This window comes from Balneola vulgaris DSM 17893 (assembly GCF_000375465.1).
In the GTDB taxonomy this organism is placed as follows: Bacteria; Bacteroidota; Rhodothermia; order Balneolales; family Balneolaceae; genus Balneola; species Balneola vulgaris.
Window position 1 is genome coordinate 1 of the sequence record NZ_AQXH01000008.1, and the last position, 57,671, is coordinate 57,671.

General features: G+C 41.3%; 57 protein-coding genes, 1 tRNA gene and 1 riboswitch (1 of these 59 running past the window's edge). Of the genes, 15 read left to right on the forward strand and 43 right to left on the reverse strand.

Translation table 11 applies throughout. The features are described from left to right. Positions 1-498: 498 nt before the first annotated feature. From B155_RS0111690 to B155_RS0111700, 3 genes are all read right to left on the reverse strand, one after another. A complete protein-coding gene (locus B155_RS0111690; RefSeq protein ID WP_018128448.1) occupies positions 499-1,056 on the reverse strand; it encodes a hypothetical protein in 558 nt (185 codons plus the stop codon). A gap of 173 nt (positions 1,057-1,229) precedes the next feature. Beyond that, positions 1,230-2,654, reverse strand: a complete 1,425-nt coding sequence (locus B155_RS13990) for an exonuclease domain-containing protein (protein ID WP_018128449.1) — start codon at positions 2,652-2,654, stop codon at positions 1,230-1,232. A 5-nt stretch (positions 2,655-2,659) separates the two neighbouring features. Continuing rightward, positions 2,660-3,067 (reverse strand): hypothetical protein, encoded by a 408-nt coding sequence (locus B155_RS0111700; RefSeq protein WP_157464861.1) that lies wholly within the window; start codon positions 3,065-3,067, stop codon positions 2,660-2,662. 348 nt (positions 3,068-3,415) lie between these two features. Between B155_RS0111700 and B155_RS0111705 the strand changes: the two genes are divergently transcribed. Further along, complete coding sequence (locus B155_RS0111705; RefSeq protein ID WP_018128451.1) at positions 3,416-4,336, forward strand: DUF58 domain-containing protein; 921 nt, start codon at positions 3,416-3,418, stop codon at positions 4,334-4,336. A gap of 1 nt (position 4,337) precedes the next feature. Here B155_RS0111705 and B155_RS0111710 read toward each other — a convergent pair whose 3' ends face one another. Further along, positions 4,338-5,213, reverse strand: a complete 876-nt coding sequence (locus B155_RS0111710; RefSeq protein WP_018128452.1) for a TolB family protein — start codon at positions 5,211-5,213, stop codon at positions 4,338-4,340. 47 nt (positions 5,214-5,260) lie between these two features. Then, positions 5,261-6,058: an SDR family oxidoreductase gene (locus B155_RS0111715; protein ID WP_018128453.1), complete on the reverse strand. Its 798-nt coding sequence runs from the start codon at positions 6,056-6,058 to the stop codon at positions 5,261-5,263. Between the two features lie 98 nt (positions 6,059-6,156). Here B155_RS0111715 and B155_RS0111720 point away from each other — a divergent pair, with 98 nt between their 5' ends. Together B155_RS0111720 and B155_RS0111725 are read left to right on the forward strand one after the other, a co-directional pair. Next, positions 6,157-6,858, forward strand: coding sequence for a response regulator transcription factor (locus tag B155_RS0111720; RefSeq protein ID WP_018128454.1), 702 nt, complete (start codon positions 6,157-6,159; stop codon positions 6,856-6,858). After that, positions 6,855-8,258, forward strand: coding sequence for a sensor histidine kinase (locus tag B155_RS0111725; protein ID WP_018128455.1), 1,404 nt, complete (start codon positions 6,855-6,857; stop codon positions 8,256-8,258). Before B155_RS0111720 ends, B155_RS0111725 begins: the two co-directional genes overlap by 4 nt. On the opposite strand, the gene B155_RS0111730 is transcribed toward B155_RS0111725, so the two are convergent. Beyond that, positions 8,251-8,880 (reverse strand): aquaporin, encoded by a 630-nt coding sequence (locus tag B155_RS0111730; RefSeq protein ID WP_018128456.1) that lies wholly within the window; start codon positions 8,878-8,880, stop codon positions 8,251-8,253. The genes B155_RS0111725 and B155_RS0111730 overlap by 8 nt on opposite strands. Before the next feature lie 172 nt (positions 8,881-9,052). On the opposite strand from B155_RS0111730, the gene B155_RS0111735 reads away from it, so the two are divergent. Further along, on the forward strand, positions 9,053-9,367 hold the full coding sequence (locus B155_RS0111735) for a DUF6787 family protein (protein WP_018128457.1): 315 nt from the start codon (positions 9,053-9,055) through the stop codon (positions 9,365-9,367). 11 nt (positions 9,368-9,378) lie between these two features. On the opposite strand, the gene B155_RS0111740 is transcribed toward B155_RS0111735, so the two are convergent. From B155_RS0111740 to B155_RS0111775, 8 genes are all read right to left on the reverse strand, one after another. After that, positions 9,379-9,732, reverse strand: a complete 354-nt coding sequence (locus tag B155_RS0111740; protein ID WP_018128458.1) for an MmcQ/YjbR family DNA-binding protein — start codon at positions 9,730-9,732, stop codon at positions 9,379-9,381. Between the two features lie 129 nt (positions 9,733-9,861). Further along, positions 9,862-12,282 carry a ribonucleoside-diphosphate reductase subunit alpha gene (locus B155_RS0111745; protein WP_018128459.1) on the reverse strand — a complete coding sequence of 807 codons (2,421 nt, stop codon included), beginning with the start codon at positions 12,280-12,282 and terminating at the stop codon, positions 9,862-9,864. 12 nt (positions 12,283-12,294) lie between these two features. Then, positions 12,295-13,278, reverse strand: coding sequence for a ribonucleotide-diphosphate reductase subunit beta (locus tag B155_RS0111750; protein WP_018128460.1), 984 nt, complete (start codon positions 13,276-13,278; stop codon positions 12,295-12,297). Between the two features lie 114 nt (positions 13,279-13,392). Next, positions 13,393-13,599: riboswitch (cobalamin riboswitch) on the reverse strand. Between the two features lie 99 nt (positions 13,600-13,698). After that, positions 13,699-14,199 carry a hypothetical protein gene (locus B155_RS0111755; RefSeq protein ID WP_018128461.1) on the reverse strand — a complete coding sequence of 167 codons (501 nt, stop codon included), beginning with the start codon at positions 14,197-14,199 and terminating at the stop codon, positions 13,699-13,701. 49 nt (positions 14,200-14,248) lie between these two features. Continuing rightward, on the reverse strand, positions 14,249-14,530 hold the full coding sequence (locus tag B155_RS0111760; RefSeq protein WP_018128462.1) for a DUF427 domain-containing protein: 282 nt from the start codon (positions 14,528-14,530) through the stop codon (positions 14,249-14,251). Between the two features lie 9 nt (positions 14,531-14,539). After that, positions 14,540-14,914 carry a DUF423 domain-containing protein gene (locus B155_RS0111765; protein WP_018128463.1) on the reverse strand — a complete coding sequence of 125 codons (375 nt, stop codon included), beginning with the start codon at positions 14,912-14,914 and terminating at the stop codon, positions 14,540-14,542. Continuing rightward, positions 14,911-15,570: a CDGSH iron-sulfur domain-containing protein gene (locus tag B155_RS0111770; RefSeq protein WP_018128464.1), complete on the reverse strand. Its 660-nt coding sequence runs from the start codon at positions 15,568-15,570 to the stop codon at positions 14,911-14,913. The genes B155_RS0111765 and B155_RS0111770 overlap by 4 nt, the downstream gene beginning before the upstream one ends. Before the next feature lie 3 nt (positions 15,571-15,573). Continuing rightward, the gene (locus B155_RS0111775; protein ID WP_157464862.1) at positions 15,574-16,452 is read right to left on the reverse strand and encodes a hypothetical protein; all 879 of its coding nucleotides are present in this window, start codon (positions 16,450-16,452) and stop codon (positions 15,574-15,576) included. Between the two features lie 181 nt (positions 16,453-16,633). Between B155_RS0111775 and B155_RS13460 the strand changes: the two genes are divergently transcribed. Continuing rightward, positions 16,634-17,119, forward strand: coding sequence for a DUF411 domain-containing protein (locus B155_RS13460; RefSeq protein ID WP_018128466.1), 486 nt, complete (start codon positions 16,634-16,636; stop codon positions 17,117-17,119). A 13-nt stretch (positions 17,120-17,132) separates the two neighbouring features. On the opposite strand, the gene B155_RS0111785 is transcribed toward B155_RS13460, so the two are convergent. The 7 genes from B155_RS0111785 to B155_RS0111815 all read right to left on the reverse strand — a co-directional run bounded on the left by B155_RS0111785 (position 17,133) and on the right by B155_RS0111815 (position 22,480). Next, positions 17,133-17,966, reverse strand: coding sequence for a sterol desaturase family protein (locus B155_RS0111785; protein WP_018128467.1), 834 nt, complete (start codon positions 17,964-17,966; stop codon positions 17,133-17,135). Between the two features lie 171 nt (positions 17,967-18,137). Further along, positions 18,138-18,584, reverse strand: coding sequence for a copper chaperone PCu(A)C (locus B155_RS13465; RefSeq protein ID WP_083902135.1), 447 nt, complete (start codon positions 18,582-18,584; stop codon positions 18,138-18,140). A 3-nt stretch (positions 18,585-18,587) separates the two neighbouring features. Then, positions 18,588-19,163, reverse strand: a complete 576-nt coding sequence (locus B155_RS0111795) for an SCO family protein (protein WP_018128469.1) — start codon at positions 19,161-19,163, stop codon at positions 18,588-18,590. A gap of 33 nt (positions 19,164-19,196) precedes the next feature. Next, complete coding sequence (locus tag B155_RS0111800; protein ID WP_018128470.1) at positions 19,197-20,216, reverse strand: transporter; 1,020 nt, start codon at positions 20,214-20,216, stop codon at positions 19,197-19,199. 53 nt (positions 20,217-20,269) lie between these two features. Further along, complete coding sequence (locus B155_RS0111805; RefSeq protein ID WP_018128471.1) at positions 20,270-20,620, reverse strand: hypothetical protein; 351 nt, start codon at positions 20,618-20,620, stop codon at positions 20,270-20,272. Between the two features lie 97 nt (positions 20,621-20,717). Further along, positions 20,718-21,176 (reverse strand): hypothetical protein, encoded by a 459-nt coding sequence (locus tag B155_RS0111810; RefSeq protein WP_018128472.1) that lies wholly within the window; start codon positions 21,174-21,176, stop codon positions 20,718-20,720. A 35-nt stretch (positions 21,177-21,211) separates the two neighbouring features. Next, positions 21,212-22,480, reverse strand: a complete 1,269-nt coding sequence (locus tag B155_RS0111815; RefSeq protein ID WP_018128473.1) for a M14 family metallopeptidase — start codon at positions 22,478-22,480, stop codon at positions 21,212-21,214. A gap of 92 nt (positions 22,481-22,572) precedes the next feature. Between B155_RS0111815 and B155_RS0111820 the strand changes: the two genes are divergently transcribed. Beyond that, positions 22,573-24,540 (forward strand): BamA/OMP85 family outer membrane protein, encoded by a 1,968-nt coding sequence (locus B155_RS0111820; protein WP_157464864.1) that lies wholly within the window; start codon positions 22,573-22,575, stop codon positions 24,538-24,540. Beyond that, positions 24,540-29,087 carry a translocation/assembly module TamB domain-containing protein gene (locus B155_RS0111825; protein WP_018128475.1) on the forward strand — a complete coding sequence of 1,516 codons (4,548 nt, stop codon included), beginning with the start codon at positions 24,540-24,542 and terminating at the stop codon, positions 29,085-29,087. Before B155_RS0111820 ends, B155_RS0111825 begins: the two co-directional genes overlap by 1 nt. A 221-nt stretch (positions 29,088-29,308) precedes the next feature. On the opposite strand, the gene B155_RS0111835 is transcribed toward B155_RS0111825, so the two are convergent. The 3 genes from B155_RS0111835 to B155_RS0111845 form a co-directional block, all read right to left on the reverse strand. Then, positions 29,309-30,217: an MBL fold metallo-hydrolase gene (locus B155_RS0111835; RefSeq protein ID WP_018128477.1), complete on the reverse strand. Its 909-nt coding sequence runs from the start codon at positions 30,215-30,217 to the stop codon at positions 29,309-29,311. 14 nt (positions 30,218-30,231) lie between these two features. After that, positions 30,232-30,888, reverse strand: coding sequence for a YitT family protein (locus B155_RS0111840; RefSeq protein ID WP_018128478.1), 657 nt, complete (start codon positions 30,886-30,888; stop codon positions 30,232-30,234). A 109-nt stretch (positions 30,889-30,997) separates the two neighbouring features. Then, positions 30,998-31,363, reverse strand: coding sequence for a co-chaperone GroES (locus B155_RS0111845; RefSeq protein ID WP_018128479.1), 366 nt, complete (start codon positions 31,361-31,363; stop codon positions 30,998-31,000). A 97-nt stretch (positions 31,364-31,460) separates the two neighbouring features. Here B155_RS0111845 and B155_RS0111850 point away from each other — a divergent pair, with 97 nt between their 5' ends. Beyond that, on the forward strand, positions 31,461-32,318 hold the full coding sequence (locus B155_RS0111850; protein WP_026167342.1) for an SDR family oxidoreductase: 858 nt from the start codon (positions 31,461-31,463) through the stop codon (positions 32,316-32,318). On the opposite strand, the gene B155_RS0111855 is transcribed toward B155_RS0111850, so the two are convergent. From B155_RS0111855 to B155_RS0111885, 7 genes are all read right to left on the reverse strand, one after another. Beyond that, a complete protein-coding gene (locus B155_RS0111855; protein WP_018128481.1) occupies positions 32,315-33,460 on the reverse strand; it encodes a phospholipase D-like domain-containing protein in 1,146 nt (381 codons plus the stop codon). The genes B155_RS0111850 and B155_RS0111855 overlap by 4 nt on opposite strands. A 6-nt stretch (positions 33,461-33,466) precedes the next feature. Beyond that, positions 33,467-33,634 carry a DUF1328 domain-containing protein gene (locus B155_RS13785; RefSeq protein ID WP_018128482.1) on the reverse strand — a complete coding sequence of 56 codons (168 nt, stop codon included), beginning with the start codon at positions 33,632-33,634 and terminating at the stop codon, positions 33,467-33,469. Between the two features lie 34 nt (positions 33,635-33,668). Continuing rightward, on the reverse strand, positions 33,669-33,866 hold the full coding sequence (locus B155_RS0111865; protein WP_018128483.1) for a hypothetical protein: 198 nt from the start codon (positions 33,864-33,866) through the stop codon (positions 33,669-33,671). 122 nt (positions 33,867-33,988) lie between these two features. After that, positions 33,989-34,657, reverse strand: a complete 669-nt coding sequence (locus tag B155_RS0111870) for a DUF2461 domain-containing protein (protein ID WP_018128484.1) — start codon at positions 34,655-34,657, stop codon at positions 33,989-33,991. Then, entirely contained in the window at positions 34,654-35,283 is a 630-nt protein-coding gene (locus B155_RS0111875; protein WP_018128485.1) for a YdeI/OmpD-associated family protein, read from the reverse strand. Before B155_RS0111875 ends, B155_RS0111870 begins: the two co-directional genes overlap by 4 nt. Further along, positions 35,280-35,663: a VOC family protein gene (locus B155_RS0111880; protein ID WP_018128486.1), complete on the reverse strand. Its 384-nt coding sequence runs from the start codon at positions 35,661-35,663 to the stop codon at positions 35,280-35,282. Before B155_RS0111880 ends, B155_RS0111875 begins: the two co-directional genes overlap by 4 nt. Before the next feature lie 115 nt (positions 35,664-35,778). Then, positions 35,779-37,443, reverse strand: coding sequence for an amidase (locus tag B155_RS0111885; protein WP_026167343.1), 1,665 nt, complete (start codon positions 37,441-37,443; stop codon positions 35,779-35,781). Between the two features lie 157 nt (positions 37,444-37,600). Between B155_RS0111885 and B155_RS0111890 the strand changes: the two genes are divergently transcribed. After that, a complete protein-coding gene (locus B155_RS0111890; RefSeq protein ID WP_018128488.1) occupies positions 37,601-38,419 on the forward strand; it encodes an ion transporter in 819 nt (272 codons plus the stop codon). A gap of 231 nt (positions 38,420-38,650) precedes the next feature. Then, entirely contained in the window at positions 38,651-38,860 is a 210-nt protein-coding gene (locus tag B155_RS0111895) for a cold-shock protein (RefSeq protein ID WP_018128489.1), read from the forward strand. Positions 38,861-38,929: 69 nt separating this feature from the next. On the opposite strand, the gene B155_RS0111900 is transcribed toward B155_RS0111895, so the two are convergent. The 7 genes from B155_RS0111900 to B155_RS0111930 all read right to left on the reverse strand — a co-directional run bounded on the left by B155_RS0111900 (position 38,930) and on the right by B155_RS0111930 (position 46,519). Continuing rightward, entirely contained in the window at positions 38,930-39,553 is a 624-nt protein-coding gene (locus tag B155_RS0111900; protein WP_018128490.1) for a hypothetical protein, read from the reverse strand. A gap of 21 nt (positions 39,554-39,574) precedes the next feature. Then, on the reverse strand, positions 39,575-40,405 hold the full coding sequence (locus B155_RS0111905) for a hypothetical protein (RefSeq protein ID WP_157464865.1): 831 nt from the start codon (positions 40,403-40,405) through the stop codon (positions 39,575-39,577). Positions 40,406-40,420: 15 nt separating this feature from the next. Then, positions 40,421-42,346, reverse strand: a complete 1,926-nt coding sequence (locus tag B155_RS0111910) for a M14 family metallopeptidase (protein WP_018128492.1) — start codon at positions 42,344-42,346, stop codon at positions 40,421-40,423. A 77-nt stretch (positions 42,347-42,423) separates the two neighbouring features. After that, positions 42,424-43,803 (reverse strand): DUF805 domain-containing protein, encoded by a 1,380-nt coding sequence (locus B155_RS0111915; protein ID WP_018128493.1) that lies wholly within the window; start codon positions 43,801-43,803, stop codon positions 42,424-42,426. Further along, positions 43,787-45,397, reverse strand: a complete 1,611-nt coding sequence (locus B155_RS0111920) for a glutamate synthase-related protein (RefSeq protein ID WP_018128494.1) — start codon at positions 45,395-45,397, stop codon at positions 43,787-43,789. The genes B155_RS0111915 and B155_RS0111920 overlap by 17 nt, the downstream gene beginning before the upstream one ends. A gap of 94 nt (positions 45,398-45,491) precedes the next feature. Next, the gene (locus tag B155_RS0111925; protein WP_018128495.1) at positions 45,492-45,911 is read right to left on the reverse strand and encodes a hypothetical protein; all 420 of its coding nucleotides are present in this window, start codon (positions 45,909-45,911) and stop codon (positions 45,492-45,494) included. Between the two features lie 107 nt (positions 45,912-46,018). After that, positions 46,019-46,519, reverse strand: a complete 501-nt coding sequence (locus B155_RS0111930) for a hypothetical protein (protein WP_026167344.1) — start codon at positions 46,517-46,519, stop codon at positions 46,019-46,021. 118 nt (positions 46,520-46,637) lie between these two features. On the opposite strand from B155_RS0111930, the gene B155_RS0111935 reads away from it, so the two are divergent. Beyond that, positions 46,638-48,341, forward strand: a complete 1,704-nt coding sequence (locus B155_RS0111935) for a hypothetical protein (RefSeq protein WP_018128497.1) — start codon at positions 46,638-46,640, stop codon at positions 48,339-48,341. Here the strand turns inward: B155_RS0111935 and B155_RS0111940 are convergent, their stop codons facing one another. Continuing rightward, entirely contained in the window at positions 48,342-48,764 is a 423-nt protein-coding gene (locus tag B155_RS0111940) for a GtrA family protein (RefSeq protein WP_018128498.1), read from the reverse strand. It lies immediately after the preceding gene. Between the two features lie 23 nt (positions 48,765-48,787). On the opposite strand from B155_RS0111940, the gene B155_RS0111945 reads away from it, so the two are divergent. Beyond that, positions 48,788-50,344 (forward strand): hypothetical protein, encoded by a 1,557-nt coding sequence (locus B155_RS0111945; protein ID WP_018128499.1) that lies wholly within the window; start codon positions 48,788-48,790, stop codon positions 50,342-50,344. On the opposite strand, the gene B155_RS0111950 is transcribed toward B155_RS0111945, so the two are convergent. Continuing rightward, a complete protein-coding gene (locus B155_RS0111950) occupies positions 50,341-51,123 on the reverse strand; it encodes a tetratricopeptide repeat protein (RefSeq protein ID WP_018128500.1) in 783 nt (260 codons plus the stop codon). The genes B155_RS0111945 and B155_RS0111950 overlap by 4 nt on opposite strands. A gap of 55 nt (positions 51,124-51,178) precedes the next feature. Between B155_RS0111950 and B155_RS0111955 the strand changes: the two genes are divergently transcribed. Beyond that, complete coding sequence (locus B155_RS0111955) at positions 51,179-52,324, forward strand: BamA/TamA family outer membrane protein (RefSeq protein WP_018128501.1); 1,146 nt, start codon at positions 51,179-51,181, stop codon at positions 52,322-52,324. A 5-nt stretch (positions 52,325-52,329) separates the two neighbouring features. Here the strand turns inward: B155_RS0111955 and B155_RS0111960 are convergent, their stop codons facing one another. From B155_RS0111960 to mce, 3 genes are all read right to left on the reverse strand, one after another. Beyond that, complete coding sequence (locus tag B155_RS0111960) at positions 52,330-53,838, reverse strand: glycosyltransferase (RefSeq protein WP_018128502.1); 1,509 nt, start codon at positions 53,836-53,838, stop codon at positions 52,330-52,332. 146 nt (positions 53,839-53,984) lie between these two features. Beyond that, positions 53,985-54,058: transfer RNA gene (locus B155_RS0111965), tRNA-Pro, on the reverse strand. A gap of 136 nt (positions 54,059-54,194) precedes the next feature. Further along, positions 54,195-54,596, reverse strand: a complete 402-nt coding sequence (gene mce, locus B155_RS0111970) for a methylmalonyl-CoA epimerase (protein WP_018128503.1) — start codon at positions 54,594-54,596, stop codon at positions 54,195-54,197. 181 nt (positions 54,597-54,777) lie between these two features. Between mce and B155_RS13475 the strand changes: the two genes are divergently transcribed. Further along, positions 54,778-56,586, forward strand: a complete 1,809-nt coding sequence (locus B155_RS13475; RefSeq protein ID WP_018128504.1) for a DUF4153 domain-containing protein — start codon at positions 54,778-54,780, stop codon at positions 56,584-56,586. After that, positions 56,583-57,671: the 5' portion of an AI-2E family transporter gene (locus B155_RS0111980; RefSeq protein ID WP_018128505.1), read on the forward strand. Its footprint extends 3 nt past the window's final position; only the first 1,089 of its 1,092 coding nucleotides appear in the window; it begins with the start codon at positions 56,583-56,585; its stop codon lies beyond the right edge, outside the window. The genes B155_RS13475 and B155_RS0111980 overlap by 4 nt, the downstream gene beginning before the upstream one ends.

Below are 57,671 nucleotides of genomic sequence, written 5' to 3' on the forward strand. Positions count from 1 at the left end.
AAGACGTCATCCTGAACAGCAGAACGAAGTGATGCGTGATTCAGGATCTTAAGTTGGCTATGAATGTGCAAAAGGGTTGTTGCACGAAGCGTTGATAAAAGCCTAAGCATTTGCTCTCGTTCCCAACGTCCTCGTTGGGAATGCATTATAGAAGCTCCAGCTTCTTTTTCTATTCCCCTTTTGTGTGGACAAAAGGGAGTTACACCACCCCGACAGCTGTCGGGTTCGGCGCATGTTCTGCTTCTCTGACGCTATGCAAAATGAAGGCGATTCCTGCTCAATTCTAACGCTGGAGATGTTTGGATCAAATAAAGTATTACAGGGCATTAACACTTTTCTGTTACCGAGCAACCAGCCAACCAATCAAGTCGTCATCCTGAACTTGATTCAGGATCTTAAGTTGGCTATGAATGTGCGAAAGGGTTGTTGAACGAAGCGTTGATAAAAGCCTAAGCATTTGCTCTCGATCCCGGGTTGTTGGATCGGGATCTTCTGAGATTATATCCGATATCCTATTTTTATTCCAGCAATGAGTAGAATGGAGTTTGGGATCGATGCTCCCTTTGGGAATACATTGTGCTGATAGCCGAAGGTGGCATTGGGCACCAACTGAAAACGGTCATGAATAGGTAGTACGTAATGGAGTCCCACCGAAGGTAATATGGTAAGCATCTGTGAATCGGTATTGTACGAACTGTTGAAGCAAGGAGGGGCTATAGGACAAATTATTTGTTCGTTTTGTTGAGTTACTTCTCGATACCAAAAGTCGGTACTAAGTTGCAGTTGGAGCTGCTCCCATCCCAATGACTTTCGGAGCAAGCCAAAGCCAACCCCCACACCTCTACTATTTACTTCGTCTGCAGCAGACCAATTGTTTTCCTCAGCCACCAACACCCCGGTTCTATAGATGAAGTCCCATTGATCGTTATGTGATGTTTGGAACTCCACCATCGGCATTACCCCTAGATCATAAGCTTGGGCTTGGAGATTAAATTGTTGCTGAGCTTGAACCGTGTTTATGCATGCTAGTGTGAAAAAAACGGCAATAAATTTCATGATGGGTATCCCTTAGTTTGACCAACAACGCCTACAATACTAAAGTATTGTTTGGGAGTGGGTTAGGGTGTTTGTCTATTGCGCTGAGAGAGTGTTGGAGTGAGGTTAAGCCTGAGTTTCCTAGCCTGTCCAAGCAGATGCATGAGTGGAAATGGTAGGTAGACAAAAATTATTTAGCTGACTACAGCAAATGATTTTATTCTTAATTTTATTTTTTTCAATTCTTTCATGGTTAGAATACAGTAGTCATTAATCGGTTTTGGATAAGAAACGTCCTCAAAGTCGGATTTAATAATATTTAAACTGAATTCAATAGTTTCAAATAGCTCAACCAATGTGATTTTGTCTTTCATTAAATCATAAAGTAAGTCTTGTAGTTGTTCGATTTCCATATCGATGGTATCAACTAAATCAACTTCATATGATTCAATGCGAAGTATGTCGTAGTATTCTTTTACTTTTACAATATTAGATTTGAATTCCGTTGCTAATTTTCTTTTCTCTTCTTGAGAGCATTCTTTGATTGAGCTTAACTGTTTTTGGTAAATTTGTTTAGATTTTTGTAGAGCTACTTTCTGTTCATCTGTTAGACTATTCAATTTATTTTTAATTTCACTAATAAATTTTTCGTCAATTTTGATTTCAAGATGGATATCAGATTGATTAACAGGTCGTTTTTGCTTATTGACTTTTTGAGGTTTAGCTTCTTTTTTAGGTACTTCAAGCTGTAGTTCTTTATTTTCATTGTTGCACATTTCAATAAAATCTTTTTCGGAAAGTATTTTAATGGAAATTCCATTTTCAATTAATTCTTCAACTTTTCGGTGCTTCGAGCTTTTTTCATAACCCGCAAGCTTAGATGTATCATGTGTACCAACAACAAGTATAGTTGTCTTCTTGGAAACTGAATTTCTAATATTGCAGCCGATATCAGCAGCGATTTTGGCTGCATCTTTTCTTGGTATCGATAATGCACCTGTAAAAACCAAGTTTTCGCCATATAACGCCCCTTCTGAGTTTCCATCAAGTCTTATAGCTGAAGAACCGCTTTGATAAGGAAAAATTGGTTGGTCAACTCTTGTTAACCAATCCTCTACTGTTCGTTGAGTTTTCTCACAAGCAATATGCACAATTTTTGCAGCAGCTATAGCGTCCTCAAGAGCATCATGATGTCCAAACTGGATATCTAAAAAATCTGCAATATTTGCTAACCCATATCCTTTATAAGCAAACTGATCCCAAGTTCTACGGACAATTTTGGCGGAGTCAAGCCATTTTGGTTGTATAATTTCGAGATTATATTCAGTGCATGCACGAGTTACAGCAATTCTGTCAAACGGCATGTGATGAATCGTAATTTGGTTTGTAATTTTCTCAGATATTAAACTGTGGATTGCATCAAAGGTTGGAGCGTTCTGAACAGCTTCTTCGGTGATTCCATGTATAGAGCTGTTAAATGGGTCAAAATAAGCTTCGGGATTTACTAAGGAACTCCATTTGTCAACAATTTGCCCATCTTGGAAATGAACAAGCCCGATTTGGCAAATGCTTGAATAATCCGCATTAGCTGTCTCAACATCTATAGCAAGGAAGTTCATAGAATTTATTTTTTTATCTGTTTCTCCACTTCTTTTTGAAAGCAAGTAACTAGCAAACTAAGATTCCCAAGTTCGACATCTGGGCAATTGTCAATGTCGCGTCTTTTGTAAAATAAGTCGTGAAATGCAATAAAATCAGTGCAAAGGGTTACGGAATCAATTCTCGGATCGTCAATTTTGGGGTTCATTCTAATGAATCGCCAAGCTTGTTCTTTGTCTTTTGTATGTTTGAGAATCGAGTTTATAGTCTCTGTCCAATGCTCTATATGTTTTTGAAATACGCGCTCCACTCTAGAGTTTAAATCAATTTTAGTCTTGGTTTTCTTACCCTTTTTGATCCGTGTTGGTATATCGGATGTGTCTTGAAACTTAATAGTCAGTTCGTATGCTGTTCTTGTAATTGTATTATCCATTGTCATTTATTAAGGCATTCAACAATACAGTTAAAGATTGTTATTCATTTCACTCTATGAGTCATTATTAGTTCTACTCATTTTGCTGATTAAAAAAGTAATAAGGTAAAGACTAGATCTACTAGTATTTACCAAAACCAACTCGTTCCCCAATTCAGTAGATACCTTTCCCTCCTCGCTAAAATAAAAAATCCTCTATTTAAACCAATTGTTAATGTGTAAATGCATTGTATACATGGTGCTTAGCAAATAAAGCACTGCGTGGTATGTAGCTATGGGTTAAAATCGTAAAGCCACTATTTACAAAAGCTCATTTTTAAATGAGCCTTGTTAACTGTAAACTCCTGCATGATTCTTGATCCAGAAATACTGTCGAAGCTGTCTTCCATTGAGCTGAGAGCCAAGAAAATTGTAGAGGGCTTTATCTCGGGTTTGCATAAAAGTCCGTACCACGGCTTTAGTGTGGAGTTTGCCGAGCATCGCCCTTATAACACGGGCGACGATTTCAAGCATATCGACTGGAAGGCTTACGGCAAGAAGGAGCGATTTTATGTGAAGCAGTATGAGGAGGAAACCAACCTTCGCTGTTACACTCTCTTGGATACGAGTAGTTCAATGCTGTTTAAGCATTTCAGCTCATGGACTAAGTTGCGCTATGGTATCCATTATGCCGCTGCCCTAATGTATTTAATGCATCGCCAACGAGATGCCTGTGGCTTCATCCCTTTTTCGTCTAAGATCGAGAAGTTTATTCCAGCCAAAGGTACCTATGCCCACTTGCGTCAGATCTATACTGAGCTAGAACAGGAACTAGTGCGTGAGCATAAAGGGGAAGAGGAAAAACGGACTACTAGTACCGCTGAAGTCATTCACGAAGTGGCCGAACGGTTAAATCACCGCAGCTTGGTGATCATCATCACAGATTTATTTGAGTCGCCCCAAAAACACGACGAACTCATTTCCGCCTTAAAGCACTTGCGTCATCGCAATCATGAGGTGTTGTTGTTTAATGTGTTGGAACATCGCAGTGAACGAGAGCTCGCCTTTTCCGATAATAAAGTGGTGTTCGAAGACCTAGAGTCGGGCAGTGAAGTGGAAGTGATTCCAGCCCAAGTGAAGGAAGATTACATCCAAAAGGTGGAAGAGCATATCAAGAAGTTTAAGCTGGCTTGTTCAGAGTTCGAAATCGATTTTGAACAGATTGATATAGAGTCAGGCTTCGATAAAGCTTTGTTAGCCTACCTCAATAAGCGAAAGAGACTCGGCTAGTTTATCGGCAGGGCAGCCAAATAGGGTCGCCATCAAAAGCAGGGTTAAAGGTAAGGCGACTTTTGTTATTGCCATCGGCATCCATCACAAATAGCTCCCAATTCCCATCTACTTCTGCCCCATAAGCAATGGAAGAACCATCCGTTGAATAACGCCCCAATAGAATGTTGGAAGCACTAAAGGTTAACTGACGCAGATCTTGAGAAGTTAAGTGGTAGCTAAATAAGTCAGCGGATTCATTATAGCGATAGAAGATGAGCTTTTCCCCGTCGGGCGACCATGACGGATAACCATGCAGTCGATCACTGTTAGTGATGGCGGTCAATTTCGAACCATCGGCTTGAATAGTGAATATATCTCCATTGTGGAGGGTGTCGGTCAGTACAAAAGCGATGTGATCAGAAGTAGGTGACCATTGCGGCTGGTAGGGTTGATTGGCTCCTTCATGTAATACTTGGAGGTAACCGGTTTCCAGTTCCATCACCACTAGTTGATAGCTACTTGGGTTCACCTCTTTAGAGAACACAATACGGTTGCGGTTGGGGGCCCATGACGGGACTTCATCGCCTGCAGGATTGTTAATCAAAAACTCAGCTTCACCATTACTCAGGGACTTTTTATACAGTGTTCGTTGTCCGTTTATCTCACGACTAAAAACGATTTCTTGGTAGAACGGGGAATATCTCGGAGCCCCATCACTCAGGCTATCCCCTTCAAACAGAGAAAGTTCTAAGCTTTCAAGGTTCAAGTTATATAAATCACCATTTCCAGAGCGGTCGGAATAAAAGAGGAGTTGGTCGGAGCAACTTAGTGCTGCACCCTCATCGGTAGATGGCGTGCTCTGCTGGGGTACTTTGGTGGAAGTACTGCAGGCCATACACAGGCCGGAGATGAGTAAAATGTAGAGCCGCTTAGGGAGTTGCATTAGGTCACTTTTTGGTTCTTGAGAATCTTGTTTAGCAAGCTAGGATTCAAGCGTTTCATCCAGAGTGCGAGCTTAATTTTTAAGGGGGCGATCACGATTTCCTCTTTACGATTCATAAGTGGTGACCAAATGTTAGCCACCATCTCATCGGCAGTCATGGCATCCTCGTGCATATCACCCATTTTGCCATAGCTACTGCCATCGCCCGTCACCGCATTTTTGGTGATGTCAGTTTTAATTGGACCTGGGCATACTAAAGTCACCGCGATGTTATGCTCGTAACACTCTTGGCGAAGGGAATCAAAAAAGCCATGTAGGGCATGTTTACTGGCAGCGTAGCCTGTTCGGAATTTAGAGCCAAACTTACCTGCTACACTGCTGGTAGCAATGATGTGTCCACTGCCTTGTTCAATCATAGAAGGCAGTACTTCTCTGGTTAAGCCTACCGAGCCAAAGAAGTTTACTTCCATTAGTTTGCGGATGGTATCTAGATCGGTTTCTTCGAAAATAGATCGTTGACTGATGCCACCGTTATTGATGAGCACGTCAATATTTCCAAAAAACGAGAGTGCTTCTTGGGTTTTGGAAGCGAAGGTGTTGGATTGAGCCAAGTCGAGCGGCAGGATTTGAATGCGATCTGAGCTGGGGTCGATTTCAGTTTTAACTTCCTCAAGGGCTTCAGTTCGGCGAGAGGATAAAATGAGATTGGCTCCTTCCTTGAAATATGCTTTAGCAAAAGCCTTTCCAATGCCTGATGATGCGCCAGTAATCCAAACGGTTTTATTCTTCAATGTCATAAATATGCGATGAGTGAATGAAAGTATTTCTCAATCCGTTAAACTTCCATCTACAATATTAGTACTTTTCAGGTTTAAGATAACAAAGATTTAGTGCCATGAATGCTGGCAGAAATATTTTATTAGTTGAAGATGAATTAGAGTCGGGAGAAATGCTCTCTAATTTCCTAGAGTTGAACGACTTTAACATTATGTGGGCGAAGGATGGGAAAGAAGCTTTTTCCATTATCGAAGACAAAGCCAATGAAATTGATTTAGCTATTTTGGATATCATGGTGCCTTACCACGATGGCAAGGAAATTTGTAAGATGATTCGAGAGCATCCGGTGATACAAGACATTCCCGTGCTATTTTTAACGGCACGTGACGAAGAAGTGGATGAAATTGAGGGCCTGAATATCGGGGCGGATGATTACATCAAAAAGCCGGCTAGTTTGAACTTGATTAAGGCGCATGTGGAATCGCAGTTGCGCAGGGTGAAGCCCGAGAAAGCCCATTGGCTGAAATATGATCAGGTGTATTTAGACACCGAGACCCATCAGATGTTCATCAATGAGAAGCCTATTGATTTAACGCATACCGAGTACATCATAGCGGAGATGTTTTTCAAGCACCCGAAGTTGGTGTATTCCCGCAAAGAGATTTTAGAGCATATCAGTGATGAAGAGAAGTTTATCTTCGACCGCACCGTTGATGTGCATATCAAAAACCTACGGTTAAAAATGAAGGACGAAGGCAAGCTCATCAAAACCTACCGAGGCATTGGATATGGCTTCAATAGAGAGTATTTAGATTCATGAATATTCAATCGAAACTAGCTTTCACCTACATCACCCTGCTGAGTCTGGGCGTAATCGTCATCAGTTCGTATGCCATTTTAAGTATCCGTGCCTTTCTATTGGAAGAAGGCATCGTGAATTTTGAGGAGGATGCCCAAGTGTTCGCGAAGTCGTTCGAGGATATGGATCCCAATGAAAATCTCTTCGACAAAGCACTATTTGTATCCAATTTAACAGGTTATGAAATCGCTCTCTTCGATTCGGAAGGGCAGGTATTGGTAAACATCCCCGATGCCTTAACCGATTATGTGGATGCGCGTGAGTATCTAAATGATGACTTACAGGACTCTCTGAATGCCATGCCGGGTTCTCCTGTAGTGATTAATGAAGAGCTGTATCCCAAGTTGATTGCCTTTCAATATATAGGGGAAAACAGTTCCGAGGCTCGATACTTGCGTATTAGCCAGTTAAAGAGCACCATTTATGCGGCCGAGGCGAGCATCCGTCATTTGATTTATGGAGCGATGGTGGGCTCCATACTCGTGGTGATTATTGTGAGTTTTTACTTTGCACGCTATATGTCGAAGCCCTTATTACGCCTCAAAGAAGCAGCTTTGGATATCGCAAATGGAAACCTAGATCGGGAGATCAATCTAAAGCGATCGGATGAGTTCGGGACCTTGGCCCGTTCGTTGAATCAGATGGCTGATACCCTACGTGCTGATACCGAACAGCTCAAAAAGCTCAACGAAAAGCAGAATCAGTTCTTTGCTGATATCACCCATGAAGTGAGAAATCCACTGCATTCGATATCAGGAGCATTGGAGATGATGGAGCTCGAAAATTTAGAGGCTTCCAAAAAGGCGCAGTATATACAGGTAGCTCGAAAGCAACTTCAAAGAGTAACGCGTTTGTTTGAAGACTTGAAGACCTTACAGCGCTATGATTATGATGCGAGTTTCATCATTCGAGAGCAGGTAGAGCTAGGTAAACTGGTGGAGGGGATTTTACACGTGCACAAACCTTTTGCGGAAAAGAAGGGTATTGCACTGGTGTCGGATATAGAGGAGAACCTGAATGTATTTGTTGATCCGGATAAGATTGAACAAGTGATAGAGAATTTAACTTCGAATGCTTTGAAGTATACCAACGAGGGTACCGTTACAGTAGCTGCGAAGAAAGTGAAAGAAGGGGTTAAGGTGTCGGTGAGTGATACCGGTATTGGTATCAGCGATGAGCATTTAGAACGATTGTTCGACCGATTCTACCGAGCTGATAAAGCGCGTTCAAGAGATAAAGGAGGAACGGGCTTAGGCTTGGCTGTAGTGAAAAGTATCCTCACCGCCCATCAAAGTGATATACAGGTTGAAAGCACCGTAGGGAAAGGTAGTACCTTCCAATTTGTGCTCAAAGTTAGATAAGATCGGGCTTGAAGTACTTGTAGGCGATGGCCGCTAGCGAAGCACCAAATAGTGGTCCTACGGTATAGAGTGGGATGTCTAAATAAGAGGCTCCATTGAACATCAAATCAACAATGGCGGTGCCTATAGATAGGGCTGGGTTGAATACCGAACCTGAGATGCTTTCACCGGCCATGGTTAAGGCTGCAAATGAAAATCCCATGATGAATGCATAAGTGGCTACACTCTTGTTGGATGGCTTGCCAATCCAAGCAGTAAGGGCAACTAAGACGAGCACAAAAGAGAGCAGTACTTCAATAGTAAGCTGCTGGTAGAATGTAGAGTTTAAGGGCGCTTCCACATAAAAAACCAAGCTTGATAACATTAAAACAGTTGCCGCAGCAAGCATAGCTCCGATAGTCTGACCTAATACATACCCACCAAATTCTTTGATGGATAGTTTATTGAGCCAGAATGCACCTAAACTAATTGCTGGGTTGAAGTGCGCTCCCGAAATCAAAGCTCCTACATAAATAAGAGCACTTAGTGTAAAGCCTATAGCGATGGGATTTGTAGATACCCCTATCACAAGTACAAGAAAAAACGTGCCAATACACTCTATAAGGTATTTTTTTATCCCCAAACTGAAACTAATCTAATTCTTTGTCCTTCCTAAATTCTGCTGAAACTAAACGGTGGGCCGTGTAATTGCAATTAAATTATCGACAACACTTGTTTAGTATTTAATTAACTTTGGTCAGCTAATTAATACTTAATGTTTTAAGTCACGAACTAATAAAGGTAAAATTTTTTTAATGCGCATAATTGATAAGCTCAAAGAAAGATGGGGTATCGAAAATAGTTTACAGCTTTTTTTGATCTTACTTGTATTTGCTTGCACCGGATTCACTTCCCTGTTTGCACGGCGCTTCGTATTCGACCTTTTAGGCATTACTGATGAGCACTCGTTTTGGTTTAAAACATTGGTTTGGCTCCTCACAATCTTCCCCATTTATAACATATTGCTCTACTTTTATGGGGTCATTTTTGGCCAACGTGAATTCTTCACCAAATTTTTGAAGAAGATGCTGGGCCGTTTTGTGCGTAAAAAAGACAATGCCTCGGCATAATTCGCATTTCACTAGTCTAAGCCCAAGCTCATTCTATCTTTCTTCGACATCTTACTAGTTACACATTCATAGGAATGATCGATGAGTGATTTAATGAGCTCATCGGAAAGAGCAGATTGAGTATACACGCTGTTCCAATGCTTTTTATTCATGTGCCAACCTGCGGTGATATCCTCGTGGGCCTCTCGAAGTTGAACGGCATATTCAGGGTCACATTTTAAGTTCACCCGGTTGAAGTCTTCAATGGTAGCTAAGGCAAACATTTTACCCAGTACTTTATACACTAATGTTTCTTCCCCAAAGGGAAATTCTTCCGTTACCCCTTCAAAGCTTAGGCAGTAGTTTCTGAAATCTTCAATATTCATAGAGTCCTCTTTTAAACTTGAGTGCTCCTAATATGAATAATTATTAGTGGAACTCAAGCGAAATTAAAAAGCCATTCACCTATGGCGGGATGAATGGCTTGAATGCTTAAGGATTAATCAGGAATGATACTATTCACAGCTTGGGCAAATTTTGCGCAATAGTGGATCGGTTGGGCACGCATTTTCATCGGCTTGAAGAACTTCTTCGACACGTTGATCCCCAAACTTCTCACGTGCTTGTTGAATCAAATCAGCGTGGACTTCTTCTACTTGTTTTGTGGTATTGTCTGCAACTTCAACGTGAGTAGATTCCGATTTTTTTGAACTTCCAAATCCAACACGAGTGCCTCGTTTATTTACTTTAGAAGTGTACTTCTCGCCTTTTATTACTTTGTCGATGAAGCAATAGTAGGTCGACTTCAACTTTTTCTTCCATGCATAGAGATAGATATCACGCATTGCATCTCGCAGTTGTTCGTCGATGTAAATAGACTTGGATACCGCTTGATCGATGGATTCTTGGAAGGCCGCGGCTATATCAATTTGGCGATTTGGATGGATTTCATAAGCCGTTTTGTATACGTCTTTGTCAATCACCCCATCCAGTTGTTCAATATGCTGAACCGACCCATTGTGCTGCTTGATGAGGTTGGCCATATGGTCGTTCCAAAGTCCTTTCTCTTCCAGTGCGTGAATAAGCTGGTGGTTCACAACAATGTATTTACCCGACAAGGTATCTCGGGAATAGAGATTGCTGAAATAGCTGTCGATAGAAGAGGTAGTGCCACTAATGATGGAGATGGTAGCTGTTGGAGCGATGGCTAGGAGTACCGCATTTCGTCGAGGCGCATATGCATAGCCCTCACCTTGATCTTTGGCATCTGTATAGTGCTGGAATGGGGCTCGTTCGCTTGCAAGTTGCTCGGAGCTTTTGTAGCACACTTCTTTCATAAAGCGACCAATCTTACGAGCAAGGATCACCGCTTCTTCTGAGTCGTATGCTACGCCAAGTTCAACCAGAGCTTCTGCAAAACCCATAATGCCAATGCCCAGTGGACGAAGGTCCATAGTGTTTTTACGGGCTTCTTCTGAAGGGTAAAAGTTCTTGTCGAGGATATTATCGAGAGCAAGCACCATCGTTTGGAGGGTGTCCTCGATTTTACCCCAATCGAAGTCGCTTCGGTCATCCAGTACATGCTTCGAAAGGTTCAAGGATGCTAGGGTACAAACAGCGGTGGAATCAGATCGATTTGGAATAGCAATCTCGGTACATAAGTTCGAGCTATTGATTACTCCATATTGAGGGCACGGATTCTTGCGGTTATGCTCATCTTTAAACACCAACCACGGGTGCCCAGTTTTCGCAAGTTTAAAGAGGTATTTCTTAAAGAAATCGGCACCATCAAGCTTTTTGAATTGCTCGATTTTTCCTTGTTTAGCTTCTTCAATGCGCTGATTGTACTTGAGTGCAAAGTCGTCACCAATGGCTTCAACGAGTTCTGGACATTCACCAGGATCGAAGAGATAAACCGGCTCATTATGCTCAATGCGACGCATGAGCTCGTCGGGCATCCAAAGTTTTGTATTCAATGAAGGGGTGCGGAAGTAAGCATTACCGGTGGTTTCTTTTAGATCCAAGAAAGCTTCGATATCTAAATGCCAAGGCTGAATAGAAATCACTTGGGAGCTACGGCGGCGCCCTCCTTGTTGAATGGAATTCACCAGTGTATCGAATACTTTAATGAAGGGAATCACTCCGGAAGACTTTGCATTCAACGACTTGATGAGCGAACCGGTAGCACGAACACGAGTAACATCGGTACCAACGCCTCCCGCATGTTTAGCAAGAAAGGCGGTTTCTTCAGCTTTGGCCATAATGGATTCTAAGGAGTCGTCTACCACACTTACATAACACGATGAATATTGCGACATCGGCGTTCCTGAGTTGAATAGGGTAGGCGTAGAGTGCATATACTCGAGCTTGGAGAGTTTATTATATACACGCACCACTTCTTCGTTGGTGTTCCCAATGCCCATTGCCACACGCATGAAAAACCATTGCGGCTTTTCAATAATCTGCTGTTTACGGTTTTTCATGAGATATCGATCTCGGAGGGTGGTTAAACCAAAGTAGCCAAAGAGCTCATCGCGCTCGTAGTTGATGGAGTTACTCAGGAGTTCTATATCAAACTCAAACAGCTCTTCTTTGATGAGGTTTTCCTCCAAAGCATGCCTTAAGTAGTTTTCAAAGCCATCTAAATGGCGATCTATCTTCTTGTTGATTTGCTTGAGAAGCTGTCGAGTTGCTAAGTGGTCGTAGCGAGGATGATCGGGGATGAGCTGCTCGATGGCTTTGAGTAGCAACTGGTCGATTTCCTCGGTTTTTACCTGCTCAGGTATTTTGAGGTCTAGCTCTTTCATGATGCGGAACACGATTTCGTAATCGTCTTCTACTTCTAGGCCATTGAGTATTTGAAAAATGGCATTGATAATTTTTTGGGTCTCAAATTTTTCGGTGCTTTGATCCCTTTTTATAACAGTGCGTTGCATGATACTCTCCCTTTAGTAATTGGTGTATTCAGTAGATGAGACTTCAAAGAAGTTGATGAGCTTTTTCACATCCTCTTTTTGTAGAAAACGAAGAGGATTCTCGGTGATGTGGAATTCGGGCTCAAAACCGAGTTCTTCTAAACGGCGGTCGGTGATGTACTTGAGGTATTTTTCGAGTTCAGGACTGGAAATACCTAAAATGGTTTTATGCCCAAACTTGGTTTGTACGTACTCGATTTCTAAATAAGTACCTTTTAGAATAATGTCGCGAATGCTTTGTACATACTGCTCATCTTCGGCAATTTCAGGGGTCTCCTCGAGCATAATGAGGATGGCCTCAATTCCATTCTGAAGGTGTAGTGATTCGTCGATGAGGATAAGTTCCACACCAGATACCACATTCTTCATTTTGCCCATATCTTTTAGGGCAAAGAAATGCGCAAAGGAGGAGTAAAAGAAGATGCCCTCCATGATGATGTTGTTCAATAAGATAGCACGGAGCACGTCTTTTTTGCCCTGTAGGGTGTCGGGGTCAATTTTGCCATAACTGATCTTGTCAATTTCTTCAACAATGAGGTTCTGCTTCTTTTTAAGAACAGGGTCGTTGAAGGCAATGCCGTACATCTTATCACGGTCCATGTTGAAGGATTGCAGAACAATCTCAAAAAAATCACTGTGGATGTTTTCCATAAAGAGCTGTGTGCTGAAACTCATTTTGGCATGAGGGTCAGAGAGCATGGGGAAGAAGGAATTCACCAATACATTTTGAACTAATAGCTCAGAGGAGCAGAAGTACCCAACAGCGTGATCAAAAAGGTCTTTTTCGTCGGGGGTTAACTCTTGGTAATCCAATACATCTTGTTGGATGTTAAGCTCTTCAGGAAACCAAATGGCTTTCTTTTGTTTCTCGTAGAGTTCTTTGAAAATGGGATAGGCGGCCGTTTCGCTCAGTTCGATATTATCCCGTACCGAAGTGCGTGCAATTAACTTTTTCATACATGCGTAATTCTAAAAATGATGAGGCAGGGCGAAGAATAGAAGTACAAGCATACAGAGACAGTGAGGCCTATAGCTGGCGGACTATTCAACGGTGGTTCATTTCCCGAAACCTCGTTTACTTCCACAAAGGCAGGTCTCCTGGCTTACCGGGTATCGTTTTCGCCTTCCCATCTTTTTTGGAGCTAAGACAGTGGCATCGTGAAAACAACAAAACGGCTTACAGTTGCGGGTACAGCTTCGGTTTTCCTTATGGTCACCGAATTCCCTTTTCATCATCATCGAATAATCGAATCTGACACCTTTGTTGGTTTACAAGATGGGCTTTAAGTGGAGTATTGTCAATGCTTAGTTTCCCACAATCGTTGGGAAGTTATGCACAAAAAGGTAGAGCGTTGAATTAGACTGAGAGTGAAAAGATCAGTTCACTTTTTGGTATTCATCTACAAAAGTATCGAGTAAATCCACGGCCGATTCGGGGATGATATGAAGCATGTCATAGGATACAATGCCCACAAAGCCCGTGTGCCAAGTAGCTGCTACTTGAGTTAAATCATTTTTTAAGATCAGCTTGGTAGGTTGGTAGAATCGAACGTCAACCGCAAAAGGATAAGTGCCATTTCCAGCGTCCATGATATTCACGTGTAGATATAAATAAGGCGCTTCATAAGAATCTAACACCTGTTGATTGCTTAGAATTTGAGCACTGGTAGGCCGAATTTTTTGAATGATTTCTTGGCGTAAACTAGCTGGGGCGATACTGCTGTCCTGCAAAGAAGCGGGTTTCTCGATGTTCACAACTATGCCAAAAGCCGGAATACCTGCTAATGAGCCGTTTTCAATTTGAATTTCACTCTGGGCAAAGGTGCTGATTGAGCAGATAGCAATGCAGAAGAGAGTTAATATCCATGATTTTTTCATAGCACATCCTGTTGGTAAATATTGAAGAACTAACGCTTGGAAACAGAATTTATTCAGTAACCTCTACCCCTTTCCAAAAGGCAAAATGATCTTTGATTTGCTTAGCCGCATCCTTAGGATTTGGGTAATACCAAGCTGCATTGGTGTTTTCATCGCCCTCAACAACAATGCTTTTATAGCTGGCTTCTCCTTTCCATGGGCAGGTAGTTTGATGCGAGCTATCCTTCAATAAATCTTTATTAACTGAGTCGGCAGGGAAGTAATGATTGTTTTCAACTACTACGGTATTGTCGCTTTCAGCTATAACGGTGCCCTTCCAAATTGCTTTCATATCGACCTCTTAATTTAGGGATGAGATAAAGTTCTTTGCTAGAAGTAACCATCCTGCTATCAAACAAATTCCCCCAATGGGTGTGATGGCTCCAAGCCATGAGGTATTGGTTAAACAGAGCAGATATAAACTCCCTGAGAATATGATGATACCCGCCAGAAAGGAGTAGCCTACCCAATCAAGGTTGAGCTCAAACTGTTTGGCAAGCACCTCCACCAGTAGTAGTGCTAGGGTATGCCACATATGATAGGTAACGGCGGTCTCCCAAGTGGCCATGCGCTCGGGAGTTAGGGTGTTTTCTAAAGCATGAGCACCAAATGCCCCAAGGCCTACGCCTAAAGCTCCTAAAATAGAAGCGGTGATTATGAGAGTTTGTGGGCTCATGTGGTTTGAAATCCTATTTTTTTATGAGATCCATCACAGAAGGGTTTATTGGCCGAAGCACCACAACGGCAAAAGCTCATTCGCTTTTGAGTTTCAGTACACTGATCCCCTCCAACTAATTCGTAATTCCCTTCCACAACAAAAGGAGCATTATCAATGAGCTTAATGAGTAGCTCGCCACCCTGTTCTTCCTGAGGCTCTAGCTCGAGGCGTTCAGGGTTGTATGAACAGCCCGACTCAAATCCAGCTTCGATATGCGAGTTATCACATAAGGGTTTGTTAGAAGAAGCTCCACAACGGCAGAAGGCCAAACGGGTTTCTCTCATCACTTCATTGCCTTCGCTATCTACCACCTTCAGGTTGCCATAAGCATATAATGGGCCGTCTTCGGCAATCACTAGCTTATTTTTTGAAGGAGGTTGCTCGGGATTTTCTTTGTTTTTGAAGTGGTATTGAAGCGCACCAGTTGGGCAGCGTTCAATGGTTTCTACAATTTTTTCTGAATCAGATTCTTGATCGGGATCAATCCATGGTTTGCGATTGACATCGAATACTTCGGGAAGTCCATGCACACATTCTTTGGCGTGTATGCATCGTTTTAAATCCCAAGTTACTTCAAGTTCTTGGTTCTCGTATGAATAGATTTTTTTTTTCATGTCCTATAATTTTACTGCAAAGCTTACTAATGGTACTAATGCATCAGTTTCAGAAGGGAGTGAGAAAAAGCCTAAATCTGTAGCAATTCGCCGTCCTATAAACCGAGCTCCAAATGAAAGTAATGGTTCTGAAGCATCAATATCAGGAAGAACCATATTTTCTGATAATAAAGCAAAGCGTTCGCTGATTCTCCATTGCGCTCCTAGAATCACTAGTGCATCAGAGGTGTTGTTTCCATCAAAGCCCACGCCTAAACCTGCAGTTAAATCCAGATTGTTGAAGGTAAATGTGGAGGACCCAAATAAAGTAGTAATGCCTTGGTTGGAATCGAGGATGTTATAGTAGTTGATATTGGCCGACAAGGAGATGTTTTTGCTTGCTTTGCCACCCACTTTGGCTCCAATTAAGTACAGTTGGTTTTCCACGCCCAAGCCGGGAATCATACTAAAGCCTGCATTTACACTAAAGTTCTTGGTAAGACCATAAGAAAAATTGGATATGAAAATGTAGGTGTTTTGGTAGTAGCCCGTTTTCGGTTCCAGCATTTTCCCACTTTGGGTAATAAATAATTTGTTGTTCGCGGGGTTTTTGTACCAACGTGAGCTTTTGTCGGAAGGATCAACCAAACGGATACTTTCAATGCGGTCGTAGCGAAGGTTGAAAACCCCATCATTGTTTTGGATACCCGCCATTTCATCATCGATAGAAACCACCAAACCCGTATAGGTGTTTCCGTTTAGCAAGGTAATAAAGACTTCTTGTTGGTTTTCGTAAGCAGAGATAAGAGTAGACTTATGTTTGCTTACTTGTGCTACAGATGAAGTGGAGAAACCAAGCAATATCAGTAGACAGAACGAGGGAAGGATAAGTAGCTTATTCATAATAAGTTGATTAGATACTATACAATAGTAACAAAGTGCGGGTGAAAATTAAAATTAAAGCTGACTACGTGTCAACTTCTGGAATGTTAAGAATAATTCGGTGTTATGAATGTTATCTTATCCTTACTTTATAGCATTCGTTAAATGAGGAGAGTTCATCTCCCAAAAACAAAAATTTGATATGAGCAATACAAAGATCTTAATTGGTGGCCTTGTAATTACACTTGGTTTAGCGGCATTTTTATTTTGGCCTGGAAACGAACGCAACGCTACCCCATCGATTGATGAAAATAAAATTGAAGTAGTGATGTACAAGAATCCTGGCTGTGAGTGTTGTACGAAATGGGCAACGCGCATGAACATGGATCAGTACCAAGTAATTGAGAAGCCGATTCCAACCATGATGGCAAAGAAACAAGAAGTAGGCGTGCCTGCAAGATTTGAGTCGTGCCATACTGCAATGGTTGAAGGTTACTTTATTGAAGGACACGTGCCTATCGAAGATGTGAACCGCCTATTGAAAGAAAAGCCAGACGCACTAGGACTAACCGTACCGGGTATGCCTATTGGTTCTCCAGGAATGGAAGTGCCAGGCCGTGAAGCCGATACCTATGATGTATACCTAGTTAAAAAAGACGGTAGCACTGAAGTTTATTCTTCTTACTAAGATATTTAAAAAATCACTTCGATTTCTTTACTCCTTTTCTAAAGGGCATGGATAACATGCCCTTTATTTTTTTGTCCTCATCCGAATCAAACTCATCTAAGCCTAATTCTAAAGTGTGAAGGGGATTGTGTAAACGAAATGTGCGCATCAGTCGATCCCAAAAACTGAAGATGGTTCCATAATTGGAATCGGTTTCTGGTTGCCATCTTGAATGATGCACCTTGTGAATGTGTGGGGTTACAATGAATGTGCGTAATGTTTTATCTAGCCATTCAGGTAAGGCGATATTGGCGTGGTGAAATTGGACTACCACAGCAACGAGCACACCATACACCAATAACTCCCAAAGTTGAAGCCCTAATAGTATGATGATAGGGATTCGAATGATGGAGGAGAGGATGATCTCGCCAAAGTGAAATCTAGTAGCCGTAGTTACATCCATTTTAGCATCGGCATGGTGAACACGATGAAACCTCCAGAATAATGGAACCTCATGATTAATTCGGTGCCATAGGTACATCCAGAAGTCAAATATTAGCACGGCAACGATGATTCTGCCCCAATTAGGAAACCCATCCAAAGTGGATAGGTAATGCAATAACCCAAAGTTATTTTGCTCAGCCCAAGTAGCAGCCCACAACCAAAGGGCGGTAAATAAGACGGCGTTTATAATCCCATTGATAGCACCTAAAGCAAGATTGGTCAGTGAATGTTGAGCACGTTCTTTGAATCCATTTGTAAAAAATTTTAAAAAAGGTTGGCCAGTCTCTATTAAGAATAACAAGACGAGGCCGATAACAGCTACAGATACTTGGATGCGTTCAAGTTGTGATATTAGTTCTTGCATGGTCAAGAGAGAGGTTTTTCGGGGTACTATACTTTACAAATGTATAGCACCATACCCAAGTATCTACTTTATTTTTTCGTAGTTATAAGCACTGAGCAATTAACCCGGCTCAATTCTTAAACAACCCAGAAATCCCTACCAGTGAAATGGCAGGGATTTTTTTTGTGGGCTTTAATTTCGAACAGGTAAAGTTCGTGTGATGGTTCCTGCGTGTTTTAACTCGAGCTGAATTTGAACACTGTCGTGAGTGGTTAAATTCTGCTTCAGGTTGATAAGCATCATATGAATGCCCCCCGCTTGCATCTCTAGAGTTTCATTGGGCTTTAATGAGATTTCATCCAAAGCTCTCATTCCAGATAAACCGTCTTCTGTTGAGTAAGATTCATGTATCTCAATGGATTCGGCTATCGGTGAAGATACATTTAGCAGAGTATCGGCAATATTCAATGTATTCGTGTAATTCAGATAAGCACCCGACATCCTTTCTTTCGTGCCTGTACGCGCAAAATTCGTCGTTTCGGTGATGTCATCCTGCATGTTGACATGTTTGGTTTCATTTTGGCTACAACCCAAAATACTAGCAAGAATCAGAACGGAGAATAGATAGGAGTACTTCATGATTTATCGTATGGATTTATAATCATCGATGATATAATCTATAGGGGTCATACTACCGCCATATTCTAACACTACTCTTCCTTTAGGATCAATCACCATAATTTTATCAGAATGGCTTAGGAAGTAAACTTCTTCCCCTTTCCCATTAGTTGTGGTTAGCGAAACTTGCGTTCGAACACGAACACTATCAAGGAAGGTATTCATCGTTGTAGTGTCGGCGGTTAAGAAGTCGAAGTTATCCCCAAGATCAAAAGCGTTTTTGTACTCTTTTAAAACTTCGGGAGTATCCCTTTTAGGGTCGAAAGTAACTCCCAAAAACTGAACGTCTTCAGGAGCTCCTAACTGCTTTTGAATTTTTACCATGTTCTGTGTGATAAGAGGGCACACGTCTGGGCAATGAGTATAGATAAACCCCATGATCACATATTTGCCTTCATATTCATCAGGAAACGTAATGGTTTCATTGTTTTGGTTAACCAGCTCAAAAGTGCGGTCGTTGAGGTCGTCAATAACCTTCACGTTTTTTGAACAAGCAATCCCAAGTAGTATGAAGGCAAGTATGAGTGTGTTTTTGAACATTTGTATAGCGGTATTGAAACCTAAATTATATTCTTAATGAATGGTGTACTGTAAACCAACCGTAAAGATCCCATCCATCAGCATCTGTGGACCATCCACATATTGATACAATGGAAGATCGTAGTTAGCAGCTAGTCTTAAATCATGCAATGGACCTTCAGGACCTTGGATATTTAAACCCAATCCTAGATCAAGACGACTTTCTGCTTTTAACCTTGGATCTACAGTATGAACCATGTCGTTAGCTAATGCCATATCATAACGATCGTCTTTACCCGAATAGTTCGAACGATTGGTGTATCGCAAGCTTAACTGAGGGCTAAACATATCGTTTAACTTATAGCCTAACCAAGATACGGCTTTTAGTTCGTTACTGCGGCGGTAATCTTCTTGGTTGTCTTTTAGCCTTATGGTAGCGCCAATTTGTGCTCCAAATGACATGTTAGGGTTTTGTGTGAGATAGGTTAATGCTGGCAAGAAATCAAAACTCCCACTACCTAACTGCATAGGATAAGGAAGTAGGGCATCTTGTTGCATGGGGGTGTCGTCGCGTTCATCAAGTGAACCTGTTGGGAAGCTAAGCCCAAACTGCCAGTGCATTTTGGAATTACCACGGTCATAGAAATTATATAAGGTGGATATTTTCACATCGCCAATGCCATTTGAGGAAGTGCTAAATGCGCCGCCCATCGATGTTATATGATCCATTTCATTAGAAATGATAGGAAGCATACCCATAAGTGTGAGGTCGTTGGATACCGCATACATTGCGCCAAACATATGCATAACCATAGGCATCTCGGTAGGTGCTACCATGTATTTGCCATTTGGGCGCAATACTTCATCATTGCTGAGTTCATCGGTTCCGTCTCCGTTTCCTTTCATATTCATCACCATATAGCGATAGGAAAACATGATTTCACCTTGGGTATGTACATGATCTCCCATCACAGTGATAGGTGCATGGCCATCCGGTCTACCCGCCGACCATTGTGCATTTACGATTGTAGTGCATAGTGATAGCGTTAGAACGCCAATAAATAGATTCTTCATTAGTATAAAAATTGATTAGTTAATACAGTTTTGTAAGTAAAAAAAGATGTGTATTAACTATGCTGAGGAGGAGGGGAAGGCACTTCGAGATAAATGTTTCGAATAGAAATTTGCTTCGGCTTTTGGTAGGATATTTCCTCACTAGAAGAATAGTCCATCATACTAAGTGGCACTAACAGTGCATAGATAGATGAGTAGTTACCAAAATTGGAGCTTCTATTTCCTGTATGGTCACTGCCATGATGATCGTCATGTTGTTGAATTTGCTTTCGCAGATAGCAAAAACCATCACAATCGTTATGGTCTGGACTGTCTTTATATTCACATAACTCACTTATGATAAAGCTGTAGTTCGCTTTATAGCTAAGAAATGGAGTAGCTGCATGAAATGCTGTAAGCAGCATCACCAAAATGAGAGTTATGGAGAGTATCCTTTGCACAGCTGAAAATAAGCATGTACCAACCAATTATGGGGATTGTAAGTATCTTTTTACAATAGTTTTAAGAGATAAACCAAATGCCGAAGCTACTTATCATAGAGATAAGCATTAAAAAGTAAGCTTGCTTAACGGGTTTATCGGGTAGGAATTTGTAGAGCGGTTTTTCTGTAAATAGTCGAATTAGCTCTTCTTGTTTGGCTCTAGATGCTGCATCAAGCTCATCCGCAGGCTTTAAGAGAATCTCCAGATTTGAATCGATGCCATCAATCTTGTCGTTCAAGAAGTTGACAATGGTTTTTGGGGTGATTTTTGAAAGCCCACTTATGATTAAATAAGCTGGGATGCCCACCATCCAAATTGCAATAGCCACGATTGATTTATCGTAGGTGCTAAGTTCAAGGAATAAGCCCAAAAGCATACTCACAAGAGCAGCTAAACCCATGATGCAAAGTGTAGCGCTAAGAATAAGTCTTAGCTTCCAATTATTAAGTCCCTCAGTAATTATTTTTGTACCGTTCATATTCCAAGTCTAAAGAATTTCTAGAATCCAGAAAATTAGTTTTCTGTAATATCGACCCCTTTCTCTCTTAACAATAATTGCATCAAACTTTTTGCTGCTGAAACAGCCATACTTTCAACTTGGTCATGGCTTAATTCATCATGTACTTCAAAGGTCACGGCATCAGCCCCAAAAGTTCTATAAATCCAATTTTTAGAAATGGGTGAGCTTGTATCAAACTCTTCAGAAACAAAAAGGATGTCCGGATTATCTTTTATTACCTCAACGGCCCAGCGCTGTGTTACATTATCAGGGCGCGTGACAACTTCTTCATTTATAGGATAGAAAATGTTTTCATTGGTTGAATGAAAGTCGATGCCATAATACACCTGCAGGGTTGAATCTTGAGTGGCGTGCAAAATTGCATCCGTAACCGCTTTTGTTTCTGGTTGATTGAAGTTAACCCAATCTCGGTTTAAGTCAACCCCCGCAGCATTGTGTCGCCAATGGCCATTCATAACCCCATCTGGGTTAATCAATGGGTACGCTAATGTCACAAAATGATCTCTGAAAAGCTGTGTGAGTTCAGAATTATCGGTAGCTATGTATTTGATAAAATGTTCAGCCGTTAAATAACCAGCCACCTCAGGTGGATGCTGCCTACTTAAAATTATAAGCACCCCTTTAGGATGATTTAAGCTACTATTGGTGATGGTAAATTCATGTAGATCTCGGCCTTGTTTACTTTGCCCAATTACACGTTGGCGTACATCGTTAGCTTCAGTTATTTGTGAAAACCAGTTGTCAAAATAATCGGAATCTGTCACTTTTTGTGCGCTCACTAAAGTGGCTTCTTCAGTCAAGTTTAATTCAAAAGTAAGGGAACCGGTAGCGCTGTCGTACTCAGCTTCTTCCATATCAATAGGCATTGGAGTACCGTTTTCATCTGTGATTTTAGGAATGTATCGGTTTCTACTAGTTGGGTAGGCCAAACGCAATTGAACGGTTTGTGGTTGTTCAGACCAAATTTTAAAAGCAAACCAAGGGCTGTTGTTAATAGGAGCGTTTTCTGGCAGTATGTCTACTTGAAAGGCACCATCTGGAGACTGATAGAAATCGTTTACACGAGCTCCTTCAAATTCGTTTGAAATCCATACTTTTGGAGAACCAATACCGATAACCCTATTTTTTTGTGGATTAATTTCTCTATCTGTAGTATCTGTAACATTTGGGGGATCATAGGAGAAACCGGTGAATTCTTTCGTAGATTTACAGGCGCTAACCAAAAGTATTGAAAGAAAAGTGAGAATAAGAAACTTATGCATACAAATTTTGTTCATCTAGTTAGATAATAAGATTGGTTTTTTTGAGGTTAATTTCTCATCTGATTTACGCATTCATTCTAAATAAACGTCGATTGATCAAAGTATCCAAAATACTTATAACATTGCTGTTGCCCGTACTTTTTGTAGTGGGGCTGTGGGAACCGGCATGGGCACAATCTGATGATAAGCCAGCTCGAATCTGGAAAGTAGAAATCGAGGGGAATAACCAGTACCAAGATATAGTCTTAAAAAAATACATTGCCAATGAAGCTCCGTCCATATGGAAGAAACTGACATTTTTTAATGAAAAAGGCTACTACGTTTCTGAAACTGAAATCCGAAAAGATGAAATCAGGCTGGAGCGCTTTTACCAACGAAGAGGATTCCCAGATGTTGATGTAACGCATCGATTGGAGACCCTAAATAAAGAATGGAAAAAGAAGCTCGTGTTTATCGTTGCTGAAAAGGCTCCCATTCGCATCGACAACGTCGAGATTTTGCTTAATACCACCCCTGAGGATAGCACTCGTATTGTGAATCATGATGAGTATGAAATTGCTATTAAAAAACTACCCTTCCGGAGCCGCGCTATCTATCAACCCGTTTTAACCCAAGATGTGCAAAGCAATATTTCTGAAATCCTACGGAATTTAGGATATGCTTATGCTTCAGCAGAAATTCAAGCGGAAGTAGATTCTACGGCTAAAATGGCAAATGTAGCGGTGCTCGCTTATCCCGGGCCTCGTGTTCGCTTCGACACAGTACTGGTTGAAGGGGAAACTTCGTTGCCCGCTAAATATATTCGAAGAGAGACGGCCATTAATGAGAATGAGCTGTTTAGTGACGATCAAATGAGGCAAGCACAACGGGAATTGTTTAGCCATCATTTATTTCGTTTTGCGTTGATTTCAATTCCAGATCAGCCCCAAGACAGCACTATGAATGTGTTAGTAAGAGTGAAAGAGCGACCATTGAGATCAGTGCAGATTACAGCTGGGGTTGGCAACTTTGACCGACTCGAAGACCCACTTGGATGGAATAACTTTCATAAACTATTTCGAACGCGCGCCAGTTGGACCTATCGAAATGTGAGAAATAAAGGCGAGCGTTTCACCACTAGTTTACGGTTTTCAGCATACGACAAGCGACTTGGGGCCGACTACCTGTTCCCTTATGTATACAACACCAAAAGTAGTATTACCATCGCTCCATTTGCGCAGCGTAGAGATGAACGAGCATACTCGATTTTAACGGCCGGTATTCGCAACAGCTTTGGTTATAACTATAGCCAAGAAGTGACGGGGACCTTTTCATACGATTATACCATCAACCAAGAGTTTGATGTACGAAAAGATGAGTTTGGGATGCCCGAGCAAAGCCCCGATAGTGTGTTAAACTATAACATATCGTCGTTTAAGGTGAACGTGTATGCTTCTTACGGGAATCCTCAGCGTGGTGATGGGTTCACCGCTCAACCCTTTGTAGAGTTTTCTGGATTATTCAATGAAGCATCCTATTCCTTTCAAAAAGCCTCTTTAGAGTTGCGAGGGTATAAGAAATTAACGAACTCAACCGTAGGAGCGGCTCGAATTCAAGGTGGAGCTATTTACTTTTCAAAGCAGGATTCATTGCCTTCCGATATCCGATTCTATGCAGGGGGTTCAAGTGATGTGAGGGGCTGGAACCGGCAGGAATTAGGCCCCAAAGAAGTCGTGGAAGATTCAACAGGGAGAGTTCGGATAATCCCTATTGGTGGGCGGGCTACAGCTAGTTTCAATGTTGAGCTACGACAAGAAGTAGATCGGTTTATAAAAGGATTGAGTATAGCCGGATTCCTAGATGGTGGGCAAGTATGGAGATCCATTAGCTCAATAGGATCACGGCCTATTCAGTATGGTGTAGGGGGCGGATTGAGGTACGACTCCCCTATTGGTCCAATTCGAGTAGATATAGCCTATAAAGTAAATCCAACCGAACGAGATCTCGGGATTGTGCCTGGGCGAGAAGCAGGGAAATGGGCACGATGGGGACTTCATCTTAGTATAGGGCAGGCATTTTAATGAGTGAAAAGAATACCCATATCGGCCTTAAAGTTTTGAGATGGTTTTTAGGAATCGTGGTTACGCTGTTGGTTCTAATTGGCATAGCACGATTTTCACTCACCACCGATCCCGTTCGAAATTTTGTGAAAAATAAAGTGGTAGAAATAGCCAATCAGAGTTTACACGCAGAGCTAAAGATTGGAAGTATTGATGGGGACCTTTGGAATGAAATAATTCTATCTGATATCAGTATCACCGATTCGGATACCCTTGGAGTAATAGACTCGCTATATGTTAGTTATGATGTGCTCAGTATCCTATCTCCAGTATTTGAAATCAATACGGTTCATGTGGATAGAGCATCCATCTTTGCTAAAGAAACATCCTCGTCGCCATCCTCTACAGATAGTACGCTGTCATTTAATCTCCAGGAAATTGTAAAGGAAGACACTACCGCAAAGGAGCCTTTTTACTTTAAAGTGAATGCACTTCAAGTTCGATCTTCCAGAATTTCACTTACTGCACCTTCCCTATTGCCAGATGGTTCTCTGAAAATAAGAGAGCTGAATACGGATGCTTCTTTGAGTATCACCGATGAAATAGAGAGCACACTATCCGACTTAAGTTTCAAATTAGAAGAAGGGCGATTACCCAATGCCATAGATGTGGGATTGAGTGGGGCGTTCGAGAACCAAGAAGTGACTTTGAAAGATCTATTGGTGAACACGGGGCGCTCGTTGATAAAAGCGAAGGGACAGGTAGATGTTGTGGATAGTTCTTTAGACGTTTCATCAGAATTTTCGCCACTCTCTTTAGCCGATATTGATGCCTATTTAGAAAATGATCTGCCATCCGAGGACGTGCAATTGACATTGGGTGTTCGTGGCGCTATGGATGCATTGACGGTGGATCTTCAAATGAGCAGTCCTTCTGTTAAATCGTTGAATATTAAATTGAAAGGGGCCGTTGGCGAATCCGTGGTACTCAATCAAGTGTTGGTTGAAGGGAAAGGATTAAGTGCTGATGCATTTTCTCAGAATCAGTTGAGTGCTTCCATCGCTGATATAAAACTATCCGTAGATGGGTATATCCCTACAAACTATGAACAAGCTTCGGCTACTTTTCAGCTAGATGTAAACGAGATTAACTATGAAGAATATGCTATTCGAAGCCTAAGTAGCTCGGGTAGCTTGAAGGAGGGCAAAGTTGAAGCCGATGTAAATGTGCGCTCCTATTATCAAGATGAACTCATTGCAGCAGCAGTCGTTGATCAAGTGTTTAGTGAGAGCCCTCGATGGGAACTGCCATTTCAACTAAAGAATATAAACTTAGCAAACTGGGTAGATTCACAACCACCAAGTAATATAAGCTTAGTGGGTAAAGCAGAAGGCATTGGATTTAAGCCTTCGAATAGTAACTGGGATTTCATTCTGGCTAATGTTGCCTCCCTAAAGGATTTAAGAAATGCCGATGAGATTGTTAAGTCAAAATCGCCAGAGGCACTTTCAAGTTTTGAGATAAACAATCAAAAGGTTGATGTGTTATTTGTGGAAGGGTCCTTGAACTCAACTCGAGTAGATGCTCAGCTTCAAATTGCCATCGACGATTCTTACCTAAAGGCAAATGGGCAGCTCACTGAATATACCTCAGAGATGCCGTCATTCGAATTCTATGCAGAGGCTCAATCATTCAATATCTCCAGTTTAAACGGCTTTGAAGAAATTCCAACATGGATTAACGGGAAGGTTGAGGGCGAAGGTAAAGGGAGCTCGCTAGCCCAAATGAGACTAAGCGCCAGAGCTGAAATTGACTCTTCTTTTGTGAATAATGCACGGGTAGATCAAGTAGTGGCCGATATCGATCTAGAAAATGGCTTGTTGTTGATAAATGAAGGAAAGCTTGAAAGTGCAATCGCTGATGGAACCTTTAAGGGACGAAAAAATCTAGACGACCCCAACGATGTTGAAAACAAACTAGATTTAGACTTAGAAATTAAAAACCCGCAACCCATTGCAAGTTTTGTAGGCTTAGAAAAGCTACAAGCGCAAGGCAATCTGCAGGCGGTGGTAAATCAAAATGGTGATGGGGATTTAACCTGTAAAGCATCGTTCGACCTTAACAATATCGCTATCGATGATCTCTTTGTGGCCAAGCAAATTGAAGGGCAAGCCAATGGTGTAGTGAAAGAGCGCTATGAAGCCGACTTCGATTTACACATTAGCAATCCACTGATTTATGATGTAAGCCTAGAAGATATCTCCTTTAACGCCAACGCTGTTGGAACCGAAGACTCACTTTCTGGGGAGTATGGCTTGAATATCATCGGTGATGGAGATGGCGAAATCGTACAGAGTGGGAAATACGAGCTTCAGTTAGCCCAAAAGCACATTGGCTTAATCATCGAACAATTTGATATAAATACTAAACAGCGCTCCCTCAACTTAGAGCAACCATTTCATGTTGATGTAAGAGATTTAAGTGTTTCAACCGACACGTTAATGTTGACCTCCGAACAAGGAGCATATTTAGGATTAAGCGTACCATATGCTGATTCCCTCAATCAAAAAGTGTGGTTAAACGGAGATAGTTTCGACTTTGGGATATTACAAGAAATCATCTTTGGGCAACGATATCTTGATGGTGTGTTATTTGGGAATCTGAGCTTGAATAAAACGGCCGATGACTTTTCGGGTAATGGTGAACTTCGCTTAAAAGACATTCAATATTCTGGGGTGGATGCCGATGAATTTACCCTTCAATTTGAAGCCCAAAATAAACGACTGCGTTCTAACTTAGCATTAACGTGGAACGATGATACAGCAGTTGCTGGAAGCTTGAATGTTCCTTTCGAGTTGGGTAATCCTGAAGACTTTTCAGATGCTTTTTTTGACCAAGATGTAAGTGGTTACCTGAAAGTTGAACCTACTTCACTCACAAAGTTTAAGGGACTATTAGAGCGAATGAATATCAATGAAACAGAGGGTATTTTAACGTTTAATGGATCATTATCGGGTACGGCTGGGGCTCCGAATATTGAAGGTAGTCTTGATATCCAAGATCCAGTGCTTTCGGGCATTCCGCTGGATACGGTATTTGCTGATTTCGGGTATAACCACAATGAAGAGAATCTATTTATAGATGCAGAGATTTTAGCCGCAAAGCAGAAAGCAGCAGACATCGAAGTGGATATCCCTTTCGCATACGACTTCCAGACCCTAGAAGTAAAACTAGTGGATAAAAATGCACCGTTATCGGCGAAGGTGACCACGAGTAATTTTAACCTCTCCGTATTTAATGATTTCATCGACGATAGATATATAGAAGACCTAAAGGGGACACTAAACGGAGAAGTTACCATTACAGGAACGGAGGATAACTTAAATGCGAACGGTAGCTTTGAGTTGAGTAAATCAGAGATGCAGCTTCCTCAAGCCGGTATTAAACTCGATAAAATTAAATCGAAGTTAGTGTTCAATAATGAAGGCCTGATTGTTGAATCCTTGGATATTAATTCTGGAAAAGGAGATTTAAAGATAAATGGACAAATAGGATTAACAGGGTTAGTACCCACAGAGTTGGATCTGACAGCAAAAGCGCGACAGTTTAAAGCCGCAAATAGCGACAACTATAATGCGGTTATCGATATGGACGCCAATTTAAAAGGGCCACTTTCCTCACCGTCTGCCACAGGAAACATATCGGTTAAAAACGGCTTTGTGGTATTGCAAGAATTTGGAGAGAAGTCGGTTGAGACAGTGAAGCTAGAAGGGGAAGAAGTTAATACGATGAGTATTTATGACTCACTAGCTATAGATATGGTGTTTAAAATAGAACGGAATTTCTTTGTTCGAAGCCGCAAGTACACTGATATCGAAGTGGAATTGCAAGGTGAAGTGGATGCGCAGAAAAATTCGACCGAAGACCTTCAGCTGTTTGGGCAAATTAACGGAGTAAGTGGATATGTGAAGCCACTGGGCAAAACCTTCGTTCTTGAAGAAGCCGTAATTACTTTCTCAGGTCCTTCTGATAATCCAGAGCTATTTGTGAAGAGCTCTTACAAGCCCCCAACTATAGAACAGGATGAAGGTATCGTGGAGTTATTTTATATCATTGAAGGAACTGCTCAGTCGCCAGAGTTTAGGTTTGATAGTAATCCACCTATGGAACAGCAGGATATCATTGCATATACCCTGTTTGGTCGCCCATTTTACACGCTCGATGGATGGCAACAAGCCTTAGGTGGAACAGGTGGAGCTAGCCCCTCCGACTTATTGGTGAATGTACTACTGGATGAAGTGGAAGCCCTCGCTACCAGAGAATTAGGCATTGATGTAGTTCAGATCAATAACACCAGAGTGGGGAATGAAAGCGGTACCTCTATCAAAACGGGTTGGTATCTAAATGAACGAACCTTCTTCGCAATTGTAAATGAAGTGGGCGTTGGTGATCCGAAAACGCTCTTCATCCTCGAGTATATCTTATCCAAGTATTGGGATTTAATTATTACCCAAGGGGAAGATTCAAACCGAACGGGTGTGGATGTACGCTGGCAATTCGACTATTGAGCTGGATTAAAAGAACAGTGCTCGCCTCTACAGCACTCCTCTACATTGATTCCACAGTTTGCACATTGGCCATGCCCATGTACCCAAACTAATCCTTTGGTTGAGCCACAGTATAAACAACGTTCCGTTTCCTTAGCCTCAGGATTAGCTGAATAGCTGGAATTCTTTTCTTCCTGCTTTGAAATAGATTTAGAAGTAGGCTTCATCGATCAATAAACTATTTATTCCATCTCCATAAGTTCGTCGTAAGCGGCCGCAATATTTCTACTCAGAGGTAGTGACCATCCCGGCGCGTTAAAGCTTTCAAAGCCCGGAAGAACGGCTAAAGTCGAGAGTTCTTCTTTGCTCTTACCCTCCGCTATACCCTTCTGAGTATACTCAAGCAGTGCTTCTAGAAAATCGCTTTTAAGTTGAACATCTTCTTTGGAGCCCGTGATGCCATACTCTTGATTACCATGCCCAAATATATAAACGGTATCAGACTCTAAACTCGAAATGGTTTCTCTTAAAACGGTAATCCAGTTGTGAATATTAGCACCACCATCTCGGTCGATAAAAGGGTAAGCTCTATTGAACATGAGGTCGCCCATATGTGCTACATTGGCTTTCTCGAAATAAACAACGGTATCCCCACCTGTGTGCGCAGGACCTAAATGACTTAAGTTAACCACTTCATCCCCAACAGTTTCTTTCCAAGAGGTGGTATAGGTTTCGTTGGCATATACTTGGTTATCTAAAGACGTTTGTCCCCTTCGGGCAGCAGATGCTTTTTGTAAACCGGGCACATTTTTATGAGCCACAATCTTCTGGGCTACATCTTTAAAAGCTAAGTTTCCAGCTGTATGATCCCCATGATGATGAGTGTTTATAAGCATATCCATTACATGGCTGGTTTTCTCTTGAACACCTTCAATAAATACTTGTGCTGATTGTGGATACTGAGCATCTACGGCCACTAAGGCATCTGCCGAAGCTAACCAACCAATGGTTCCACCACGACTGGTAAAAGTACCAACGTTTCTTCGAATGGTAGTAAAAGGGGTTTGGAAGAAGTGAGCTAAACGATGAATAGGAAGCATAGTTCCTATCCCTAAAGCTGAGGTTTGGAGTAGGAATTCTTTTCTATTCATAATAGCAAGGTTTGTTAGTCGAGTACCAAATAACGCCCTGGTCTATGATTAACCGCTAATATTAGGTTCAAGAACACAGAGGCTACTACAGAATAAACAATAGCCATTAGATCTACCACAAAAAATGCACTTACGATAATAATCGCATCCACCAGCATCTGAAAACGTCCGGCATTTACTTGGTGAAATTTCTGTAAATAAATAGAAACGATATTTAATCCACCCAAACTGGCTTTGTGCCTAAACAACATCAACAATCCCGAGCCAATCATAAAGCCCCCAAGTGCAGCGGCATAAATTGGATTCACTTCACCGAACTCAAATAGCACGGGTAAGTATTCCGTACAAAGTGATACTAAGAATACAGAGATGAATGTTTTAAGAGTGAATATCCATCCCAGCTTCCAGAGAGCAAGTGCATAAAATGGGATATTGATAACAAAGAAAATCTGCCCAAAGCTGTATTCAGATGCATATTGCCCTAAGAAGGCTAGTCCCGCGGTTCCACCAATTAAGAAGCTTTGGTGAGAAAACAGTGCAATACCAAAGGACATCAAAATAGACGCAACCGAAATGGCTAGTAAATCTTCTAGCAGAGTGTGTTCACGAATAGAGGGATCAATACCTTCTTCTATAAGTTGTTCTGTAATTTTGTCGTTGGGAGGGGCCATATTCTCTTTCTTAATTATTAGCCCAAAGATACAGCTATTCCAACTTCAAATTAGCCTCACACACAAAGTTTTCGGTTATGAAATGAATAAGAATACTCTATCAGTGTCTCTATTGTTCATCTCTGATAAGTAACAGGATAGCCGAGTGGGGTACAATGAGGTACTTCTCATTTTCGAACTCAATTTCATGGGCTCTACTTTTTAGAAAAATGGCTAAGTCGCCAGCGCTAGCTTGCATGCCAATGTACTTGGTGTCTTCATTCCCTTTCCATGTTTCCTCGATGTCATTATTAGGGATGGGATAGCCTGGGCCCGTTTTAATGATGTACCCACTCTGAATTTCTTCCTTTTCTTTAACCGAAGCAGGAAGCACTAAACCACTTCGAGTATGAGTTTCCATATCACGTGGCTTGATGAGCACGCGATCACCAACTACAATAAAATTGTCAACGGAATTGAGATATTCTTGAATCATCTAAGTACTATTTTTTGGAAAAAATAAGGAATTCTGAACCTTTGATTTATATTCTCGTTAATAAAAAAAGCTTAAAGACTATTTCATCAATATGGACATGAAAAATAAACTTTGTGTGGTAACTGGCGCAAACTCTGGCATCGGTTATGAAATCTCGAAAGGCTTACTTAAAAAAGGGGCTTATTTGGTGATGGTTTGCAGAAACGAAGACAAAGCAGAGCAAGCCAAAACCCAGTTAATGCAAGAAACAGGAGAGCGTGGAATTGATATCGTTCTATGTGATTTCTCCATTCAAGCTGAAATCCGAAAAGCTGCGGAAGAGATTCAGAATCAATATAAATGCATTGATGTGTTGATCAATAATCATGGTTTTATTGCTTCAGAGCGCAATGAAACAGTGGATGGGTTAGAAGAAACCTTCGCTGTAAATCACATTGGTTACTTCCTGTTTACGAATCTTTTGTTAGATCAAGTTTTAGAATCTGAGAAAGGCCGAATTATAAATGTAGCTTCAGAAGCTCACCGTTATGGCGAATTTGATCCCGATAATCTTCAATTGAAAGAAGGGTTTAAAGTGATGAAAGCTTATGGCAATTCGAAGCTCTTCAACATTTTATTCACCAAAGAACTAGCCGAACGAATTAAAGACACCGAGGTAACGGCAAACTGTGTGCACCCTGGAGTTGTGGCTTCAAATTTTGGCAAGAACAGTAACTTTTTAATCCGTTTAGCTTACGGTATTGGTTCACTGTTTATGATTCCCAATGAAAAGGGAGCCGAAACGCCTTTGTATTTAGCAACATCCGATGATGTGGAAGGAGTAAATGGCGCGTACTTTAAAAATAAGCGTGCTGTTGCACCTAGAAAACAAGCCAGAGATTTAGAAGCGGCGCGTCAACTTTGGGATATGAGTGAGGAATTAGCAGGACTCAAACAGCCTGAAATTCAACTTTAGAGTTGCTGCCTAAAAGGCCTAAGTGCTAATTCGAGTGCCCGTTTCAGTATACCTCGTTGTTTCCACCTTGTATTGGTAACTAAGTCGCAATGCGTTAGGTCTTCTTCGAAGTGGTCGTGTAATGTAGAGGCCAATTCACGATTGATCATAACAAGGTTTACTTCATCATCTTTAAGCATGGAGCGATGATTGAAGTTAGCCGAGCCTACACAAGCAAGCTCATCATCAACAAGGATGATTTTGGCATGCATCATGGTTTTTTGATAGTAGTGGATTTGAACTCCAGCCTCTAGAAGAAGTTCAAAGCTATCGCCGGCAATGATGGTGGTTGAAGTTTGGTCGGTATGCCTTCCTGGAATAACAATCTTAACATCTACGCCTTCGCGCGCTCGTTCACAAAGTAGCTCAACGAGTTTGGCATCAGGGTTGAAGTAGGCCGTGCATATATAAATGCGTTCTTTAGCAATGTGCACTAAAGTTTGATATAGGAGTACAATATCACTCCAGCGAACCGAAGCCGATGTACGAATGGTTTGGATGGCTACATCGCCATCTACGAACTTCTGTTCATCATCGATGGTATCGGTAAGTTCTAAGTCGTTGCCCGCTTCAATCCAGTTTTCTGTGAATGCAGCTTTGATACCCGCTAAGGCCGGTCCTGTTATTTTGAAATGGGTGTCGCGCCACTCATTAGCATTTCGAGCATTACCTTCCCATTCTTCAGCAATGCCTACACCGCCGGTAAAGGCAATTTTGTTATCACATAGTAAAATCTTGCGATGTGTGCGGTTATCCGTTTTCCAAATTTTCCATCGGGCTAGGGGACGGAACCAAACAACTTGAACTCCAGAGTTTTTCATATTCTCTACAAGTTCATCTTTCATAGGGAAGGCTCCATAAGAATCGAGTAAAACCTTTACATCGAGGCCTTCTTTAGCTTTTTTACAAAATAGATTGGCGAATTTGTTAGCAACATCTCCTTGCCAATAAACAAAGGTGAGAAATGAAATGGAGTGTTGCGCTTGATCAATAGCTTCAAGCATAGCAGGAAAAATCTCGTCACCATTCTTAAGAACGGTGACGGAGTTTCCTTTGGTGAATGGTACACCTATAGTTTGTTCGAGGGTTTCTTGATACCCCATGTATGATCAGATTGGTTTCTTTCTTCGTCCGAAGACTAATGAAATGATAAATAAAACCAAAAATACATAAAATAAAATTTCAGCTATTCCTGCTGCGGCTCCGGCTAATCCACCGAATCCAAATACTGCTGCTACAAGAGCAACAAGAAAGAATGTAATACTCCATCTTAACATGGGTCTCTCCGTTTTTAGTTATTAATTTAATCTCTTACTTCATACGCGAAAGCGCTAAGCCACCCAGCATCACAATACCGGAAATTAAAATAGGCACATAGTCACCTGTGCTCACTGCAACATCGGCGCCCAATACTTCAAAAGAATCAGAATTCTGGAAATATTGGTAACTGTAAAATATCACGCCAATTAATCCACCTGCGGCTAAAATACTTCCTATGGTCTTTTTCATAATAAAATCTATTAGTTAGTGTGTATGCTCTTTAAGGCATTACTCAATGAATTGGTTCCTTTCTCTAATAAATAGAGTTACAGGGCAACGAGTTACACACCATGGAATAGTTTAAAAGTAGCTTAGGAAGCTTCTTGAGTGAGGATTTCACTCATATAATTGAAGAAGGGACGAATGTGAAGAAAACACTGCACGATGGAATAAATGAAGTCTGGATGGAGTACTTCTTCATCTGTAAAGGAGTGAGATAGGTGATATTGTTTGAAGCGAATGAGGTCGATGTTGGGGTGATTGACGTCGTAGCCACGAGGTGCTGTTTTTACCGCTTCGCCATTAAAAGTACCCCAGATATTTTTGAACTCCTCTTCCGTGAGGATGCTTCTTAGTGGAGTTGCGTTCTCGGCGATGGCTTCACGAATAAGAGCTAAATCGGAAGAATTTGGGCTGAAAAAACCACCTGCTATAAACGAATGCCCGGGCTCGATATGAACATAGTATCCCCCTCGCAGCCATTTGGTGGCTCGCTGCATACGGCCACTAAAGTGAGTTTTATAGGGCGATTTATCTTTTGAAAAGCGAACATCTCGGTAAATCCGGAATAATGCTTTTTTAGGTGACATCTCTTCAATGTTGTCCACCTTCTTCATCTCTTGCATAAGCGCAGACATGAACTCAACCATATTCGCATGAGCTTCAACATACTTGGCTTTATGCTCCGTAAACCAAACTTTATCGTTGTTTGCAGCTAGTTCTCGAAGGAACTCATAGGTTGATGGTTGAATCGCCGTCATTTTTTCACCTTTTTCTCATCTAAGAGTAGTTCAATAGTTTTGATAAGCCTACGCTGGCGAGTTTCTTCTTTTTTCGCACCATGAATCCAGGCAACATATTCGCGTTTATAACTAAACGCTAAAGATTCAAAAAAGCTATTCGCCTTGGGGTTTTTATCTAACAGAATCTTAAGATCCTCTGGAGGAATAACGGTTTTGGTGGCTCTATCTACACCGGGAGGGTCTTGCCCAAAAGTGGAGGGCTTTTTTTGTTCTGAACTATGAATAATCCCGATTGCAGACCAATCTTCATTGATGGAGATCATTCTATTAGGCTGCAAAGAGAGGGAGGTTAACATCTCCCATATAACATCTCGGTTCAGTGAAGTATCAACCTTGCCACTTTTCTTAGGGTAAGCCAACCAAAATTTCCCGTCATCTTTTCGAGCATTAAAGCTTTTGAGGAGGGAGGATTCTATTTCATCTTGAGTAGTTACAAAAAGAAATACAGCATCATATGAGGGGGCTTTTTTAACCTGAGATGCTAATGGATGTGAAAACTCGCTCGTTAAAGCATCGGGAAGATTAATGAGGAGTACGGTATGATCTTCTTTTATGAAAAGCTTTTTAGCTAAGGCTGCTTTCATGGTGCTTTCTTCAGGTTTAGTTTTTCCTTTACCTCAAAGTTAGGGTTCTGAATTATGCCCAATAAATTACCAAAGGGATCTAATACTGTGGCTACATATACATTGCCACCTACATGCATGATTTCTTCATCTTGGGTGGCTCCCATTTCAATAAGCTTATCCCATGATTCCTGAATGTTTTGAACGCCCCAATAAACAATGGAGCCTTGAGTGCCCGGGTTTCGGTCTGGCTGTAATCCCAGTTCATAACCCCCCACGTCGAAGCCTACATAAAACGGTTCGTCGAAATAGGGCTTTTCACCTAGCACTTCGGTGTACCAAGCTTTGGCTTCTTTCAAATTTGGGGCTGGATAGATTACCGTTCGGAGTCCCTTTAACATATCATGCTTTTTGGTTTACAATGCGATGTAAAATGAATAATTCTAAACTTATTTCACAGTAAAGAATGGGATGGGGGGAAATAAAAAAAGGCTCTGAGTGAGAGCCTTCTAAAACTTATTGATTTGAGAATAATGGTGGATGTTTCAAATGATGATCTGTGGCTTGCTGATAGGCTTTAGCTACTTTTAGCACAGTGGCTTCATCATATAAATCGCCAGTAAATGTGATACTAGTAGGGCGATTATTATCCGTAAAACCATTAGGCACTACTACCGCTGGATGTCCTGTTAAATTGGTAATTACTAAGTTTGAATTGCCAAAAGTTGGAGTAACGTAAACATCTACCTCTGAAACTACTTTGTTCATTTCTTGAATCAGAAGATAACGGGCACGTGTAGCGTTTATATATTCCACAGCAGGAATGAATCGTGCTGAACGGAAGGTATTTGGCCATGACCCTTTGGACTGCCCTTTCAATAAATCATCTCGGTTCGAGAGTGTAAGGTCATTGAAAGAAGCGGCTGCCTCGGCATATAAAATACCACGTAAGGCATATCCATTTACATCAGGAAGTTCGATCGGTACCAACTCAGCGCCTAGTTCTTTTAGGGTTTCAAGTACCGCTTGGTCGCGTTCTTTGTTGCTGTAATCTCGTTCAAAGGATTCTTTGAGGTAACCAATTTTCATCCCTTTAATCTGTGCTCTGCTTTCATAGTTGAACGGCAAGTCAATAAGCGTTTGATCGATTCCATCAGGGCCATAAATTGCATCAAAAACGAGGGCTAGGTCTTCCACGCTTCGAGCAATAGGCCCCACCTTATCCATCGTCCAGCTTAATGCCATAGCACCTGTTCTACTAACTCGACCATAAGTTGGACGCAGCCCACTTACTCCATTTCGGGTAGATGGGGAAATAATAGAGCCTAAAGTTTCGGTTCCTATAGCAAAAGGAAATAATCCAGCACTTGTGCCAGAAGCAGAACCCGCAGAAGAGCCACTTGAGCCTTGCTCTAAATCCCAAGGTTTTTTTGTCTTTCCACCAAACCAAACATCTCCACGAGCTAGCGCTCCTAGTGTAGTTTTAGCGATCAAAACCGCACCGGCTTCATCTAGCTTGCTTACTACAGAGGCCGTTTCATCAATCATTTGATCTTTATAAGGAGTAGCACCCCAAGTGGTTTTATAATCCTCTACCGAAAATAAATCTTTGAGACCGTATGGAATTCCATGAAGCGGTCCACGGTACTTGCCATTGGCTAGCTCTTGATCCATTTGCCGCGCTTGTTCTAAGGCACGCTCTTTAGTAACAGTAACAATTGCTTCCAGTTGGTTGTTATACTTTTCGATGCGAGCGATGAAAAATTCCGTAAGCTCAACCGAACTAATTTTTTTTGATTTGATAAGCGTTGAAAGCTCAGCAACCGTATAAAAAGCCAAATCGTCTTTATTGGCAGGGAGTTGCACATTAGATGGAATATCCCAATTGATGCGCTTTTGTTGAGTCTCGAATGTTTTACCAACTGGAACAGGATTGAAAACTAGGGATGGAGGCACCGAGTAGTCTAAGTCCATCTCACGAATTTGCTGAATCCGATTGCGGTTGGTGGCTAAAGCATCAAGCATGGTATCAATTTCGGCTTCCGTAAAATCTAAACCGATGATGGAGGCAGCTTCTTGAACAGCTCCAATCGAAATTTCATCGTCGCTGTTTTGGTTAACAGAGCAGGCTACAATCCCGGCCATAGCCAACAAAAAGAGGGTATAAAAAGTGTGTTTCATGGTCATTATTTCCTAATAGATTTGAGTAGGAAGAAGTACGCACTATTACGAGGAATTCACAAGAATTGAACTATAAAAAAGAGTTATAGGATATAACATGGAAGAACTTTAGCGAGGATGCTTTAGTTTTAGAGGAAATCTTCTACCTTTGGAGCTTATGACGGACAAAAACTACAGATCGCTCAGGAATAGAATTCACGAGATTATTTTCGAAGCAGATACCCCAACAGGTAAATTCTTCGATGTATTTTTGATGATCAGTATTGTAGCTAGTGTTCTAGTGGTAATGCTGGATAGTGTGGCTAGCTATCGGGAAGCTTTCGGAGAGTGGTTTTATGTACTGGAATGGTTCTTCACTATTCTATTCACCATCGAATATGTGCTCAGGATAATCTCTGTGCAACGTGCAAAGGGGTACATATTTAGTTTTTATGGGATGGTAGATTTGTTCTCAATTCTGCCTACTTACATCAGTATTCTATTGCCAGGTAGCCAATATTTCCTAGTAATTCGAATTCTTCGTGTACTTCGAATTTTCAGAGTGTTGAAGTTTACCCAGTATCTTATTGAAGTGGATCAATTGCGCTCAGCTTTAGCTTCCTCTCGGCGCAAAATCACAGTTTTTATTTTTACCGTGGTCACTATGACGGTGATTATGGGCTCGCTTATGTATGTGGTTGAAGGCGGAAAAAATGGATTTACTAGTATTCCGAAAAGTATTTATTGGGCGATAGTTACGCTCACTACTGTAGGATATGGGGATATTTCGCCGCAAACCAATTTCGGACAGATGCTCTCAGCCGTCATTATGATATTCGGTTATGGGATAATTGCCGTTCCTACGGGCATAGTTACCGTTGAACTAGGCAAGGCTGCAAATAAGTATACCACAGAGGTGTGTAGGTATTGTAGTAGGGAAGGCCACGATAAGGATGCCGTACATTGTAAGTACTGTGGGCATAAGCTAGACCCATAAATTAGAATATGGTTATATAAACGATAGTTTTTGGTATTGGTCGAGATAATGGAGACCTTTAAGCCTGCAAGTTAAAGTTTTGGCATCGGTATCATTTCAAGTACAGTATCAGTTTCCCTTCTCTAGTTTGTAAAACACAATTTTTAATTCACAGCCGATTTTGAAATAGTCCACAGCATTTTTTGTGGTCGTAGCTGTACCTGTGAAGCAACACAATATTTAGTATATATAATGGAATACGGTAAAGTAAAATGGTTTGATGTAGAAAAAGGATTCGGATTCATCAAGCCTGACAATGGTGGAAAAGATGTTTTCTTACACCGCAACAACATTGAGAACCTTGATTTTAATGAAGGTATCAAAGATGGTGAAGAAGTAGAATTTTCTATTGCAGAAACCGATAAAGGCCTTAGCGCTGAAAACGTATACATTCTTGAATGAGACTGTATAAACGATTTTGCCCGTTTTCATTGAATGGAAACGGGCTTTTTTTATGCCTATGAATTTTGACTACTGAAAGTCAGAAACATCAAATTCGGCATTCTCTAAGGTCATTTCTTCAATGCTCGTAGCTTTCACAATCATTATGAATTGCGGAGCAACTATATCATAACGCAAAGCTATGGCTCCATTGGTAGCGTTTAAGTAGGCATCCCAGTTTCCAAACTTATGTTTAGAAAACGGTTTTGGATCTACCCTAAGATTTGGGTCGTAGTAATACACCGTTTTGTCGTCTTCAGTGGCCACCGTTACTTTCTTACACTCTCTTCCTAATATCGTAATGGTTTCATCATGATGAATAATTTCAACCATTGTACTCGTGCTTACACCTGCATCGGTAGGTTCAATAGCTCCCGTAGTTGGATTCAAGGCATAATACTGGTTGGTATCACTGTTGTAGAGTTGTTTTAACCCCCCTTCTTCATCCAACGATTTATAATTCTCAGTGTTGATGAAGTAATGCTGCTCTTCCCCAAAATACTCCTTTAACATAGCGGTAATGTCACGCCCAGTTGATGGATCTAGAAACTGATATTCATAAATGATTTTACCGGTAAATGCCGACTCTTGGCTATATGCATTAAATGAACATGCAAACACTATGAGTGCGGTGGCGACTAATTTCTGAAACATAAATTTAACAATGCGAGGTGGTTAAGAGTTTAATCCCCATTCCGTAGTAGTGTCCAAAAATGCTTGGATAGTTTTTTCTGCATCTGTTGAATGGAAAACTTCTGATATAGCTAAGGCGGCTCCTTTTAGCCCTTTAGGATACCACTTACCAGCTTTTAGCTTAGGTGCTGCATCATAATCAAGTTCCCCATCTTTTACCCATTGGGTGCTATAGAAATAAGGTTCATCGATTAAGGAATCGGCTATAGCATAACCAAAACTAATGGATTGAACGGCATCCTCCTCTTCAAATTTAAAGGGTATATAGGTACCATGATCAAAATGATGAGGCCAAGTCCTTGCTTCGGAAGCGTGCTCGTGCTGATGCAAAAGTTGTTTCGCAAATCGATCTGCTATACTTCGATGTATGGAAAGCTGTGATAAGAGCTCATCATCGGCTTTCTCAAAGGCTGCACCAAGCATCACAGGGTGATCAGGGATCTCATAATGCATATCCAAGCTTAACTGTTCGGTATCAATTTGTTTAAGCTGTAAAGCCATGGATAACCAATGGAGGCATTCCTCACGTTTTTTGCCATGAAGCTCTAAGGAGGCTAGCTCCAGATTAGAGGGCCCAAAAATTTTCAATGAAAAGGATGGTACGTGAAGTGCAACCGCAGCTCTGTTGTTAATCAAGTTCCCAACGAAGCTTTCCGAGTCAGTATCCCAGGCCATATTGGTATGGCTGTCATCGTTTTTAGGAGGACTAAGATGAGCGCCAGCTATAGCGATAAATTGAACCGCCTGGTGCAGGCTCTGTTGTGCTTTATTCAGAGCCTGCATATCCATCGGTTTTAAGTGCGTTAAAGACATTCGTAGTTGGTTTGGTTAATCTTCTACCTTACCTAACACGATTTCTTTCTCAATATATCCACCACGGGTAGATAAAATTTTCAACTTCGCCTTCGCTCCGTCTACACCATTCAGCTCAACTTCAAACTTGGCTTTTTTAGTTTCGCCTGCATCCGTGTAACCGGCATAAATGGTTTTATCGTACAGTGAAGGAGTGATGATCTTAACTTTAGCATCTTCATTACCTTTGGTTAAATCACCATCAAATTGGAGCTGAACTCGATCCTGGCGTACAATCTTAACCAGCTGAGCCTGCTTTAATGCCACCGGTAGTTTACCCGTGTTAGTCCACTCCACTTCAACTTCATAGATGTTGTTCTTTTTCTTTTTTACAGATACATCATCTAAAGTGATTTGAGGGAGCTCCATAGCCATCGCTAGATTAAAGAGGGCTTGCTTCTTCGCCCAGCCTTCAAGCTGCCAAGCAGGACCGTTTTGGCTGAAGAATTTAGGATGGAAACCTCCTATTTCAACTTCACCAAGAGTTGGGTGATCGAATTTTTCCCACTCACGGAATCCACGGCCACCATTCTCACGATCATCCCAAGTGATGCCATCAAAGTCATCGTAAATGCCATCATTGTTGTAATCTTCCATGGCACCATTATTCCATAGCTCATCGCCATACCAAATTGAGCCAAAGTAGAAATAGCCGAAATCGGGCCCATGACCAAAGAGTGGAGATGGTTTAGAGGGGTCGCCTGTAAAGGTGTTGATAGGGTAGCGCGTCATATAGGTTTCGTACACATCACCTGCCCAAGGGTAGTTGGTGATTTCAAGCCCCATTTCATCATACTTTTCATAGAGCGCTAAATCTTCTGGGTACATACGCTCTTCACTCTTTGAAGTAGAAGGTGGACGTAAGTGCATAGGCACACGAGTATCCATCGAGTTAACAACAGAAATATTTGGATGAGTAAGCATCCACATTACCACAGAGCGTGACTCAGGTTCACTTAAAGGGAATTCACCAGCACCGTATTGCGTATATCCACGGCCTGTTAAATCGCCACCAACATCGGGTCTCCAGTTTTCAACATAATTACGGTGAAGATCTAATCCTCCGATGCCGTCTTCATTAAAGCGACCATCGCCATCATTGTCGATACCTTCTGAATACACAAAGTACTTCCCTTTTCCTGCTGGAACACGCTTCATAAGCCTTCCTTTAGGGTCTCTCGGGTCGATGATGTAATTCGCCTTATCCATTTCATCTTCTTTCGCTAAACGGCGAATCTGATAAATAATACCGTCACCATCTAAATCCTCTTCTGGATCTTCATCTAGTAAACCATCTCGGTCGTTGTCGTGTGGACGAACAGAACTACGGTTTCGCTGTGCAGTGTGAAGGTATAGATTGGAACCGTCAGGGTTGTTCTGAGGACGCAAGTAAATAGCTTTTGTATCCACTAATTCTGTGATGGCCTCATCTTTTCCGTAGTTCGATAGGATGTGATGAGTGAGCCATAAGATGGATTCACTACTTGTAATTTCACCACTATGGCGACCACCTTCAAAATAAGCCGCAGGTTTGTCGGTATCTTTACCGGTGCTCTTGTTGGTGATGGTCATTTGAAGAATTGGACGTCCTTCAAAACTTGTAGCCACTTGATATAAATCTACAATATCAGGGTATTGTTCAGCCCATCGTGTGTACCAAGTATTCATGGCATCTACGGTATGATAGCCGTCGAAAGTTAGCTCATCATTCGCTTCATAAATAACTTCAGGGTGGCGGTGTTGTTTGAAGAAGCTGATTCCATGGCGTTCACCTTTAACGGTGTACATGGTTGTATCTTTGTCAGATTCAGGCCAAACAGGGGGATTTAAAGGGCGGTAGTCTTGTGCAACCGCGTTTAAGGAGAAAGCTAGGCTAAGCCCAAGCACAGAAAGAAGTTTCATGCCTCACATAATTAGTTAATAGATAAAGAAATTGTTAGTGAGGCAACATAACAAACGGTATCTAAATATGCACTTGGTTAAAAGGAAGTGAGTTCAGCCTGAGTTTTAATTTGTTTAAGCACTCGGTCATGAATTTTTGAGATGATTTGGTCTGCAAAGAAGTTCCAGTACATAGTTGGTTGCATCTCATTGATGTACCAAGTTGTACCTGTTATTAGAGTATTTCCATTAGCTAGTTTTTCTATTTTAAATTCACCTTTAACCGATCGGAAATAGTTGTCTAAGTGAGGTGCATAGATTTCACCATAAGGGCTCCATTCTTGTAATGGCTGTGGTTGGGAAATAACATCAAACTGAATTAATGAAGGGTATTCCCATGTAGTAATAGGTTCTACAAAGGCACCTGTTGAAAATTCACAATATCGAGTTGCTCCTACGCCAGTGCCAACTAATCGTGCTTTTGTTGGGTATGCAATACCAAGCTTAAAATACCAAGCAGGTTCAGTTTCAATTTCTTTAAAATTGATAAACTCTTCCCAAACGATTTCCCTAGAAGCACTTATTTCAATACTTGATGAAATGGATGAGACCTTATCAACAGGAGCATTATGGTCAATGTTTACTGCTACAAGGAATGCAAAGGGAATAACTAGAAAGCTATAGGCGGTGTTTTTAGGAGCCGAAATTCGTGACAGGTAATGCCCAAAAAGGGCCCCCATTCCGCCTAGTGTTATGGCGATTGGATAGGCAAGTATTAAACAAATTAGCCCTTCAAGTGCAAACAGAACTAATACTCCGCAAATCAATAGTAAAGTAAACATTGTATGAACAACGGACGAGGTTTTAGTAGTAGGACGATTGAAGTTCAATGTGTAGGAAGAAGTCAATCCAACTAATACAGGCGTCACTATAAATAATGCAGAGCCATAACTATTGTATAGATAAACGCTAGCCCACATTGAGCATATAAAGATTACAGTGCCAGTTATAATGCCAATTAAACCACTTCGAAGAGATATGTTAAAGGTTGTAGACTTTTTGAGGATGCTATCGGGTGTGTTAACGGATGGAAGGAAGCATAGCGTAAGCATCAATACGTAATTGATAAAGGGAACAAAGAAGAGGATAGCATACCAAGGTGATTTGCCAGCATCAACGAGTCTTTTTTGGGTAAGATTGAGTCCCATCCAAATAAAAGGGAGTGCCCAAAACATCATAACTAAATACAGTAAAGAAGGTGCTTGGGTAGCTGAAGATTTGCCTATGACAGCAAATGGAGATAAGTAGTCTAAGGGCGACCAGAATTCAAGTGTGTAGTAATAAATGATGAGAGCATCTATAATGTATTTACACAACATGAGGGTAAAACCAATGATGGCATACCGTTTGTTAGATATTTTCCCCTCTAGATTAAATAAGAGATTTTTTAGGCGTAGCCCCTCAACGAACCCCGGCATATTCAATTCCCGTTAGATGATGCATGTCTTTTTTCCAAGTCACTAAATCATACATAGAAAATGCTTTAAAATCAGCATGGCCACAAGCACGTGCTAATACTTGCATTAGCTTAGTTGTATTGCGGAAATAGTTATTTAATAAAGCGGCTGATTTTTCGATTTCAAAGCGAGCTCGAAGTCCACCTTTTTGAGTAGCAATGCCAACGGGACAATTATTGGTATGGCAAGCACGCATCCCTAAACAACCCATAGCCTGAATGGCTGAGTTGGCAACAGCAATGCCGTCGGCTCCTAAACAGAGGGCTTTAGTGAAATCGGCGGCCGTTCTAAGTCCTCCTGTTACAATCAAAGTTACCTCATCGGAGGAAATACCTTGTTCATCCAAATATTTACGCGCTTTGGCCAGAGCAGGGATGGTGGGTATAGAAATGTGATTGCGTAAAATGGAAGGTGCTGCACCGGTGCCCCCACCACGACCATCTAATATGATGTAATCGGCACTGGCATCAAGGGCAAATTGAATGTTTTCCTCAATATGATTGGCAGATAATTTAAAGCCGATGGGAATACCACCAGTAAACTCGCGTACTTTATCCGCCATCGCTTTGAAATCTTCGGGGCTATGTAAGTCATCGAACTTGGCTGGGGAAATGGCATCTTGGCCCTCTTCTAAGCCACGAACTTCAGCGATACGCCCGTTAACTTTATTTCCGGGGAGATGTCCACCAACTCCTGTTTTGGCACCCTGACCTGCTTTAAAATGAAAAGCCTGCACTCCTGAAAGTTTTTCCATTTCGAAGCCAAATTTAGCGGAGGCTAGCTCATAAAAGTATTTGCTGTTAGCCGCTTGTTCGTCGGATAACATGCCGCCTTCCCCTGAACAAATACCCGTGCCCGCCATTTCTGCCCCTTTAGCGAGCGCAATTTTTGCTTCTTCAGAAAGTGCCCCGAAACTCATGTCCGACACAAAAATAGGGATGTCTAATTGCAGAGGTTTTTTAGCTTTCGGTCCAATAATGAGTGTAGTGTTGACCTCTTCATCTTCGAAGAGAGGACTTGGCTTCAGTTGTGCTGTTTGAATTTGAATATCATCCCAGCTAGGTAGTTCTTGTCGGCTTACACCCATGGCTTCCACCGGACCATGCGAGCCATCGATGCTGTCACTTCCAGCCAGGCTATTTATTTCATTTACAAAGGGTTCATCATCGGTACCATGAATGTCTTGGTAAGTACCAAGGTAGGAATCTCGATCGTAAGGCTGCGGATTATCCTTTTCCCAGGCAGCAATTTCATCCTTATCTACCCATAATTGTCCGTCTTCAACCCAACAAGTAAAACTCTTGAGCTCTTCCTCATTATTGTATTCACTAATGCCGGTTTTGTATCGATAGTCCCAACCGTGTAAGCCACAGATAAGGTTCTCGCCGTCTATGTGTCCATCGGCAAGCAGTGCACCGCGGTGGTGACATCTTCCAAATAAAACAGAAGCTCCATCCCCATCTCGTACAATTACTAAATCAACATTTGAAACGAGAGCATAGGTCGGCGTTAAGTTCTCTAATTCATCCCAATTATAGATCGCGTGTGCAGCCATGATAAAATCAATTAATTAATAACACTATATATACAATGAGGAGGGCAAAAAAAAGCCCCCTTGATTTCATTCGAAGGAGGCTTAAGGTACATTCTTATAAATAGTTGATCTGCGTTTTAGCTTTTCCTTGATAGAAACCGCTAGCTTTAACGCTTGGAGGCCACTCACCATTCAGTTTAAAAGCGTGAGTTCCTTTTACCTGATCAGGGACGCTCAATATTTGTGTACTAAGAAAAATTTCTTCGCCAAAGGTGTTAGTAACAAGTACTTGTTTGGGAGCGATAATATGAATTTCGGTATTTGGTGCGGAAGTAATTTCAACATTCCCGCTTTGTGTTCCAGATTTTGTGTTCGATATTAATATTGAAGAATCAACATGGCTGCTAGCCCCACTTACTACACGTACTTTTACCTGCATGGTAGCGGTTGCTTGCGCAGCGCTTTGAGTACTATTAGCTAAACAGATTATAGTAGCCAATAACAATGTGTGTAATATTCTACTTTTCCCAGACATATGTCTGTTAACGGCAGAACATTAGAAGTTTTTAATATTAATTTATGTTAACAAATGTAAAGCTAAGGAAATCCACTCCTAAAGGCAATAAGCCACTGTTTTTTGGTTTAACTAAAATGAAAAAACTTCTTCCAGCGTAGTTTTCGGGCTCTTTTCTTGAGCTTAAGTAGCCGATCTTTGCCTATGGATGGGTATAAAGCGGTTGGGCGTTCTTCATCGATAATGTCACTAGGGTCTAATACGCCAAGCGTTTTAATGAAGAGTAGGAAGCCAGAGCGCATATACTTTTTAAAGTTCGCCTCTAAAGTATCGATGATTTCTTCCCACTTTTCGGGACGAAGGGAGTATTCAATAGCTAAACCTTTGGCATCTTCCTCTTCTCCGCTATTAATGCATATCTCTAGCTGAAGTTCGATGTTCTCAGGGAGGGGTTCAGGGCGAAGTATTTTTGGTCCTTTGCCCAAGTGCTCTTTATGTGGGAAAAAGCTCTTCCATAATTCTCCGGTTTGAGGGTCGTGATAATAGACTTCAAACGTCTCTTCGTTTTTGCGAAGAGGAATCATGCGGCTGATTCGCTCAATCTGTTGATGATAGTTTAATACGTACATGGTTTTTTTCTTTACAATTTGTATGCTCTAGCGTGTGTTTTGTTCCTAATAGACCTACTTTAATCGCCGTACAATTTGTAACTCAAATCGTTTCAGTATCTAACAGCTAGAGGTTTTTTTGAAGAGATTAATATTCATCCTGTTTGCACTTAGTTTTTCACTCCAAATTGAGGGGGTAGCACAATCGAGTTTGGTGCCGTCTTACCATCCCGTATATGAGTGGTTATACCTGCAAAGAGTAAAAGGGGTGTTGCCTGATTATGATTATGAGTCATTGCCTTTAAATCGTGCTACTATCCTCGAGCACTTGAAAGAATTAGATCTTTTAGAAAACAAGAGTGTCAAAGAGGAGAAAACGCTACAAAGTTTTTTAGAAGAATTTGATCCCACTCATTTAAATAAGGATTACACCCATTCACTTTTTGAACGAGGAGAGCGCATTAGTTGGGATCGTTTTAAAGGGTGGATCTCAAATAATGGGGAAAAACATCTTTTCTCTAGTACCTCAGAAGGTGGGTTTTTGGTTTTGGATCATGGTTACGGTAGAAGACCAATGTATGTAAATGATGGTGGAAGAGAGTTAAGCTCAGCGGCTGTAATGCTTCAACACTGGAGAAGCTACGGGAGTTATAGAAATAATATTGGGTATCATGCTGAATTAATACGAGCTCAACCTATAGCAAGGTTCCTATCATTCGGCTTTAAGGAGATTTTAGAATATGATGGGTTTTATCATTACAACTGGAAGTCGCTAAATGGACAGTACTATGTAAATTATCATTATGAAGCATATGCGACCTTTAGTCATAATATATTTGAGGCTTCGATTGGTAGAGGTAATCTCAAAGAAGGAGTTGGTCAAAGTGAGAATTTAGTTTTTTCGAGGTCTTCTATTCCTATTGATTGGATCCAATTGAAAGTTGGTACACCTTTTATAAACTACAAAATGATTCATGGCAAGCCCACATGGAAATCAACCCGAACACCCCTTCCATCAGATAGTACTATACTCACAAAAAACTCCCCAGAGCGCTGGCTGGCTTATCACAAAGTAAACATTCAACCTCTTCCTTGGATTGACCTGAGTGTATATGAAATGATCAACTACAGTAATAGAGGTGCTGAGATATCATATCTGAATCCCGTAAATAGATATGCCTTTGCAGAATGGGAGTTGCAAGATCAAGATAATGGCTGGATGGGAGCCAGTATGGTACTTCGACCCTTCACTGGACTTGAAGCCTACACAGAGTTATTAGTAGATGACTTAGGGAACAAAAAAGACATCATTTTTAAGAAAGAATTTCCTAAGACGAGCAGATTTGGTAGAAAATATGGCGCTAGCTATGCATTGAAGTGGGGAGCACAATTATGGTCGGAGTATACCCGCATTGATCCCTTTCTATATTCACACCCCTATGACTTAAACGGACATTTAGATAAAGGTATAGGTTTAGGGAGTCAGGTTGGACCCAATGGCGACCGTTTAGAAGGTGGATTAAAAATTTGGGGAGTGGGTAGAACGTTCGTCAGTATGAGCTATTCCTACAACCGACAGGGTTTAGATGTTTATGATACTAATGGCGAGCGCACATTTTTAGCGGGTGCCTCTGTAAATGATGGTCGTGATTTAAATATTCCACGAACGAATTTATTTTTAGATGGTGATTTGCACACTTGGCACCGCTTACTGTTAGAAGCGCAATGGGAATTTAAAAGAGGATACGTTCTTAAAGTGCATGCCGATCAACGCCTCATGATAGAAGGAAATCAAAGAGGTGATCAGAGTATAATTTGGGCCGATATAGTAATCGGGTTTTAACTACCAGCTGATCTTCTTTTCGAAAGCGAATTGTTTCGTATAGAAGTTAAAGAAGAAGAATAGGATGGTAACTCCAACTTTCATCACTATAGGGTGTTCTTGGAAGAAAGCGAGTTGATATAAACCATGCACCAATAAAGCGGATAAGGCGATGGCAATTAGGGAAAATGAAATGGACCAAACAAAAGATTTCGAAAGGCTACGTTTCTTTTCAAAGATGAAAAATCGTTGTAGAACGAAGTTCGTTAACATTCCTGAAGCTTGAGCAACAGCTTGAATCCAAGCAACTAACATCCCTGATGGAAACAGTAAAAAGAAGACTAAATAATCGATAGCCGTGGCAACGATAGAGCTCATCCCAAACTTAAGCTTGGGTAATAAGTATTTTTCTATGGATTGCCGGATTTCTATGGCTATCTGCATCTTGTTGGTTAAATTAGCATTCGATGATAGCCACAACGAAAGATAAAAACTACTCTTTACTTCAGAAAAACCACCCATTATGGATTGGGGGGATTATTTTAATTTCTATTCTGCTACGCATTCTCTGGGGTGTATTTTTTGGGCGGGAATATTGGGGAGATAGCTACCACAATACCTGGATGCTCGAACAGTATATACAATCGGGCGACTATGTTGATTATAAAGATCGCCATTTAGTGTGGCTCCCTCTTTATAGGTGGTTGATGATCGGTTTGCATATGCTGGTAACTGCTTTTGGAGGTGTTTTCCAGAGTTGGATTACTCCACTCATCCTTCAATTGGGCTATGTGTTTGTGGCCGTAAAATCATCTGTGATTCTATTTAACGATCGCTTGAAGCCGGCCGCTATTTTTGTATTCACCCTTTTGCCATTACCCATACTATTTAGTGCTTTCAATATGTCGGAAGGACTGGCTTTAGTATTAATAGCCGCTGTTATCCTTTTACTAGTGCAATGGAGCACTAGAAAGAGCTTATTTATGATTGCCATTCTATCAATGGCCATCATGCTTACAAGGCATGAAGTGACAGCCTTTTTAGGATTAATCTCACTTTCGTTATTCCTTCATGGGAAATTTCGTCGAGCCCTCGCCATTATATTTGGGGTACTAGCAGGAATTGGAGTGTGGAGTTACTTCAACTATATCATGGAAGGGGATGCATTATTTTGGTTAACGAGTAAGCTCACTGCATCAGGAGCAGGGGCAAAGGAAGCCATCGAAAGTGCGGGACTGAGCTCTAGGTTATTAGAGGTGCTACTATCTACACTACTAGCCTTTCCATTAATCATCTTTTTAAAGGGAAGTATCTTCGTAAAAAGTGATGCTGAAATCAGCACTTTAGTAAGCCGTAAAGTAAATGTGCCCTCCTTCAAAGCTGTATTGAGAAGCTGCATCGCCTTCCTGATTCTTTTCATCATCGGGTCGTTGTTCTTTTTCCACAGTGCAGACGCCAAATACCTGCTGTTTCTCTGTTATCCAATATCTATGGCCATTATACTATCCATAAATTATATGAGGCTATGGACGCAACGAGTGTTATTAGTGTCGATGTTTCTGTTCATTGGTTTGGTATCCATAGTATTTCATGCCCGTTCTTTTAACCTAGAAGCAGAAAGAGAAATTGGTCGGGTGATGCAGGATATATCACAGAAAGAAATGGTATGGAGCGATTACCCAACCACCTTGGTAATGAGTGATTGGCCTACAGACAAAGCCATTAGCTCTAGTACGATCGAGCGTTTAATGAAGGAGGAAAGCATCACCATTCCTGAAGTGATGCTAGAGCATAATATTCAATATGTGGTGGTTTCCAATGCAAGCTTTTCCATTGTGGAAGAAGAAATACCACAAACCATGCTACCCGATGATTTTATCTGGGGCGGCTACCAGTTTCGACGAGTTGGAGCATCTGATTCGAGAGGATGGCAACGAGGCGATGATGGATTATGGGTCAGTCTAAAGAAATGGGTGATGAGCCAAAACGATCCCGTTTTTCTATGGAAAGTAGAAGCCCTTTAGCGCAACTTGTCTAACTTTTTAACCGCCTCATTTTTAAAGAACTCGTCATTGTGATGTTCATCTCCTAGTGAGAGTAAGTATTCAAAATGATGGATGGCCAGTTTCTTATTCCCCATCTCTAGGTGCGTGAGTGCCAGCCAGTAGTGATGAACAGGGTAGTCATCGAGGTCAACGGCCCGTTGGAAATAATCCAAGGCTTTATCTAAGGATGCTTTAGGGGCTGTGCCAAAAAAGAGTCGAGCAAAAAAGCGCATCACTCCTCCAAACTGCGACACCTCGTAATGCCAACGCCCTAAAATATGGAGAGCTCTGTCGTTTTTAGGATCTAACTCGAGGGCTATTTCGGCATTAACACGCACACTATCGGCTAACTGCACTTTTTGCTTTAACCCATATACATCTACCATGCCAGCATAGGCCATGCTTTTATGCTCAAAGCCAAACTTATTGGTGTCATCCAAATCGATGGCCTTATTTGCGGCTTCGAGTGCTTTCTCGAAATAAGCTTTACGGCTTTCCACATCCTTGCTTCCCCTATCGGAGTAGCTTTGATCGCCCGCCTCTAAATAACAAAGCGAAAGCTGACTGTAGGCGGTGCTGCTATCAAGGCAGGTGCTATTGATGGCTTCTTCCCATATCTGAATTTCAAATTCTAGATTTTTATTCTCGCGGGCTTCTTTAGCTAGGGTATGATATTCCTCACAAGTAAGTGGAGGTAATTGAGCTGCATTAGTACCACTTTGAAAGAAAAATGCTAGTAAAATTGAAAGAAGGATCATTGTGGGATGTTGGAACGATTAGTGCTATTTTTGTGCAAAAAATTAATTCAACGATTTGTCTAAAATAAAGATTATTACGGTTCTATCCATTGGGTTTTTAGTAACTTTCCTGCACACAAATGTAAGTGTGGCTCAGTCGCAAGACAGTGTGCGGTATGGGTTCTTTCCAAGTTTTTCATACGATTCCGATAATGGGATTAATGTATCTATCGATCTCCAACGTTTTGATTATAGTGATGGTATTCAGCCTTTTAATAACTACAGTAAATATAGACTGAGCTATAAGGGAATTGGCGCCTATACCTTTTCTTATTACCGTGATCAGGTACAAACTTTCGGAACCGATAAAAGGTCCGCTTTCGACTTACTTATCAACCAAAACTATGGGAACTACTTTACGGGCTATACGCTTGATGGTGAGTTTAACCGAGATCGCTTCGACAACACCGATTATTACCAATTTGATAGCTTCTTATTGAATATAGGGGCGGAAACTCGTTTACCAATTTCTGCAGTAGAAGGAGTGCGACGTACGGATATAAAAATTGGATTGCGGGTAGTGCATGAAAAGCCCTTTGATCATCAACCCAATACCTATATGACGGAAGTTCAGCCCATTGGCTGGAATGGTTCAACCTACACTTTTGCTGAAGTTGGTTATATCAAAGAAGCCCGCGATAACGAATTTAGGAGTCAACAGGGGTACTTATTCTCGCATAGTTTTAAGACTTCCATCCCTGGGCTAAGCGAAACTTGGATTGGTCAATTATATACTGATTTAAGAATGTTCAAACAGTTCACTGAAGAAGGAGCGATGCCAGAAGTGATACTTGGTCAGCGAGTATTGAACAATTATACCATGGGGGAAATCCCATATTGGTTTGCCCCATCCTTAGGTGGAAATGGTGCACTTCGAGGGTTTATGTATCGAAGATTTGTAGGAGAGGCCTCCATCTTGAGCATCACGGAATTACGTACATGGCTCTTTGAGTTGCCATGGCTAGATTCAGACGTAGGCTTCAATTTATTTGTAGATAATGGAGCGGTGTACAAGCGAAATTTTTCAGACTGGACGGGTGGCACTTCATATGGCTTCGGTGGCTTTATGTCCATCTTTAGCCGCGACTTTATTTTAAAGTACGAAATGGGCTTCTCTGAAGACGGAGCCGCTGTGTATCTCGGCTCCGGTTTCTCATTCTAGAATTGTTAGGCCTTACGGATGGATTGTATGAATATTGATCCAAAGCCAAGGCTCAAGAGAATATGAAAAGGAAGAAAACCGATATTAAATGTATTGATATCAATAATCACGGCTAGTACAAAAAGAATAGCAAAAATACCCTCAAACCATGTAATTACTGGTATATCTGTAGGTGAGTAAATTTTATTCTTCCAATTTACCGACTTGTCTAGTGCATTATATTTCGAAGTACGGTGGAAAAATGATTTATTATTCACAAACCCATCAATAAGTGATACCACCATAAAGAATGGGAAGCCTATTACTAGAATTAAGAAGGGTATAAAGGTTCTTTTAAAGTCTGTTACTTTTTCTTTAAAAGAATCATTGTATCTATCGAGAACTAAGATTGCAATCCAAGGAGCAATCAATATATTTATGAGAGCAATAGACATGTACTTAAAGAATGGGTAGTACTCTGGTGCAGCTTCTAATAAAAACACAAGGGGTACACTCATTAGTGCGAGGAAAAGGACTCCTACATTGATGAATACATTGAGGAGGTCAAAAATTGCGTGCATTTTTACCATAAATGGAAGATCGGCTTTACACAATTTCCAAAAGAATTTTTTAATAATTTGGCCACGTCCTTTGGTCCATCGGTATTGCTGAACTTTAAAATCTACCATGGTAACTGGTAGTTCAGCGGGCGCTACCACTTCGTTGTCGTATTTAATTTTCCAACCGTTTAACTGTGCACGAAGGCATAAATCGTAATCCTCTGAAAGCGTTTCACCACTCCATCCGCCAGCATCGTGAATGGTTTCTTTTCTCCAGATACCACCGCTACCATTAAACCTTAAAAAGTACCCAACTATAGATCTTGCATGTTGTTCAACCATGAAAAAAGCATCGTGTAATAATGATTGAGCACGAGTGAGTAAGCTGTAGTCTCTGTTTAAGTGCCCCCATCGTGTTTGTACAACACCTACTTGTTCATCTTGGAAGTAACCCATTGTTTTGTAAAGGAAATCGGCTTCAGGCCTAAAATCAGCATCGAAAATAGCAATGAAATCACCTTTAGCTACTTGAGTACCTTCATGTAATGCTCCAGCTTTAAAGCCTTGGCGGTTTTCACGATGAATAACAACTACGTCAACTCCTTTTTCGCGCCACATAGCTGCTCTTTTTTCTGCAATCTCAAGCGTTTCATCGGTAGAATCATCTAATACTTGAATTTCAAGTTTATCAGCAGGGTAATCGAGTTTAGCACAGGCGTCAATTACATGTTCAGCAACATACATTTCGTTGAACATAGGAATTTGAACAGTAACGGTAGGCCATTCGCCTTCTGGGTATAGTGGGGCTTTGGTAGAATAAGTCTTTTTATACTTATGCCAAATGTACATTAAATGGAATTGCCCAATAGAATATAAAGTGATTAGAATAGGTCCTAATGCATATAAAACTACAATAATTAGTTGTGCGGTTTCATTTTGCACAAGATCTTGAAAAAAACTAGTGATCTCAGTCATTACAAATAGTAAAGAAGCTCGATTTGATGAAATATTACGGCGCCAAACATACGCCTATATTTACACTATTAATAGCATAAAATGTTGATGCGAGCTAAAAACATAAAGTTGAGGGGAGTATGGGCTTGAATTGAATTTGAATAATGTCGGGGCGACAGGATTTGAACCTGCGACCTCTCGGCCCCCAGCCGAGCGCGCTACCGAGCTACGCCACGCCCCGATCAATCAATTAAGGGAGCCAAAGATAAGAGGGAATTCCACGGGCATCAATGCTAAATATTTATTTCTAGGTTCAAACATAAGATTTGAGAAATCAGAGCATTGATGTTTCCTATACCTATAGATCTAAAAACCGCTTACTCTTTTTTACTCTGGCAAAGTTCTACTAATACCCCGTGATTTCCTTTAGGGTGTAGGAAGGCCACTAATTTATTATCGGCTCCATCTTTAGGTTGTTCGTTCAATACGGTGAAGCCTTCACCACGAAGTCGGTCCAATTCGGCATAGATATCATCCACTTCAAAAGCTACATGGTGGATGCCTTCACCTTTTTTCTCGATGTACTTTGTAATTACAGAATCAGGTTCAGTAGCTCCTAACAATTCTACTTTCGATTCCCCCGTATTAAAAAAAGCAGTAGCTACTTTCTCACTTTCAACAATCTCTTTCTTGTCGCATTTAGTGTTGAGGATCTTTTCATAGGTTTCGATGGCTTCGTCGAGGTTTTTCACCGCAATTCCAATATGATCGATATGCATGAGTTTGGTTTTAAGTCTGAATTCTGTTTAATAAAGATGAAGGTAAGAAATTATGAATGTGTATTGGAGTACTGAGGAACAAAAAATGAGATTGCATGTGTGAGTCATTTCGCAATGCCGTCTATTTCCTTGTGAACCAACCGTTTGTATCCTACCTTCCGTTAACCAACGCTTATTTATTATGGCACTTTCAATCCCTTCCATCGATCAGATCATCAAAGGTGCGAGCAGCACTATAAAACGCTTTCCTCTGCCAATTCTTGCAGGATTTATGTTTTCCATGTTGAGTGTGTACGGCATTGAGGTTATAGAAACCGACCCCCTTGCATACGCTTGGCTCATGAATGCCATATTCTGTTCGGCCTTGGGTATCTCCTGGTTCCTTGCTTTAGACCTGCTCATTGAATCTCGAACATGGACAACCCCCATTAAATGGGGAGTACGATTAGGGGGAGTTTTATTGCTCTTAGCCTATTACTTCAGCATTGAAGGCATGTTGGTTGACGACACCTACGAAGCACTTACACGATTTGGGTTGTTGGTGTTGACTTCTCATTTGTTTGTGGCAATTGCTGCTTTCTTAAATGAAAGCGAAATGGATCAGTTTTGGGAGTTTAACAAACAGTTGTTTCTCTCCATCTTGCTATCGGTACTGTATACGGGGGTGCTTTTTGTTGGGCTCACAGTCGCACTTTTATCGATTGATAACTTATTAGGCTTCGACATCAAAGATAAATTTTATGCACAGTTATGGGTGTGCATGTTAGGGATATTCAATACCCTACTATTCCTGTCAAAAGTGCCTAAAGTGGAAGATGTCACCATGATTAGCTACCCCAAAGCATTGAAAGTATTCGTGCAGTATGTACTCATCCCCTTGGTAACTACATACATACTGATTCTATACATGTATCTCTTCAAAATATTGATGCAGTGGGAGCTCCCCAATGGATGGGTGGCGTATCTGGTACTTAGTTTTTCCATTGCAGGAATACTTTCGTTGTTGTTGCTATACCCCATTCAGGAGCAAAAAGACCAGACTTGGATAAAGCTCTATGGACGAGGTTTTTATTTTGGACTCATTCCGTTATCAGGACTTCTAGTGCTGTCTATTTGGGTGCGAATCTCAGAGTATGGGGTCACCATCAATCGCTATTTAGTAGCCACCTTAGCGGTGTGGCTCATTGGGCATATACTGTACAACCTCATCAGTCATAAAAAGAACATAAAAGTAATTCCTTTTAGCTTGGCACTTATAGCCTTTTTGGTGGGTTGGGGACCGCTCGGTGCCTTTGAGGTGTCGGAGCGCAATCAATTAGGTCGGTTATCCGCTTACCTTGAGGAATATAATTATCTCAATGATCAAGGTGTTGCCGTGGATGGTGACGCCGAAATCCCATTCGAAGATCGCAAAGAACTTACTTCTATTACGGGCTACCTCATCGAGAACCATGGCTTGCAATCTCTTCAGCCGCTATTCAATAAAGAAATGAATGAGTTGGTTGATAGCGATTACCCCTATGTGCAAAACGAAGAAATCTTAGCTCATATCGGTATAGAAGCAGTGAGTAGATATGAAACGGTTGAGCTTCAATCATCTAAAGGCTTTGATTATAGTGCTAAGAACGATGAAGTAATACCGGTGGAAGGGGCGAGTTATTTAATTCCGGCCAAGTTGCTGAATACGAATTTCCCAACCAAAGAAATTGGAGCTTACATCCTTCAGCTCGAAGATGATCGCCAAAGCTTGAAGCTTCGCCATACAGAAGAGGATTGGGAAGTAGTGTTTAATTTGAAAGAAACTTTAGATACGCTATCTCGAAAAGGACGCAGTCGAAGTGATCTTAATCCTGAAGAACTTCGGATGACGATGACCGCACCGAACGGGCAAGTTTCGCTGATGATTTCAAGTATAGGCGGAACACTAAATGACAATGACTATATCATCAATTATATTAATTTCAGTCTATTAATCTACGAGAGTCCATGAAACACCACTCTACTTCGAGTACAAAAACATACCCCTTTTGGCTGAAAAGCACGGTAACCCTCGCCGGGATATCCCTATTGTTTGTGATACTTAGCTACGGCAAATTCATTCTGATGCCCCTTGCTTTCGCGGCATTCATATCTATGCTGTTAAGTCCTGTTGTAAATAAACTAGAGAGCTGGAAACTAGGAAGGGCGCTCAGCATCCTACTTACCATTCTATTAGTGTTGGTGATTTTTGCGGGCATCGTATCGTTGATATCGGCACAGTTTGTTCAGTTTGCAGAACGAGTGCCTGAAGTAACCGAACGGCTTAAAACCGTAACCGCCGATGGGATTGAGTATCTAGAGAACACCGTTGGTATTTCACAGGAGCAAAGAACCAATTACTTAGAACAAGGGCTAAGCAATCTCATCGATAAAAGTGGGCAGTATGTTGGCTCGGTAGTAAGTGCTACCACTAGTGCATTTACCTTAATGTCGCTCTTACCCATTTTTGTGTTCTTCATGCTGTACTACAAAGAAATGTATATCACCTTCTTTCAAAAGCTGTTTGATCGAAAGAAGCAGCAATCGGGCATCGATGAAGTACTCGATAATGTTCAAGATGTCACCCAGAACTACTTAGTAGGTATGCTAACGGTCATTGGAATTCTAGCCATCTTAAACACCACAGGACTTTTCCTCATTGGATTGGAGCACGCCATTTTCTTTGGAGTGTTTGCCTCATTGCTAGCGGTAATCCCTTATATCGGAATTATCATTGGTGCACTGCCGCCATTACTTTTCGCTTTCTTGTTAGGAGATAGCCTTATTACACCCTTGCTAGTAATTGCCGTTTTTGGAACGGTTCAGTTTCTAGAAGGTAACTTTATTACACCACGTATCGTGGGTTCAAAAGTAGCTATTAACCCGTTTATGGCGATGCTTGCCTTAATCGTTGGGGGCGAATTATGGGGAATTTCAGGAATGATTCTATTCGTGCCGCTGATCGGAATACTTCGTGTGATCTTCGAGCAAGTAGACGGACTCAAGCCTTATGGGTATCTACTGGGTAACCGCATTGAGTACGACAAACCAGAGGGT

What these genes read in the sequence shown, in the direction of transcription:
- B155_RS0111890 (WP_018128488.1), top strand. Translation starts at nt 37,601, where the DNA reads ATGACGGACAAAAACTACAGATCGCTCAGGAATAGAATTCACGAGATT.
- B155_RS13465 (WP_083902135.1), bottom strand. Translation starts at nt 18,584, where the DNA reads ATGAAGTACTCCTATCTATTCTCCGTTCTGATTCTTGCTAGTATTTTG.
- B155_RS0111960 (WP_018128502.1), bottom strand. Translation starts at nt 53,838, where the DNA reads ATGACTGAGATCACTAGTTTTTTTCAAGATCTTGTGCAAAATGAAACC.
- B155_RS0111950 (WP_018128500.1), bottom strand. Translation starts at nt 51,123, where the DNA reads ATGATCCTTCTTTCAATTTTACTAGCATTTTTCTTTCAAAGTGGTACT.
- B155_RS0111845 (WP_018128479.1), bottom strand. Translation starts at nt 31,363, where the DNA reads ATGATTCAAGAATATCTCAATTCCGTTGACAATTTTATTGTAGTTGGT.
- B155_RS0111720 (WP_018128454.1), top strand. Translation starts at nt 6,157, where the DNA reads ATGAATGCTGGCAGAAATATTTTATTAGTTGAAGATGAATTAGAGTCG.
- B155_RS0111750 (WP_018128460.1), bottom strand. Translation starts at nt 13,278, where the DNA reads ATGAAAAAGTTAATTGCACGCACTTCGGTACGGGATAATATCGAACTG.
- B155_RS13460 (WP_018128466.1), top strand. Translation starts at nt 16,634, where the DNA reads ATGAGCAATACAAAGATCTTAATTGGTGGCCTTGTAATTACACTTGGT.
- B155_RS0111840 (WP_018128478.1), bottom strand. Translation starts at nt 30,888, where the DNA reads ATGGCCCCTCCCAACGACAAAATTACAGAACAACTTATAGAAGAAGGT.
- B155_RS0111775 (WP_157464862.1), bottom strand. Translation starts at nt 16,452, where the DNA reads ATGAATAAGCTACTTATCCTTCCCTCGTTCTGTCTACTGATATTGCTT.
- B155_RS0111930 (WP_026167344.1), bottom strand. Translation starts at nt 46,519, where the DNA reads ATGTACGTATTAAACTATCATCAACAGATTGAGCGAATCAGCCGCATG.
- B155_RS13990 (WP_018128449.1), bottom strand. Translation starts at nt 2,654, where the DNA reads ATGAACTTCCTTGCTATAGATGTTGAGACAGCTAATGCGGATTATTCA.
- B155_RS0111875 (WP_018128485.1), bottom strand. Translation starts at nt 35,283, where the DNA reads ATGAAAGCAGCCTTAGCTAAAAAGCTTTTCATAAAAGAAGATCATACC.
- B155_RS0111855 (WP_018128481.1), bottom strand. Translation starts at nt 33,460, where the DNA reads ATGGGGTATCAAGAAACCCTCGAACAAACTATAGGTGTACCATTCACC.
- B155_RS0111715 (WP_018128453.1), bottom strand. Translation starts at nt 6,058, where the DNA reads ATGACATTGAAGAATAAAACCGTTTGGATTACTGGCGCATCATCAGGC.
- B155_RS0111815 (WP_018128473.1), bottom strand. Translation starts at nt 22,480, where the DNA reads ATGCATAAGTTTCTTATTCTCACTTTTCTTTCAATACTTTTGGTTAGC.
- B155_RS0111705 (WP_018128451.1), top strand. Translation starts at nt 3,416, where the DNA reads ATGATTCTTGATCCAGAAATACTGTCGAAGCTGTCTTCCATTGAGCTG.
- B155_RS0111865 (WP_018128483.1), bottom strand. Translation starts at nt 33,866, where the DNA reads ATGAAAAAGACCATAGGAAGTATTTTAGCCGCAGGTGGATTAATTGGC.
- B155_RS13475 (WP_018128504.1), top strand. Translation starts at nt 54,778, where the DNA reads ATGGCACTTTCAATCCCTTCCATCGATCAGATCATCAAAGGTGCGAGC.
- B155_RS0111760 (WP_018128462.1), bottom strand. Translation starts at nt 14,530, where the DNA reads ATGAAAGCAATTTGGAAGGGCACCGTTATAGCTGAAAGCGACAATACC.
- B155_RS0111700 (WP_157464861.1), bottom strand. Translation starts at nt 3,067, where the DNA reads ATGGATAATACAATTACAAGAACAGCATACGAACTGACTATTAAGTTT.
- B155_RS0111900 (WP_018128490.1), bottom strand. Translation starts at nt 39,553, where the DNA reads ATGTTTCAGAAATTAGTCGCCACCGCACTCATAGTGTTTGCATGTTCA.
- B155_RS0111895 (WP_018128489.1), top strand. Translation starts at nt 38,651, where the DNA reads ATGGAATACGGTAAAGTAAAATGGTTTGATGTAGAAAAAGGATTCGGA.
- B155_RS0111755 (WP_018128461.1), bottom strand. Translation starts at nt 14,199, where the DNA reads ATGAAAAAATCATGGATATTAACTCTCTTCTGCATTGCTATCTGCTCA.
- B155_RS0111940 (WP_018128498.1), bottom strand. Translation starts at nt 48,764, where the DNA reads ATGCAGATAGCCATAGAAATCCGGCAATCCATAGAAAAATACTTATTA.
- B155_RS0111795 (WP_018128469.1), bottom strand. Translation starts at nt 19,163, where the DNA reads ATGTTCAAAAACACACTCATACTTGCCTTCATACTACTTGGGATTGCT.
- B155_RS0111805 (WP_018128471.1), bottom strand. Translation starts at nt 20,620, where the DNA reads ATGCTGCTTACAGCATTTCATGCAGCTACTCCATTTCTTAGCTATAAA.
- B155_RS0111835 (WP_018128477.1), bottom strand. Translation starts at nt 30,217, where the DNA reads ATGAATAGAAAAGAATTCCTACTCCAAACCTCAGCTTTAGGGATAGGA.
- B155_RS0111850 (WP_026167342.1), top strand. Translation starts at nt 31,461, where the DNA reads ATGAAAAATAAACTTTGTGTGGTAACTGGCGCAAACTCTGGCATCGGT.
- B155_RS0111825 (WP_018128475.1), top strand. Translation starts at nt 24,540, where the DNA reads ATGAGTGAAAAGAATACCCATATCGGCCTTAAAGTTTTGAGATGGTTT.
- B155_RS0111905 (WP_157464865.1), bottom strand. Translation starts at nt 40,405, where the DNA reads ATGTCTTTAACGCACTTAAAACCGATGGATATGCAGGCTCTGAATAAA.
- B155_RS0111725 (WP_018128455.1), top strand. Translation starts at nt 6,855, where the DNA reads ATGAATATTCAATCGAAACTAGCTTTCACCTACATCACCCTGCTGAGT.
- mce (WP_018128503.1), bottom strand. Translation starts at nt 54,596, where the DNA reads ATGCATATCGATCATATTGGAATTGCGGTGAAAAACCTCGACGAAGCC.
- B155_RS13785 (WP_018128482.1), bottom strand. Translation starts at nt 33,634, where the DNA reads ATGTTAAGATGGAGTATTACATTCTTTCTTGTTGCTCTTGTAGCAGCA.
- B155_RS0111910 (WP_018128492.1), bottom strand. Translation starts at nt 42,346, where the DNA reads ATGAAACTTCTTTCTGTGCTTGGGCTTAGCCTAGCTTTCTCCTTAAAC.
- B155_RS0111735 (WP_018128457.1), top strand. Translation starts at nt 9,053, where the DNA reads ATGCGCATAATTGATAAGCTCAAAGAAAGATGGGGTATCGAAAATAGT.
- B155_RS0111915 (WP_018128493.1), bottom strand. Translation starts at nt 43,803, where the DNA reads ATGCCGGGGTTCGTTGAGGGGCTACGCCTAAAAAATCTCTTATTTAAT.
- B155_RS0111880 (WP_018128486.1), bottom strand. Translation starts at nt 35,663, where the DNA reads ATGTTAAAGGGACTCCGAACGGTAATCTATCCAGCCCCAAATTTGAAA.
- B155_RS0111925 (WP_018128495.1), bottom strand. Translation starts at nt 45,911, where the DNA reads ATGTCTGGGAAAAGTAGAATATTACACACATTGTTATTGGCTACTATA.
- B155_RS0111765 (WP_018128463.1), bottom strand. Translation starts at nt 14,914, where the DNA reads ATGAGCCCACAAACTCTCATAATCACCGCTTCTATTTTAGGAGCTTTA.
- B155_RS0111800 (WP_018128470.1), bottom strand. Translation starts at nt 20,216, where the DNA reads ATGAAGAATCTATTTATTGGCGTTCTAACGCTATCACTATGCACTACA.
- B155_RS0111745 (WP_018128459.1), bottom strand. Translation starts at nt 12,282, where the DNA reads ATGCAACGCACTGTTATAAAAAGGGATCAAAGCACCGAAAAATTTGAG.
- B155_RS0111690 (WP_018128448.1), bottom strand. Translation starts at nt 1,056, where the DNA reads ATGAAATTTATTGCCGTTTTTTTCACACTAGCATGCATAAACACGGTT.
- B155_RS0111740 (WP_018128458.1), bottom strand. Translation starts at nt 9,732, where the DNA reads ATGAATATTGAAGATTTCAGAAACTACTGCCTAAGCTTTGAAGGGGTA.
- B155_RS0111810 (WP_018128472.1), bottom strand. Translation starts at nt 21,176, where the DNA reads ATGAACGGTACAAAAATAATTACTGAGGGACTTAATAATTGGAAGCTA.
- B155_RS0111770 (WP_018128464.1), bottom strand. Translation starts at nt 15,570, where the DNA reads ATGAAAAAAAAAATCTATTCATACGAGAACCAAGAACTTGAAGTAACT.
- B155_RS0111710 (WP_018128452.1), bottom strand. Translation starts at nt 5,213, where the DNA reads ATGGCCTGCAGTACTTCCACCAAAGTACCCCAGCAGAGCACGCCATCT.
- B155_RS0111785 (WP_018128467.1), bottom strand. Translation starts at nt 17,966, where the DNA reads ATGCAAGAACTAATATCACAACTTGAACGCATCCAAGTATCTGTAGCT.
- B155_RS0111920 (WP_018128494.1), bottom strand. Translation starts at nt 45,397, where the DNA reads ATGGCTGCACACGCGATCTATAATTGGGATGAATTAGAGAACTTAACG.
- B155_RS0111885 (WP_026167343.1), bottom strand. Translation starts at nt 37,443, where the DNA reads ATGAAACACACTTTTTATACCCTCTTTTTGTTGGCTATGGCCGGGATT.
- B155_RS0111945 (WP_018128499.1), top strand. Translation starts at nt 48,788, where the DNA reads ATGATAGCCACAACGAAAGATAAAAACTACTCTTTACTTCAGAAAAAC.
- B155_RS0111870 (WP_018128484.1), bottom strand. Translation starts at nt 34,657, where the DNA reads ATGACGGCGATTCAACCATCAACCTATGAGTTCCTTCGAGAACTAGCT.